Source organism: Morganella sp. GD04133 (assembly GCF_029835375.1).
Lineage (GTDB): Bacteria > Pseudomonadota > Gammaproteobacteria > Enterobacterales > Enterobacteriaceae > Morganella > Morganella morganii_B.
Window position 1 is genome coordinate 1 of sequence record NZ_JAODZS010000004.1, and the last position, 57671, is coordinate 57671.

Genomic DNA, 57671 nt, shown 5'->3' on the forward strand with positions numbered 1-57671 from the left:
CAGTCACCAATGGAAACTAAATTATTATTAGAAAATGTCCTTAGGCATTTATCCTTCCCGGCATCTTGCTTGTATTTGTTTATAATGTTTGAATAACCGACACTTTCCGCAGATATTGCATTGTTTGTAATTATTATCGAGCTAGCTATTGAGCCCATAATCACCATCTTTTTTAAACTCATTTCATGCTCCTTTTCATATAAATTTACTTAGAAATAAAAGTGTAGCTCCGCACTCAATTTTTTCACTGTAGTGTCGTGGCTTAATAAACTTGGCCACCTGAACAATTCTCGATAATCAGGAAACTCAGAGCGCATTATCCTGCAGCCACGCTTTGCCATGTGTTCGGGGTTCACCGCCGGGCTTACCTTGCTGTGGTACTCGATCTGTTTGCGCGGAAACCCGTGGGGTGGGCAATGTCGTTCTCTCCGGACAGCAGGCTGACCACCAAAGCACTGGAAATGGCATGGGAAAGACGCGGTAAGCCATCCGGGATTATGTTCCACAGTGATCAGGGTAGTCACTATACAAGCAGGCAGTTCAGGCAGTTACTGTGGCGATACCGGATCAGGCAAAGTATGAGCAGGCGCGGAAACTGCCAGGATAACAGTCCGATGGAGCGCTTCTTCAGGAACCTGAAAAACGAGTGGGTGCCGGTGACCGGCTACATCAGCTTCAGTGAAGCTGCTCATGCAATAACGGGTTATATCGTCGGGTATTACAGCGAACTCAGACCGCACGAATATAACGGTGGAAATCTGGTTGCGCTGCAACAAATATTAGGCCATGCCAATATTAATCAGACAATGGCATACGCGCATTTTTCACCTGATTATTTGCAGTTGGCTGTTTTGTTTAATCCATTGAAAGGTGATATCTCAATTTAGCAATTATAAGCCGATGAAGTGTCCACACTCAGGTAACTTTTGGCGGTTCACAGTTGTTTAACGAATTTCAATTGACTGATTTTTAAAGTTTAATTGTATTTTTTGTTATTACACAATTGCCATTTATATACTGAAAAGCCACCGGACGGTGGCTTTTTACATTTATGAACTGCTGACTTTATGTAACAGGGTGATGACCGGAATCACCGGCGTCATAATCCACCTTAATGCAATCAACGCGGTGGCTGTAACTCGATAGGTACCACATCTGATGTTTTAATCAGGTTAATAAAATCAATCCCCTGCGGACTGAAAATAAACAACGCATAGCCGGTGGCCATCTTAATATCATCGTTGCGGGCAATCCCCGGGAAGCCCGGCATCGGGCCGCCCTTTTCAACCTGCTTAATCAGCCCCACCTGGTCAATCATCACACTGCATGCCAGCTGACCGTTCATCTCTTTTTTATCCATCCGCACCATATCGCCCTGATACGGACGTGAGGTAAAATGATCAACACCGTTTTTGTCCTTCACGCCCACACCATACTGATTGGTGGATTTATCCAGCAGCGTCAGGGCAATACTCTGTGACTCCCCCTGCAGCGGTAACTGATAAACACCGGTGAAATCCGGGCAGTTTTCCTGCGTCTGCGCCGGTGGCAGAGGCGCGGCACAACCGCTGAGCAAAATCGGGAGCAGTGCGGTTGCCAGCCAGAGTTTGTGCGTCATAAATATCCTTTTGTCAGTGCATTTTCCGGAGCCGGAACAGACACAAAGTCTATCACAGTTTCCCGCGCATCCGGAAAAATGCCGCAGAATTGCCCTACTTTACCTTATCCCAGCGCACCAGACTTTCTGACAACACCGCCAGCAGGATCGCCACCAGCATGCCGTTCCCCAGCATCGGACGCAGCAGCACCGGCAGGTCACTGATAAACACCGCTGGCGGATTGATCAGAAAAATACCCACAAACAACGGAATTGCCAGCCGGTAAATATTGCGCGCATTCAGGGAAATTTTATCCACGAAGGCCAGTGAGGAAAACATCAGCGGCAGATAGGTCGCCAGCATCACGGCACTGCCGATGGCGAGTGGTAACCCGCTGAAGAAAAGTGTCACCGGTGGAATAAGTCCCATCAGCAGAAACAGCACACTGCCGACCACCAGGGATGTCCGGCTGCTGTCATTGGTCTGGGTGATTAATCCCACTGAGGAGACAAACGGCGCAAACGGCACCACGGCCAGCGGCGCGGTCAGCAGCGTCACCGAACCGGTGACAATAAAGCTGCGCCGGAACAGGACACTGTTTTCCTGCAATTTATCCATGTAAAACACATCCGTCGAACGGATAGCGCCGAAGGTATTACTGATATTCAGCAACCCGGTCAGGATACAGGTGATAATCACGCCCCAGCGGAATTCAAACCCGTCAGTGCTGCCGAGCGGCAGAAATTCCCATGATGCGGATGCCACGTCCCGTCCCGGCGGGGAAAACAGCAGTACGTAAGCTCCCCAGCCCAGCAACACGCCAATCAGCAGCGCATATTTGGCCACCGATACCGGGGCATACACAATCACGCCCAGCACCAGGATCAGCGTTGCCAGCGCGAGGAAAAAGACCGGGTAATTCACGGTGGCATCCGGCGGCATAATACCGAACGGCAGTCCCAGCATCCCCTTCAGAAAAATAGAGACCAGCTGCGCGCCTATCATAAACATAAACACCGCCATCACCGCCGGATTAAAAATCCGAGCGATACGGGCTCCTGCGCCGGTAAAACCAATCACCAGCGTGATAAGTCCCGCACAGGCAATCCCGATAGCAAGGTTTGCGCCGGTCACGCCCGCAGAGGTGCCGAAAGAGGCTTCCGCCACGGCGATCCCCAGAATGGTGGCCCACCACAGGCCGGTCGGCCCTTCCATAATCGCACGCTGGTGACCGGTAAACACCTGCACCAGGCTGCCGAGCGCGGTGGCAATAAAACTGTATTGTGTGATGGTCAGCGTGGCGGCGTCAGAAAGATGAAACGCAGATTGCAGTGTCGGCGGGATCAGCACCGTATTGCAGAAAATAAAGAAATACCACTGAAAGCCGGACAGCCAGTGGCTTTTTTGCATTTTTATCATGGGATAACGCCTTTCGGATGCAGTGTCAGATTTATTGTTAATATAGTGATAATGATCATACTATCAAAGAGAGATTATTTTGTGAGTTTTTCACTCAGAGAGGTCATGATGAAACCATCCGTTCTTGTTTACCGCGATATTCCTGACGACATCCTCACCCGCCTGTCCGCTGAATGCAATGTTCAGCGCGTGCCGGAAATTGATCCGGACATTGACCCGCCAGTGAAACCGCTGCTGGCCGGAGCGGATGCTATCCTCGGCTCCGGCGGGAAAATTGATGCCCGTTTTCTGGCAATGGCGCCTAAATTGCGGGTGGCGTCCACCATCACCGTCGGTTATGACAATTTTGATGTCTCTGCCCTCAGTGCGCGGAATGTGGTGCTGATGCATACCCCGGATGTGCTGACCGAAACCGTTGCCGATGCCACCATGGCGCTGGTGCTGGCAACGGCACGAAAAATGATTATCAGCTCTGAACGGGTGAAACGCGGCGAGTGGACGGAAAGCATCACGCCGGACTGGTACGGCTGCGATGTTCATCATAAAACGATGGGGATCGCCGGAATGGGCCGCATCGGTGACGCGCTGGCGCGCCGGGCGCACTGCGGATTCGGCATGAAAGTGCTCTACAATGCCCGCTCCCGCCATGAAAAAACCGAAAAAGCGTATCAGGCGGAGTACCGTTCGCTCGATGCCCTGCTGGCAGAATCGGATTTTGTCTGTATCACCCTGCCGCTGACAGCGGAAACCCGCCATTTATTCGGTCGCGAACAGTTTGAGAAAATGAAACGCAGTGCCATTCTGGTCAATATCGGGCGCGGTGCCGTGATCGACGAAGTCGCACTGGCACAGGCGCTGAAAGAGAAAACGATCCTCGCCGCCGGTCTGGATGTTTTTGAACAGGAACCGCTGCCGCCGGATTCACCGCTGCTGTCGCTGGATAATGTCGTGCTGATGCCGCATATCGGCTCCGCCACCCATGAAACCCGCTATGCCATGGCGGCCTGTGCTGCGGATAATGTTCTCCGCGCCCTGAAGGGGAATGTCAGTCAGAATTGCGTCAATCCGCAGGCGCTGCAACAGTAATTATCCCGACCGCACACAGCAGATTATTTTTGCCGGATAATCTGCTGTTTCTGCTATTTCCAACCCTTTCAGATAATTATTAATTTCCATAATTATCAGATAAATACGATAGCGTCGAACGCTGATATCGTTTGATCTGTAGCACACTATTCCGGAATACGGATATTCAGGAAAAATACAGACAACGTATTGAAGGTCAGCGCATGAAAAAAATCAGATTATCACTTCTTTGTATTCCTGTTTTGCTGTTTGGCTTATTTCTGTTTTTTCATGAAACAGGGCGCATTATTTATCATGAATCCGATATTTACCGTTACTATATGTACACGGACAGCGGGATACGCAATGCCCCGCGGATCTCGGAAAACTATCAGTTTGAATATATCCCGACAGCAGGGACAATTTCTGAAATGAGCAGTGTGGTTTTTCATGATGCACGGGATTGTACCCCACTGAAAAATTACCTGAATAATGCCGGTTATTATCTTTACCGGACGCAGGATCAGGGACAGGATGAAATCTGGTTATCCGCGCGGGATAAAAAAGCACTCTATTCCCTGCACCGGGATAAACAGGGCCGGTTTATCCGCCTTTCCCGCAGTTCTTTATAAAAATACAGGAAAATGTCTGTATTTTCCGTCAAAAGGTGATGGAGCGACCGATACTGACCGGGTCACACCAGCGGGTTTTATATTCCCCCGACATCATGCCGTAAGAATAGGTCACCGGCGCAGGCAGTTCCGCTGTCAGACAGAGATTGCGCCACATCAGCATCGTGCCGATGGAATATTTGCGTAAACTCATATCGTAGCCGATGTTCAGAAAATCAATAAATGTTCCCCGCTTTGACGGTGTGGAAAGCAATAACTGAATACCCACCGCTTTACCGTCAAAAAATGCAATTTCCCCGAAAAAATGATTATAGCAATGATGAAAAAGTGCGCGGATAACCGGATTATTCTCCACCTCATGCCCGCGCCGGCCGGCATATAACCGGAAGTAGGTTTCAAATAAAAAATCCGGCGCGACCGTGCTGACACTTTCAAATGTCCCGCCATCCGCCATAAATTTACGGATCTCTTTTTTCCTCGTGGCTTTGGTTTTGGAAGAAAAAGCAGACAGATCTTTTGAAACGGCCACATGACGCCGGGAAAATAGCGAAAATGAACTGTTATAAAACTGACGGCATTCTGTACTCAGGGATTTGGTCTTAAACGGCAGAAAACATTTAACGTTTTTATTAAATGGCAGCAGGATGGAATAGCGCGGGAAATACATCCACCTCAGACTGTTTTCCGGGTTTTTATCGTCATTTGCCAGCCAGCCGTTATCTGTGCAGACCGCACCTTCAATCACACCTTTTTTTGTATAGGCGTAGAAATCCGGTTCAATGCCCTGCGCCATGGCAAACTTAATATAGTGCGGCGAGGTTTCCGCATTATAACCAAACGTCTCACAGCAGGCTTCATAATCACTGAAGCTGCATTTTTCCCATCCCCGAAATTTCATCATACCCGCAGAATTCTGATCATTAATGTCATTATGCCCGCCATTCTAATTAAACCGGGTACAGGTGCAACTAATAACAGAATCCCCGTAACGGGGATTCTGTCAGAAGATAATAATCAGGTTGTCAGCCCGGCACGAACGGACTGGGCAGGATCAATATGCGTCATCACACTCAGCACCTGCGGGTCACGGCGGATATTCATTTCCGCTGCAATGGCGATATCATGGCCTTCTTTGACCGTCAGGTTTTCATCAATTTCAATATGGACATCCACCAGCAGATAATCGCCGGACTTACGGGTTTTCAGATCATGCACCCCTTCCACTCCCGGGGTTTCCATCACAGACTGCGTGATTCTGGCAACGGTTTCTTCATCCGCACCGCGATCCATTAAATCCTGGAGGGACTGCAGGGTAAATTTCACCCCCATGCGCAGAATAAACAACCCGACCACCAGCGCGGCGATCGGATCCAGAATTTTGTACCCCAGCAGACTGCCGGTGATACCGATGGCCACCACCAGTGATGATGCCGCATCCGAACGGGCATGCCAGGCATTGGCTTCCAGCATATTGGATTTTACTTTGCGCGCCACATGCAGCATATAGCGGAACAGGCCCTCTTTCGCCAGCAGTGCCAGCAGCGCGACATACAGCGCCAGCGAGTGTACTTCGGGAATGGTTTCCGGTGACATAATCCGTGAACCGGCGGTCCACAGCATCCCGCCGCTGACCACCAGCAACAGCACGCCCAGCACCAGCGATGCCACATTCTCGTAACGGAAATGGCCGTAAGGGTGTTCCTCATCCGGCGCTTTACGGCTGCCGCGGTTAGCAATCAGCACCACAAAATCAGCGATAAGGTCAGACAGTGTATGAACCCCGTCAGCAATCAGACCCTGTGAATGCGAGAAAATCCCCGCCACTATCTGCCATGCAGACAACAGGGTATTCACCCAGACACTGACCCAGGTGCTTTTTTTCGCGGCCGCGAATTTTATCTCACGGCTGATATCCGCGCTGTTTTCGGCGGTTTCATCCGCCTGTGCAGGTATATTAGACATAATTTAATTCCACATTATTTTTGTGGTTAATACAAAGCAAATACTTGCTGTGGATCGTAATCATTATAGTTCAGCAAACGGATCAATGCCGTTCTTTCTGAACAGGAAATAAAGAATTACAATTAATAAGGTTAACGCAGAATATTAATTCAGCATCCGCAGTATGCCACAATCTTTTTTTCACGTCTCCAATTTTATGATTTTATTTGATTTTTATAACTGAGAATCATTATTCTTATCGCTTTTAAAACGTCTTCTTTCATTCGCCTTCTCTGATTGCGTTAGCATTATTTTCTTTAATTCACGCTCTCCTTTTTATTATTGTTAATAATAAAAATAAACGATAGTTATTTTCATTTCACAAATTAAATAAGCTGCCGTCATGATCACAACACACGCTGTCATTTTTTGTCATACTGACACTGATTTCAGTTAACAGGAGGCTGTATGTACAACACGATTCTGGTTCCGATTGATATTCTTGAAGATGACCTGACAGACAAAATGCTGCCCCATGTGGAGGCACTGGCGAAAATTGATCATCCGAAGATCCATTTCTTCACCGTTATCCCTAACGTGGAAATGTTCTTCGGGGTGGAATACGCCTCAATGCCGGTCAGTATGCGGGAATCCGGAGAGCGCATTGAGCTGGCGCTTGCCGCACTGAAAGAAATTATTAAAGGAATTGCTGTGCCGGAAAGTCAGTACACCCTGCACGCGGCTATCGGATCAGCCAAAAACGAAATTCTCTCTTATGCCAAAGAGATTAACGCCGACCTGATCCTGATGGGCTCTCACCGCCCGGGTGCAGCAACATTCCTGCTCGGCTCTACCGCAGCAACGATTGTCCGTCACGCCAAAACATCGGTGATGGTTATCCGCTGAACCCGTTTGTCTATTCTGCCCCGCGTCACTGCGGGGCATATTATTTCAGCTGCGTTTAAGCTTATCGGTATTTGCCAGATATAACGCCACGGTCAGCGCCAGTATTGACAAAGTATGCAGGAATGTCGCATTGGCATCTGAGTGATCGACAATAATTAAACGCACCATCGCCGTAATGCCGATATAGATAAAATAGCGCAGCGGGAAATGGTAGCCCGACGAAAAATACTTCACAATCAGGGCAATAAATTCAAAATAAAGGAAATAGGTCACGATACTGTCTAATAACAGATAGGTTGTTTTCTCCTGCGCGGAAAACAGCAGATTAATCAGCGTCAGTGTTTCCTTTCCCATAAATACAATCAGCAGCACACCTAAAATCAGCAGTGCAATATTCAGAACCCATTGCAGCGCGGTTGCTATCTGGCGGGATGGCTGAAATTCCATAATCAATAGCCTCAGTAATAGACGACAATTACGCCCGTAAACAGTATGGGTTTAAGTGTACGACGAAATGATGACAGAACCGAATAAAAAAACACGGCGGATGCCGTGTTTTATATGTCAGATAGTAACGGATTATTTTGCCGGTGCATCCAGCAGTTGGTTATCCGTGCTCCAGATACGGTATTTTACTTCCACATCTTTCGGGGCATACACCACAACCGGCAGGCGGCTGTTGTAACGGACAAAGGCTTCGTCACCCAGGTTAGCGCTGACAAACGCTTCATGTTTTTCATTATTGAGGCAGCCCATCATGGTGGACATCGGCCCGGTTAAGTCGCCGGCCTCATAATAGTCATAACCGAAACCCTCAACGGTTTTCTGTGTCAGCGTACCGCCGAACCACTGACGGTTGCAGTCCACCATCTGTTTTTTACCGACAACCAGCTCGATTTTGTACTGCCCTTCATCAGATTTCGGCTCTACGGCAATCACATGGCGAACCTGACCTGACGCAGCCTGCGGGAAATGTTTCAGCTCACTCATGCCATTGTCGGTTTTCACAATCTTCAGCGGCTCCATATCAGCGGTTTTTGCTTCTTCAGCATAAGCGCCGGCGGCGGCGAACATGGCCATAACAGGAAGGATCAATTTTTTCATCAAATAATTACCTTGTTTTATAAGTCCATTTGATTATGAAATCGTCTCATAATCTTCATGCTGACTATTAAGAACATTATAATAATCTTTAGTTCACTGCCAGAGTAAAACACAGAATATTCTTACAAACCGGCATATAATCTCAGATAAATCACCATAGGCAGTGCGTTAAACCAATAACCCGGCCGGTGTACCATCAACCCCATCAATAAATCACGATCCATTTATGCCATTCCGATCACGGATATAACGATACGACCCATGCATTCCAGCGTGTATTTGTTATACTGAAAAGGCTGTATTCCCCGTCAAACAGGAGGTTCTATGCCACTTGATCAGCAAGCCCTTATAGCACAGCTTAAAGACTCAAATCCTCGTTTTGCCGCACTGTATCTGAAGCATCATCAGTTAAATAATGAAATTGCCGAGCTTGAAGGCCCGAACGGCGCAGGCTATAACGACAATGTCGTCCGACTGAAAAAAGAAAAACTGCACGTTAAAGATGAGATGCAGCGCATTTTAGCGGAGTGTCAGTAGTTTCTCCCCCTGTCAGATAACGCCCTTTTTCGCGGGCGTTATCTTATGCCTCCTTTCCTTTCGCACCATTATCTGACCTGACGCAATCTATTGCACCTCAAAAGATGCATAATAATTACATCTTTATTATCCGACCGGAGTTATTATGTCTGAGAAAACGTCTGTCCATGGCCACGAGGTCATGAATATGATTATTGAAAGCGGGAAGCATTACACCACAGAATCACTTATCGCGGCTATTCATGCCACGTTCGGTGAAGATACCCGCTTCCATACCTGCTCAGCAGAGAATATGGATGCAAAAGCGCTGGTCAGTTTTCTGGCGGCACGCGGAAAGTTTACCGGTACTGAAGAGGGGTTCAGCACATCAGCTGAGAAAATCTGCAATCACTGAATGGCGTAAAAAAACCGCTATCTCCCCTGAAGGCACAAAAACCGGGAGATAGCGTTTCCTGTAACAGGAAGAAAATCATGAGGGTGTATTGTCATCATCCATCCAGCTGTCATCTTCCCAGATGGTCTGAATAGTATCCATCAGCGACTGTTTATCGTCAGGGGATTTCACGCCGGAGATATTAATTGTGGTCTGGCTGCTTTGCGCAATACGGAACTGCATATCCGGATATAACGGCAGGATCCGGCGTTTTAACTGGACTTCAAGGGACTGAATAAGATGCGCAGGCACTGCATTTCGTTTATCTAACAGAATTTCAATACGCATGATGTTGCTCTCCGTAAACTGTATGCATATACAGTATTTTATTTTTAAATAAAAAGAAAGCAAATTTTTAGCACGGTATTTAAATTTATGGGCTTTACTGCACGAAAGAGGAGTTTTCGATGACCGGCAAACGTATTTTACGGGAAATCAAAACCGTTACCCGTATGGTGGAACTGTATGAACAGCACCATCCGGCACCGGCAGATGCTCCGGAACATTATCGTGATCTGCTGGCCTATGCGGTGAAACGGCTGGAAAAATGCCGTTACGGTGAAGACAAACCGGCCTGTAAACAGTGCCCGGTACACTGTTATCAGCCAAAGCCACGGGAAGAGATGAAAGTGATTATGCGCTGGGCCGGGCCGCGTATGCTGTGGCATCATCCGATCCTGGCTGTCCGTCATCTTATTGATGACAAAAAACCGGTGCCGCCCCTGCCTCCCCGCCGCCGCACGCCCCGCAATAATCAGGACTGACGCGCGCGGTAATCCGCCTGTGTGATCTTATACAGCACATGTGTCTGTAACGGATGTCCCTGTTCCAGTGACGGATGCAAAAACTCGCGCTGATACTGCATCCCCGCCTTTACCATCACCCGTTCGGAAGGCAGATTCACCTTCGCGGTAAACGCGACAATCTCCGGCATATTCAGCGTCATAAAGGCATGATGCAGCACCGCATTTGCCGCTTCGGTCGCATAGCCTTTACCGTGGAAGCGTTTCGCCAGACGCCAGCCGATTTCAGTACACGGACTGAAATCAAACGGCGCGGACGGGATATTAAGACCAACAAACCCGGTAAATTCCCCGCTGCTTTTTTCTTCCGCCACCCATAACCCGAATACTTTCTGCCGTTCAAAGCGGCGGATAATTTCATCCGCCATTGCATCACTCTCTGCCGCACTCAGACAGGCCGGAAAAAAACGCATCACCTGCGGATCCGCATTCAGTGCGCGGAACGGTGCATAATCTTCCGGCGTCCAGGGACGCAGATGCAGGCGCGGGGTATCAAGGGTAAGCATATACTCCTCCGGTTCATTCATAAAATATACCGGAGGAGTATAACGGATTTACGCGGGGACAGCGCGGTTACACGCGCTTAAAGACAGACGGGACTTTTTGCGGCTCTTTGTTTTTACCGTTACCGTTCTGTGACGGGGATTCCGGAGCGGATTCCGGTGCGGATTCCGGTGATTTCTCTGCCGCAGCGTCTGCTTTTTCAGACGCTTTCCGCTCAGTCACGGCTGCCGGTTTATTATTCTCCGGGCGGGATGGTGGTGTCTGTGGCGTTGCAGCGGTTTTACCGGCCGGGGCATACGGCTCTGACTGGCCGATAAAGGTGCCGCCTTTGCGGATAGAGAAATTAGAGGCCCGGCAGACGCCGTTAAGTTCACCGTGCTCAAGAATTTCCACCTGCTCGGTTGTACAGGTGCCGGTCAGCACGCCGTCAATCAGCAGGGTTTCGGCAAAAATATCCCCTTCCACCACACCGGACTGCATAATGCTGACCGAGCCGGAACGGGCTTTGATTTGTCCCTTGATTTTACCCCAGATTTGCAGGTTACCGCTGATTTCAATATCACCGGTCATGCGGGTTTCTTTGCTGATAACCGTCGGCTGGCGGGATTCAAGCGATGCCAGCGGGCGTTGTTTCTCTTCACCACGCGCGGACAGCAACTGGGAAATTTCATTCGCCTGTGCGCTAAGTTCAGCCGTTTTTCGTTCCTCTTCTTCTCTCTCTTCTCTGGTTTTTTGCAACGGTGCCGCAACCGGCGCCGTTTCAGGGATATCTGCTTGTTTTTTCTTACCGAACATGACGTTTTTCCTTTTCCTTTCCGGGAGAATCGTAATAGCACAGATGACGGCGGCGATACCCGTTAAATAAACAGGCCACGATGCGTGTCCGGCTATCACTGCATACAGTAACAATCCCCATAAAAACCAAAGGGATGTCAGCATAATATTAAGCATGGCAGACCTTTGTGATGGTATTTTTACGTTACGGAAGATACTTTTGCATATTGTACGCAGCCGCCACTCCGGTAAAGGGCGGATTAAGAGCAGTATCAGTATGTAATCAAGGAAATAGAGAAAGCGGTGACTATAGCCGGATACACTCCGTGTACCCTGAGACAGCATCCCTTCATTACAATCCATCACCGCCCTCTCCGGTATCTACATTAACTGAAGAGGGCAGAATAAAAATATCACAATTACGTCACGATTTTATCCCTCTCAAGCCCCTGCCGTCCCCCGGATTTTTCCGCCTTCTGCTGCTAAATGGTATTGTGCCAGTGCCTCTGCCTCTTCAGGTTCATGTGTGACCAGAATCGTGGTGATCCCTTCTTCTTTCAGCAGATTAATCTGCGGCCATAACTGTCTGCGGGTCGCCCGGTCCAGCCCGGAGAACGGTTCGTCCAGCAGCAACAATGCCGGCGGTGAGATCAGTGCGCGGGCAAGTGCCACCCGCTGCTGTTCCCCTCCGGAAATCTGATGCGGAAAACGTGCCGCCAGGTGTGCGACCTGCATTTTGTCCAGCAGTGCCATCGCCTGTGATTTATCCCGCTTCAGCCCGGCGGCATACTGTGCAAGCCGCAAATTGCCCATCACTGTCAGCCACGGAAACAGCCACAGCCGCTGATTAAGATAACGGCAGGGACGTTTCCAGACCGGCAGCGGATCCAGGGGAACATCCCCGAGCCGGATAGTGCCCTGATACGGCAGATAACCGGCAATACAGTTCAGTAATGTGGTTTTTCCGCTGCCGGAAGGGCCGCAAATCGCGGTACATTGTCCGCGCGGCAATGTCAGCGTGAGATCCTGCAGGATCCCCGCACTCAGATGTTCAACGTGCAGCATGTGAAGGTTGCCTTTTCAGCCGGTGTAATGCGACCAGCAGCACAATCGCCAGTGCCATCAGGATCAGTGCGCAGCCGAGCGCGAGTGAAAAATCACCACTGGCAATATTCAGATAAATTGCCATGGGCAGGGTTTCGGTTTTAAAGCGGGTGGCACCGGCCAGCATCAGTGTGGCGCCGAACTCCCCCAGCGCCCGGGAATAGGCGAGGATCCCGCCGCTCAGCAATCCCTGCAGGCATAACGGGATTTCCGCCAGCAACAGGGTTTTTCCGGGAGTCAGCCCGAGATTCATTGCAGTACGGACATAAGCCGGATCCACTGAAGCAAACGCCCCCTGCGCTGAACGGTACAGCACCGCTGACGCGACATAGGTCTGGGCGATAATCACACCCAGCGGGGAAAACAGCCAGCGCCCCAATTGCGGAAAAATCCCGGCCAGCGGCCCCTGACTGCCCAGCAGCAGTAACAGCCCGATACCAATCACCAGCGGCGGTGTGACCAGCGGGATATCAAACAGTGCATCCGCCACCCGCCTGCCGGGGAAATCCCCCCGCACCATCACCCAGGCTGCCGGTACCGCGATCAGAAATGCCAGTACCAGTGATGTCAGTGAGGTCGCCAGTGACATCAGTACCGCAAAATGAAATTCAGGATCGGTAATCAGCTGAGTCAGCAGTGCCGGCGTTACCTGAAACAGTAACGCCAGCAGAGACCCGGTAATCAGACACAACAACAGTAACAGGGGCACCAGCGCCCATTTCATCACCGGATACATCTGTAATACCGGGATCAGTGCGTGTCAGCCGGTCTGACCGGCAGAAAACCGTAATCGGTAAAGGCATTGATCCCTTCCGGAGAGGCAAAATATTCCGCCAGTTGTTTTGCTTCAGCCGGGGATGCACTGGTGCTGAGCACGGCCAGCGTGGCCACTTCTTCCGGGCTGCCTTCCGGTGACGGCAGAATCATCAGTTTATCGCGGTTTTTCATCGCATCGGCGCGGCCGATAACGGCGGCGTCCACTTCACCGTTGAGCAGATACATCGACAGGTGTTTAATTGTGGCCGCCCGGACAATGACTTTTTCCCGCAGTGCATCACCGTAACCGCTGGCATCCAGCAATACCTCACCACTGCGGCCCAGCGCAATGGCTTTCGGGTCCCCCATACCGATACGCAGATTACTTGCGGCAAGATCCGCAATGCTGTTAATTCCGTCTGCTTTATCTTTGCGTACCGCAATCACCGGAATATGCCGGACGATCGGATAACTGTCCGTCACCTGTTTTTCTTTCTGCAGCTTTTCCACATAATCCGCCGATCCCGGGAAAAACAGATCGCCCTGCTTTGTCAGTTCAAACCGGGTCAGGATCTGCCCGGAACCGCCATATTCCACCGTTACCGTATTACCGGTCTCTTTTTCAAACTGACTGATCACCTTTTCGATCGGCGGGCGCAGACCGGCACCGGCATACATATGTAACTCAGCGGCCATCACAGCCGGAACGGAACAGCAGAACAGAAATGCGGAGAGCATCAGACGACGGGACGACATAGTAACCTCACTCGTTATATATTTTTTTATATAATGATTAAAAACGGTGAGTGGTGCAAGGGACAGTCATCACGAAACGGCGTATCATCTGTCATGCCGGTGGCGTTCCCCGCCGGAAACAATCCATAACATAAATAATATAACGATTGATATTCACCCAAAAAATTCAAATCAGCCAACCGCAACATAATAAAAACATAATATTAAATATAATAACGTTAATTATCAAAATTAAAACAATGGCTACATCTTTGCAGAATAATACGCTGTACTGCACCGGCAACTACAGTATTAATTCATTCCCGCTCAATTTTTTATCAAAAAAACAGATTCAATGATAATTAATTGTATATATATTCCATGGATTAACACAAAATAACAACAAGAAAATAGCATTTAAAATACATAATTCATCATGACATTACTTGCTGTTCGTTAAAGTTATTCACCATGTAAATAAAATAGCACTCAAACCAATAAATAAGGCCGTTAATGTCATAAAAACTACGTATCAAGTAGAAAAGTCCGACATTAGTTATATAATTATTTATATCGGATGGATTGACACTGTCCCTGTTATTTAATTTCCGAAAACTACGCCGTATTGTTTACTCTGAGATGCCCATGAACTCATGTACTTTGACATCTGACAATAATAAAGAGATACAGTCTGTTATTGTTGAGCCTGATATTTTCAATATTACCGAACAACAGGAAAAAGGTCTTTACCTTCTGATGTCCGGAAAAATGAAATGGCAGGATTGCATAAACTCATACACCCTTCATGACAATGAAGTTATTTTTTCCAACCAGGGAAGCTATGCATATCAGCATATTTCCGGCGATATTAACTTATTATGGGTTCCGCTGAGTAACCATTTTCTTCGGGATTTCCTGCACCGCTTTTCAGATATTCTCAGCCATCTTCACCGCGTTGCGGATCCGACATCCGGGCTCATTTACTTCCCGCAGTCCGCCATGCTGAAAAACAGTATCAGCGGGTTTTATGATGCTTACTGTAATAATGCACCGTCACCGCTGATAAAGCTGAAACTGGAAGAATTATTATTAATTATCGCCCTCAGTGAGGAAGGCACACGGCTGATGTCGGTATTGCGCCAGCTGAGTAACCGCCAGGCGGAACGCTTGCAGACCTTTATGGAAAAACATTATCTGAAAGACTGGAAATTAAATGAATTTTCCCGGGAATTTGGTATGGGTCTGACAACCTTCAAAGAGCTGTTTGGTGCGGTATACGGCACATCACCACGGGCCTGGATCAGTGAACGGCGGTTATTATTCTCCCATCAGCTTCTGCTCAATACCCAGATGAGTATTGTTGATGTCTCCATGGAAGCCGGGTTCTCAAGTCAGTCGTATTTTACCCAAAGTTACCGTAAACGTTTCGGATTTACACCCAGCAAAGCCCGGAGTAATCATATAAACTGACGAATAGTGATAAAAACAGAAAACAAAAATAACACCGGAAAAAAACGGGTCTGTTAAGCTGCGTTCCTTTGCTTCACTTTTATTCAGCCAGAGGGATTTATGCTTAATAAAACGACCTGTCATCGTTATCTGTCAGATGATGAAATATATAATTCAGAAGACGTTTGTAACGAGAATGATTTATTATCTAAATATCTTACACGTCAGCAGATAGACCATTTAAAAAAAACGGATTGGTTCCGCCGCAGAAAGAAATGGAATATTCCTTTTCAGTATCGTGACCTGACCATGATCAGACAAACAATACAGGCTTATCCTGATAACTGGGATACCTGTTTGTCTGACACCATTATATTATCCGGGTCCCGTTACTGGGTGGACTGGCTATTAAATGAAACTTATGAATACCGGATAAAAGACGCACACCGTAAACTGTGGGATCGGGAAGAAGAATACCGCCGGAGCCGGATAATAAACAGCCAGCTGTCGGCCCTGTATACACTGTACAGTGCATATTATCCGCAACCGGAACAGACTGAACTGTCAGATATTAAACACTGTCTCACTGAATCCGCACAGGATCTTTCCCGGATACAGCAGGATATTTATGCTCTCCGCCGGGAAATTCCGTTCACACTGCGTCATTTTATTAATCTGTTCCGTGATGTTATTTATCATCATAAACCCTTACCGGACAACGGTATCCCGGACTATTTCCGCACTGTTGTGCAGCTGATTTTGCAGCTGAAAAATAACAATGATGATAATCAGCTGTATCTGTGGCTGAACAACCGCAATATCTGTCTGACGGCAGATAAAATACACTGGTGCTGACAGTACCGGTCAATACACCGGATAAAGGGATAGCAATATCCCTTTTATCTGATGACACATGCCAATAAAAATAAAATAGTGACCACGACGGGAAATAACACACGAACGGCATTTGCCTGATAACCGCAGAGGATTGATATTTATGTACCGTCACACTGAAACGACAGCTGTCACACCTGTGTTTACCGATGAACGCCGGTTGTTATGGCAGACACTGGAGACATTCCCTGCCGAAAGTCAGGAATACCGGGATATCTGTGTAAGCTTACTGGCTCCGGTGATTTGTGATCTGAAAAAAACAAAACATGCCGGACAGATAACCAGAGACTCACTCTTACAGATCCTGTCCCGCTATGATGAATACGGCGAACAGCAGGAATTTATTTTATCCCGTCTTTGGCAGTCACTGCCGGAAACATTATCCGGCAGTGACCTCAAATCGCTGATTGCCGCCGAGCTCAATCAACTGCTCTATGTGAATAACCAGCTGACGTTCTCTCAGTTTAATCTCCGCTGATACGCCGCATTAATCCGGCAAAATCGCAAATGACCGGACCGGGAATCCGCCCGCATTGTCCGGCTTTGCCACGATATTAAAAATCACCGCGCCTTTGGCCGGGACTTTATCGAGGTTGGTCAGCAGCTCTATCTGGTATGCATCCTGATCCAGTACAAAATATTCCGCCAGCAACGCACTGTTTTTGCGGAAATCCTGCGCCGAATCGGTATCAAAGGTTTCATGCCCCACGGCACTGATCCCGCGCTCACGGAACAGAAATTCCAGCGCATCCATTCCCCATCCCGGAATATGGTTGTTTCCTTCCGCATCTTTATTATCCATCAGTGCCTGTGACGGCCAGCGTTTGCTCCAGTCCGTACGCAGTGCCACAAAACTGCCGCTTTCAATACGTCCGTGAACCTGTTCAAACGCCAGCACATCGTCTGCGGATAACGCAAAATCCGCATCCTGCTGTGCCCTGGCGGACTGATCAATCACCACCAGCGGCAGTACCAGTTCTTTCAGTTCCAGTTCATGAACAAAGCGCCGCCCCTGCACAAAATGGCACGGTGCATCAATGTGGGTGCCGTACTGGCCGGGAAACGTAAACTGCTGGGCAAAAAAGCCGTCGCGGTAATCAAACAGCGTTTTAAACTCCGCCGGTTCAAACATAAAAAAGTGCGGTGAATCCGCATTAAATGCGTGTGTCAGGTCGATCCATTTTTTGGATTTCAACAGATTAATTGCGCCGATTAATGATAATGACATTCTGCCCCCTCAATGTTATACCGGTAGTTGTTGTGATTTATGCTCTGGTTATCAGTCAGAATTTACACGGCTTGCCGGGGAAGTCATTTGCAGATATTTCATGTTGTTGTCCGCACCGGACAAGGGGAAGATAATGTTAAAAGTGATTGCTGAAGATTTTATGCAGCCGGATGCCGTTGAGATCCTGATGCCGATGTATGAAGAACTGGTTGCCGCCACTCGCCGTGAGCCGCTGTGTATCAGTTATGATCTGTTTGTCGATCAGAAAGACCCGGGGCATTTTGTTTTTATCGAAACCTGGCCGGATCAGGCCGCGCTGGATGCCCATTGCGCCAGTGAGCACTTCCGCCGCGATTAATCAATATCAGCGCGCCGAACCGCGTTTTATCCTGATGGACAGCGCCGTTAAGTAACAATCAGGGCGGGTATCCCCGCCCTTTCTGCTGCCTGAAAGGCGGATAAATCCTGTTCATATTCTTTCTGATAGGGCCCTTCCGTGCCCAGCGCATCCTGCAAAAAATGTAAAAATGCGGAGACTTTTTTCGGCAGATAGTCACGATCCGGATAAACCGCATAGATATGATGCAGCGGCAGCGGGTATTCCGGCAGTAACGGGAGCAGCCGCCCGGCACGGATATCCGGTGCAGCGATAAACTGCGGCAGCTGGCAGATCCCCGTTCCCTGCAAAACAGCCTGATGCAGCGCCAGACTGTTGTTGGCGCGCAGCGTGCCCTGCGGGGTAAAACGCACGACGTCTCCCCGGTGCAGAAATGTCCAGGACTGACCGGCCTGAAAATAGCTGTAAAACAGGCAATTATGTGCTTTCAGGTCAGTCAGATCCTGTGGTGTGCCGTGTCGTGCCAAATAGGCGGGAGACGCGCACAACACACTGCGGCAGGGGGACAACACGCGGGCAATCAGCGAGGAATCCTGCAATTCACCGATCCGGACAGCCAGATCAAACCCTTCCCCGACCAGGTCCGTCAGCTTGTCATCAAACACCATTTCCGCCCGTAATGACGGCCAGCGCTGTAAAAATTCAGGCATTATGTTAGCCAGATGCAGACTGCCGAATACCGCCGGGGCACTGATTTTCAGTGTGCCTTCAACCTCACGGCTGTAATGTGACAATGCATCCTGCCCGTCCAGCACCGCCTGATGGGCTTTTTTCAGATAGGTGTAATAAAGCTGTCCGGCTTCCGTCAGCTGCAAATGGCGCGTGGTACGGGTGACCAGCCGGATGCCGGTTTGTGTTTCCAGCGCCGCCAGTTTTTTACTGACCGCCGATTTGGTCATATGCAGATACTCTGCCGCTTTTGTCAGGCTCCCCTGCTCGGTGATCGCAATAAACACCGGTAACAGCGAAAAATCCATAGCACCCTCTTCATTGTCAACTTACAGGAAACGCTGTTTTTCTGTTTATAGCGTTTATTTCGGGCACCGGCAATCTCTATACTCTCTCCGTCCGCAATAACGTGAAAAATGATAATGAAAAAAGAGATCCTGTTACCGCTGATTGCCTTACTTTCCGGGGTATTACTCACCCTGATGATTATGAGCAACAGCTATTTATCCACCTTTACTTCCCCGCTGCACGCCTCCTGGCTGACACACGGTATCGGCGCTGTGGTTGCCCTGATTATCTGGCTGACAGTGAAAAAACACCTGCCGCAACGCCGCGCCGGCGCGAAAATTCCGCGGTGGTGCTATCTCGGCGGGATACCCGGTGCATTTACCGTACTGCTGGCGGCGATCACTGTTAACAGCCCGCTGTCACTCTCCGGCTCGATTGTGCTGATGCTTGCGGGGCAGATAGTGACAGGGCTGATTATCGACCATTTTGGTCTGATGGGACTGACACGGCGCAAAGCGACAGGCAGCGACGGGCTGACACTGCTGCTGTTATTCAGCGGCTGTATTCTGATCATTGCAGGAAAATAATAATGTTACTGTTTTATATTAGTATTGCGCTGACAAATGGCATTTGCATTATTTTCAGCCGCAGCATCAATGGCAGATTATCTCAGAGCAGTAATGCGTTTTATGCTTCGCTGGTTAATCATATCGCCGGGTTTATCTTCCTGAGTGTGGTTGTTCTGTTTTACCTGCCGCAATTCCCTGTCACGCTGAGTAACATTCCGCTGATCGCATTCACCGGTGGTATTATCGGTGCCTGTTTCGTGGTGATAAACAGTTATATTCTGCCGCTGCTCGGTGCCACACTGACCACCATTCTGGCTATCTGTGGTCAGGTATTATCCGGCTTTATTATCGATATCCTACAGCACGGCATGCCGTCACATCCGGTGGTGCAGATAACCGGTGTGATTTTAATCCTGCTGGCAATCGCGGTCCGCTACCGGACATAATTCTTCTTATTTCGTTACTCAGCGAAGTGTTTTCTCTGCGCTTCCGTTATGATTAGCCGGACTGCATAAGGAGAAGCCTATGTTTGCTGTAATTTTTGAAGTGACTATGCCGGAAGATAAGCAATCCCGTTATCTGGATATCGCCGCCGGGTTGCGCCCGCTGCTCAGTGAGGCTGAGGGCTTTATCTCCATTGAACGTTTTGCCAGCCTGAGCACACCGGGCAAATTATTATCGCTCTCATTATGGGAAGACGAAGCTTCTCTGCTGAAATGGAAACAAAACCTGCAGCACCGCCGGGCTCAGGAAGAAGGTAAAGCGGATATTTTTTCTTTTTACCGCATCCGTATTGCTGAAATCACCCGTGAATATGATTTCGGGCAGGAATAATCGGCGGAGCTGATATGTCAGAAGAACACACGTCTGAGTTAGAAACCGCGCTTGCCGGTGTGGCTGCCGCACTGGCTGATCCGTCCCGCATCCGCATGCTCTGCGCCCTGATGGACGGCAGAGCCTGGACAGCAACTGAACTGAGCATTGCCGCAGATATCAGTGCCTCCACCACCAGTGCGCATCTGGCAAAACTGGTCGCCGGAAAGCTGATCATCTGTATTCCGCAGGGGCGTCACCGCTATTATCAGCTGGCCGGATTAAACGTGGCCGAAATCATCGAAAAAATGATGAATCTCACCGGCATTCCGGTAACAGCCGCCATCCGCAAATCCTCCGCCCCGCCGCATTTACGGCAGGCCAGAACCTGTTATGACCACCTGGCCGGGGAAACGGCAGTGGCTGTATATGATGCGATGCAGGAAAAAGGCTGGATAACCGCTGACGGTACGGCGCTGACGGTATCCGGCGAATCTGCACTGACTGCGCTCGGGCTGCCTGCCGCCCATACCGTAAAACGGGTTTTCTGCTGCGGCTGTCTGGATTGGAGTGAACGCCGGTTTCACCTCGGCGGCTATCTGGGTGCCGCCCTATTCACGCACTGTGAGCAACAGGGCTGGCTGATCCGCACGCCGGGCTACCGGGAAGTGACAATTACCGGAAAAGGGAAAAAACACTTCCGGCAATGGTTAGGGATTCAGATCCCGTCATTATGAACTTCTGACCAGTAATAACGATAATTTGCGGGCGAACGGCAGAACAAATAAGACGGTCGGGAACGCAATAGCCCAGGATATTCCCCATGATGTCAGCCACGGAGAAACCAGCAGCCAGGAGAATCCCAGTGCTTTGACGGTACTGATAAACGAAACAATACCACTCATCACCAGCGATAAGAAAAAAGGCACCAGAAAGATTAACGCGCGCTGAGGCAGCTTCGGAAAACCTAAAATATAATTTTTGTCCTGAAAAGACATAGACGACTCCGTATAGTGACGACACAACAACACATAACTGTTGTAATGCACAAAGTTACATGCGTTGATTAACGTAAACGCTTACGGGTCAGAGAATTGACCTTTGATGGCGCTATTCTATGAATCTGAGTGCATTTGTCAAATGCAATTTATTCTCAATAAGAAAAATAATCGCGGTTATTCAGTCATCATCCGAAAAATTCAGGAAACTGAACATGCTCTCTTTATAACGGGTGGTGGCCTTCAGCATTTCTGTACCGGAAACCGCCTGCAAACGCCCGTCATGCGCCATTTTCCGGAGGTCATCGACCCGCAGGTCATCACTCAGTAACGCGCGTACAGTCGTATTCTCCGGAATTAAATAGATTGGTCCGCGCATAAGCTGTGATGCGCCCAGCCGGTCAAAATAATAATATTGCCCGCCTTTCTGCCAGACCTCCCCGTAATGGTGAGAGGTAATGTCGCCGACTTTTACCCAGTTATCCGCTGTATTATCATCAAGACGATAAAGTATCGTACTGCGGGAAATCAGCCCCGGTGATTTCCGGCCGCCCCATGATTCCGCCCCCTGCAAATACCGGGTTTCATTGCCGCAGATGAAAATCAGCGGTGATATTTCCTGACAGCTATCCTGCAACGGCGGGTTATCCCCGGCGCGGCGGATTTTTTCTTTTTTCCGGTCATAAAAATAAACACCCCGGCGGGATAAAAACAGCCCCTGATTAACATGCTGACCATAGTAACTGATCACACGGTAAGGCGCATATTCCGGCGGGAATACGACATTATTCATGGCCGCCTGACCGGTTTGCGGATCAAATAAATAGGCTTCCTGAAATAAATTACCGAGGTAAAAACCATACAGTGATTCTGTATCTTTCAGCGGTAATAAATGGTGCTGATAATAAACATGTTCCCCGTCGTGATAAAATACCTGGCTCTCACGCACTGATTTATCATCCTGCCGGACAGCCACAGGGCGCAATGCCGCCGGATTTGCCCCCGGCATTAATTTACCGTCAAAGAAAACCTGCTCTCCGTTACTGATAAGACCGGAATCCGGTAATATCCGGTAAGGTGTGGCTGACGACGGCAATGGCTGCTGCGGATAATAGTAAGTCAGAGGCTTATCACTCAGCCCCCAGCCGTAACGCCATTCCTGATACAACTTTTGCAGACCGGACAGTTCATTATTTATCCGCGTATACGGAGCACAGAAAACGGTATTTTTACCATCGGTAAAATAGCCATTCCCGATAGTAACCGCCGTCTGAGGATTAAAACCCGCAACGGGAAGATTACCACACCAGGCGTGATATTTATCGGCTGCAAATTGCCGGCCATTATGGTTGTTATTGTCAGGCAATAACCGGAAACTGTCCGGATCCGCACCGGGGATTAAAAAATACCCGTCAGACGGCACAGCGGCATAAACCTGGTCGTCATACAATGTGAAAACGGAGTGCCCGAATGGTTTCCCGTTCCGGTCAATATCGTAATACGGTGTTTTATCCATGGCCAGAATGACCCCGGATATAAACAGGACAGAAACCAGCATAATACCGGACAGAATGACAAGAACAAGGCGTTTACGGGCTTTCATAGGATGGAAATAGTATCCGGAAACACTGCCGCCTGCTATCAGAGAAAACCATTTTTCAGCCCGGAATTATCATCTTTCCCGGCTGTTATGCCAGTATCTGCTTCATAAAAATAGTAATAAACAGATCCAGCGGTTCACCGTTGCGGGTCAGTTTGGCACGCATGACCGCCCCTTCCCAGCCAGCCCAGAAAAAGACTGCCATCTGCCTGCAATCAATATTTCCGGAAATAAGACTTTGTGCCTGTGCTTCCAGAAGGCAATCTTCCACTTTCTTTTGCCAGCCGGTAATAATGTCATTAAGTAATTCGCAATACCCTGCCGGCAGACTGACAACTTCCTGCCCGAGATTACCGATCAGGCACCCGCGCTGCCAGTGGTATTTTTCCATTCCGGCTTTGGCAATCCTGCAAAATGTCAGTAATCTTTCCGGTGGCGGCAATGTGGTATCAGACAGACATTTATCCAGCAGATGAGAAAAACAGCGGTCATAATGACGTATCACTTTCACACCAAAATTTTCTTTACTGCCAAAGTAATAATAAAAAGATCCCTTCGGAATACCTGCTTTTGTTAATATTCTGCTGATATCCGACGTCATATATCCTGTTTCGGTAAACACTTCCGTACCGCTGCGGATCAATATTTCTTTTACATCGGTACCTGCATCATGGTTTTTCGGCGGTCGTCCCCGTTTCGGCTTTGTCATTATTGCTGTCATTACGTTTTATCTCTGTTATGCGGAATAGACAGATTGCTGTCCGTATACATTCCGGCTGTTTCGCTGCAGGAAAAAATCCTCCCGCCGTTACTGCACGGGAGGAACCCACCGGAGAGTGTTCGTTATTTCATCATTACGTCCTGGTTTTGTTTCATTTCAAACCGCGGGGAAACAAAGCCATACAGTGTCCAGCCGAGGAAGGTGGCAAGCGCCCCCCACATCACAGCATCTTCACCGGATGAATACAGCGCATAGAAACTATAAACAGCACCGATAAATGCAATCACATTGCCTGTCCGTGCTTTCTTAGGATCCACATTGGCGACTTTCTGCAGAATAATCATGGCAGCCATGGAAAGGATATAAGGGATAATATTGGTAACAACCGCCAGGTTAACCAGCACATTGAATTGTTTATTCAGTGACGGGCTGATGGTCATCAGCGACAGTGCAGACTGAATAATAACAATAACCAGCATACCTTTTACCGGGGCATCCGCTTTGGTAACGGCAGAAAAGATTTTCGGGAAATAACCGGAATCGGATGATGATTTAAATACCTGCGCAATAGTGAACTGCCAGCCTAATAATGAACCGCAGCAGGACATAATCATCAGCGCCATAACAACCTTACCCACACCCGGCGTAAACATTTGTGAGAATGCCAGGCCAAACGGCGCAGTCGAGTTTGCCAGATCCATATTCGGTACAATACCGGCGATGACGTTTGTTGATACGATATAAATAACCGCTGCACCTAATGTTCCGCCCAATACCGCTATCGGCACATTTTTCTCAGGATTATCAACCGCCTCACTGTTAGCACAGGCAGATTCCATCCCTAAAAATGCCCATAATGTCATCGCAATAGAGGAACCGACCGCCTCAAAAAGCGGAAAGTTATGCGGGTTCCAGGAATTAACATACAGTTCAGGGCTGAACCACCACCAGCCGATAACCGAAATACCGACAACCGGAATAATGCCCCCCCAGACAGTCACACTGCTGATCCGTCCGGTGATCCGTGCACCGCCGAAGTTTGCCACCGTACAAATCCACAACACCACAATTGTGGCAATACAGATACCCAGCGGCGTCATCGCCGCATCCATCAGTTCAGCACCATAACCGACGGCAGAAATCGCGATCGCAACGTTTGCAATCAGCAGAGAAACACCATAGGTGTAATTCGCCATAAAGTTACCGGATTTACCAAATGCGTATTCCGCGTAACCTCCCATCCCTCCGCTGCGGCGGCTGTACATACCACACTTGGCAAATGCATAAGCCAGTGCCATAGAGCCGACAGCGGTCACAACCCAGGACAGAATAGAAACCGTCCCCACTTCCGCCAGTTTTGTCGGCAGCATAATGATGCCGGATCCCATCATATTCACTGCGGTTAATATCGTGAGCTGTAATACGCTCATTTTATTCTTTGAAGCACTCATCATATTTCTCCCCGGCTGACGGAGCACGCTCATCCGCGCTCCGTCATGCACGAATTAACGAACTCAGTGTTTAATTACATAGCCGTATGCCCGCTGACGACCATCGTCATCACAGCGGATATACACACCCTGTAATTCCGGTGAGAATCCCGGGAAGAGGTTAATCCCCTCCTCGAGCGCCAGAAAATATTGCTGCACGGAGCCGCCCCAGATTTCCCCCGGAACCACACACAGAACCCCCGGCGGATAAGGCAGAGCACCTTCAGCCGCAATACGGCCTTCAATCTGATCCACTGCGACCAGTTCCGCATTACCGCGCACAAACGCAATATTCGCGGCCTGCGGCAACATGCTGACCTGCGGGAAGTGTGATTTGCGGAACATCTCTTTCTGGCGTTGTTTCACATTAAACTTCACATACATATCATGCATTTCCTGACATAACTGACGGATGGTATACCCCAGATAACGGGCTTCATGCGCATGATATACAGACGGCAGCACCTCTTTCAGCGGCGCATCCTGTTCCAGTAATTGCTCAAAACGGGCAATCTGAGCCACCAGATGCTGCATTTTTGCCATGCTCTCGGCAGGTGTCAGCAGGAACAGAATGGAGTTGAGATCGCATTTTTCAGGAATGATATTATTTTCACGCAGATAGTTAGCCAGAATCGTTGCCGGCACACCGAATGCTTCATAATTACCGGTTTTGGCATCAATACCCGGCGTTGTCAGCAGTAATTTGCACGGATCAACAAAATACTGATTTTCTTCATATCCCTCAAAGGCATGCCAGCGCTCACCCGGCACAAAATTGAAGAACCGGAGATCATTGGCAATCACATCAGTCTCAAAATCACCCCATGAACGACCATCGATAGTTTCCGGAATGAACGGGCGGATATACTGACAGGATTTGAGCAGCAACTTACGGGTTTCAATCCCGGTTTTCACGCAATCCATCCATAAACGCTTACCCGATTTCCCTTCATGCATTTTGGCGTTCACATCCAGAGCGGCAAACAGCGGATAGAACGGGCTGGTGGAGGCATGCATCATAAAGGCATTGTTCAGACGTTTGTGATTCACATAACGGCTCTGACCTTTAATATGACTGTCTTTTTTATGGATCTGGGATGTCTGAGAGAAACCGGCCTGTTGTTTATGGACAGATTGTGTGACCAGAATTCCGGGATCATTTTCATTCAGCTCCAGCAAAAGCGGAGAACAATCTTTCATCATCGGAATAAACTGCTCATAACCAACCCAGGCGGAATCAAATAAAATGTAGTCACATAAATGACCGATTTTATCGACAACCTGGCGTGCGTTATAAATTGTTCCGTCATAGGTGCCCAGCTGAATAACGGCCAGGCGGAACGGACGTTTTTCACCGGTTCGTTCAGGTGCGACTTCTTTAATTAAGCCGCGAAGATAATCTTCCTCAAAACAGTGAGCATCAATCCCGCCGATAAATCCGAACGGGTTGCGTGCCGCTTCCAGATAAACCGGTGTTGCCCCTGCCTGTATTAATGCGCCGTGGTGGTTTGATTTGTGGTTGTTACGATCGAATAATACCAGGTCACCCGGCGCCAGTAAGGCATTCAGCACCACTTTATTTGAAGACGACGTACCATTAAGGACAAAATAGGTTTTATCCGCATTAAAGACTTTCGCCGCATGCTGCTGTGCCGCGCACGGAGCTCCTTCATGAATCAGCAGATCCCCCATGGAGACATCCGCATTACATAAATCAGAACGGAATAAATTTTCACCGAAATATTCAGCAAACTGGTTACCCAGCGGGTGGCGGCGGAAAAACTCCCCGCCCTGATGTCCGGGACAATCAAAAGCGGAATTGCCCTGCTCAACATACTTTTTCAGACTACCGAAAAATGGCGGCAACAAACTTTCTTCATATTTCAGCGCCGCTGTTTCCAGTTGCTTACTGTATAATTCACCGTTCTTTTTATTTAAATCAATCACACCGGTTAACCGTGTAATGACATCTGCCGGAATGACTTCGTGATCACTGATTACAGCGAAAACCGGCTGTTCAAAACTGTGCTGCTCAATAAAATCCAGTTTTCCGTCGCGGATATCATCAAGTGAAATAACGATGACAGCAACATCCGTAAAATCGGTATTCAGGATATCCACACATTCCCGGTGTGTTGAAATATAGTCAGACATATCATAGCTGACAGCGATTTTATAACTTTTCATTTTCATACCTTTTATTTTTGGCAAAAACTTCCCGCTGAAATAGTCAGAAAAAATATTTCAGTTATTTATTTTCATAAATGCGAATTTGTTCCCTCAATATACTATTGAGTTAAAAAATCACATTTCTCTTTATGCCATTACGTATGTCAAAACAATATTCAGGACTGACGGTTTCCACTGTCTCAGCAAGGGCTTTTTTTGCCGCAGCCGGGAATGACGAAAACGGTTTACCTGCATATTGATATGCATGAAAGCCAGAGTATGAATTATCAATCAGAATTCAGCATATCCACACATAAATGCGGGATATAATGAGAAAGAGGTCGACGATCCATACGATGGCAATATGCAGACAACGTCATGGATGTCAGTAGAGGGACTACCTATGTGCATTAAAACGATTAAAATCAAAACACGAACGATGTGAGAACATCATAAGGTGTGTGACACGTCTTATATGCGGCCAAAATCGGTTATTGTTTTCCATTTTTGCACCTGTTTAAAATTAAGACTATCTGACGAACAATTATTAATATAACCATGTACAAATGCCATACCGTGACATATATCAAAATAATAACCCTAAAAATAGATTTCACCAAATTTAATTAGTATAAAAATACATTTTGTTAATGCTGTGTTGTATATATCACTCGCATCAATTAAAAAATAAATACATATTTAATATAGTTACTATGTCTATATTATATATAACAACTAACACACCATCATTATAGTGACACGGTCTATATTATTTATTTGAAAATAATAAAAAACAACCGTGATATATATCTAATCAAATGGCACTAATAGTTTAATTTTAAATACGGACGTAATAACAATAAATTACCAGCAATAATATTTTGTGACCGCAAGACTCGCAAAATTAACAAGGTATTATTTTTGAATAATTATTCATTTCAGCAATAATTTTTCTCTGTATATGCTAAATATATAAACGCAACAGGGGGCGTACAGTGAAGATGGAACCGGCTTAGCCAGCCTGGCTGAGTGCCTTACAGTTAAGCCCTCCCTCCGGATATCGAACGCTGGTACATATCCCGGACACGTCAGTTGTTCTTTCACCTCTGAATGGCTACCCGCGACTGCAGTCAGGGGACTGATTATATTATTGACCGCAAAAGCCATTAACCGGCTTCCCGACTTAATCTCCTTAAGTTATATGAGAAATTTGCCGATATAAAAATATAATCCTTCAGTCGCTACTGACATGCCCTGTCAGTCGCGACTGGTAATCTCAGGAAAAAATCACAAGGAGAACACGCATGAGCGGGCATGAGGTTATGGTACAAAGAATAACCGCTATTATTGCGGAACTTTACCAGTGCGGTTTTGTATCACGTAAGAAGATGATGGACGAATTCAACATCAGTGAACGTACTTTGTATCGTGATCTTAATCGTCTGGGCGACAGAATCATCCCCGATGGTGATGGTATTTACAGGCTGGCTCCCGCTTACGCTAAACCTCAGGCTCTAAAAGAGCAACAAAATCTCATCAGCGTCCTGGGCATGGCAGAACTATTCCCTGCAAAAAAAATATTCTCCCGGCCCGACCTGACTTCCTTGATCATCAGATCGCTACCCGGAGATCCGGAAGCGAAACGCATGCTTGAGAATAACTATAGTTTGTTCGATAAAGCGATTCGTGAAAATAACCTTTGTGAATTTCATTATAAAGGGAAACATCGCACCGTCGCACCTTATAAGCTTATTAATATAAAGAGTGTCTGGTATCTCGGTGCGGTAGAGAATGAAAAGGTTAAAGGATTTCAGCTTACCAAAATTCATTGGCTGACATTTAAATCAGAGCACTTCACACCACAACCCCATATCATGCAATACTTTGCTGAAGAAGATGATGTCTGGTTTTCTTTGGATAAGCAGATTGTACTGCTTAAAATTGCAGCCGGCGTAAGTCATTTTTTTAAACGTCGAAATGTACTGCCTGCCCAAAAGTTAATTCGTCAGGAATCTAATGGCGACTTGATCGTGCAAACCAAAATGGCACACGAAAACCAGTTATTTCCATTACTACGTTATTGGTTACCAAATATCACTATTATTTCCCCGGTTGGCCTGCAACAACATTTTTATCTTAAGCTCAACCAACAGATAATAGAAATGAAATCCCATTGCAGTGAAATTATTTTTGACAACATACAACAGGAGTAAAAAATGTTACGTGGTTCAGAAAGAAAAGAAGCATTAGCCAGTCTCAAAAGTACAACTAACTGTTATGAGGCACAGGCTAAAGGCACCCAGGATGAGATCACGGCCCTCTTTCTGTTACGCCAGAAATGCAGTAAGGACCTTATTGCCCGTGGTGAAAATTTTGTTAACCGACTGGCGAATTCGCCCAAAGAGTTTGATAAATCCTGGAGCGAATTGAAAGCGGAAATCGCTGAATTTGATAACGTGGTGGAAAAACTGGAAGAAGAATACCGCGCATCACATATTGGTAAAGGAACGGCTGCTGCGGGGATTGCCGTAGGGGCAGGCGTCGCCGCATTTGCCCCTACGGCTGCGCTGGCAGTAGCAACAACTTTTGGTACAGCATCCACAGGTACCGCTATTGCTACGTTAAGCGGAGCTGCCGCAACAAATGCAGCCCTGGCGTGGCTCGGCGGCGGCGCACTGGCTGCAGGTGGCGGTGGCATGTCAGCAGGAAGCGCACTACTGGCTCTGGCGGGTCCAATAGGCTGGGGGATTGGTGCTGTAGGCATCGCTGGCGGAACCTTACTGGCACGTCGCAAAAACGGTAAAATCATTGAGGAAGCACAACAGGAAGAGCGCCAGATCCGCGCAAAAACCAGCGAACTTCGGGTGATAGAACGTGGTACACAAGAACTCAGGATGCTCACATCCGGTCACTATCATGGTACTGAAGGTATCATTGATGTGCTGGAAAAGACTGCGCCTCAGGACTATTGCCGGTTTAATACTCATCAGAAAGATCAATTAGGGGCATTGATTAACCATATCAATGCATTATCAAAACTGATCAACAAGAAAATCCAGTAATGAGCATTAACCATAATACAGTTGGTGATCAGCTCATCGGCAGCGCGGTTAACGCCATTAATCAGACCCGCATTGATAACGAACTGTTAAAACTATCGCAGCAGGATCGTGCATTTGAGCTGGCTGGCGAACAAATGCAAAAGGTTCGTGATTTCATCGCGTCGCCGGGTAACATCCTGGGCTCAATGAGCACCAAACACGGTGAAATTGCCGAGCAGGTCGAAGTTGGCGTACGCAACGCTCGCCAAGCAATAGAAGAAAGGGTTCAGGACGCCTCTGATCTTAGCGCCACGTTTGACGGAGTGGGTCGAACCGCTCCGGCGGATTATATGATAGATGGCGTTGACGTACAGTCAAAGTTTATCAACGGAGTTAATAATAACCTGAACCATGTCCTTCAGCACATGGAAACCTATCCCAATTTCACCCGGGGTGAATCCTTTTATCATATCCCCAAAGACTCCTGGCAAACAATTCAGGATGTTATTGATGGGAAGCCGGCTGAAGGCTTGAGCGAAAAAACAATACAGGCTATCAGAGATAAAGTTGCAGAAATTGAAAGTACAACGGGAAGACCCTTTAATGATGTCGTGCGTCCCGGAGTTTCTGATTACAAAGATGTTCAGTGGGGAAAAATTGACGAAACGCTTGATAAGCATGATCAGGAATTAGCGGAACAGAACGAGGCAAAAAAAGCAGAAATTATTGACGATCACCAACCATCCCTAAGTGAAGGCATGCGCGCAACTGCAATGGGAGCCGCTTTCGGTGGAACCTTTGCTCTTGTAACAGGCATATACAGCAAATACCGTGATGGTAAAAATATATTTCGCGGAGAGTTCAACGGACAGGACTGGCAGGATGTAGGCTTAGATACATTGAAAGGTGCCGCTATTGGTGGTGTATCCGCCGGAGCAATTTATACCCTGACCAATTACGCCTCTCTGGGAGCACCGTTCGCCAGCGCACTGGTCACTGCCGCTAAAGGTGTAGGCAATCTCGCTTTCTCCTATCAGCGCGGTGAGATTAATGCTGATGAATTTACCGATCTTGGCCTTATTATCTGCGCGGAATCAGCCATCGTTGGCGCAATGTCTGTCGCAGGTCAGGCAATCATCCCTATACCCGTTTTAGGGGCATTGGTTGGTTCTATCTCAGGGAAGTTTATGGTTACCGTAGCTAAAAATCTGGACAGTAAAGCACGCCAATTACTGGCGAAAAAAATGGAACAATTTACATGTCGCTTAAGTGAGATTGAGCAGAAAGCGCTCAACCGAATTCTGAATGAGTTCGCGGCGCTGGGTGAGCTCACCACAGCCGCATTTAACGTGGAAAACAATCGCCGGTTGCTGGAAGCAAGCATCACGCTTGCCCGGGCTCACGATGTTGAAGAGGCGAAGATAATCAAAAATGCGGATGACCTTGACACATTTATGATGGCGTAGCACCCGAATAAAAATGACAGCAAGGATAAGACCAAAATACTATAGATAATTGGTACGTTCATTTTACGGGTAATAGGGTTTGTTATTATAAAAATGGGCATTGTTGCCATGCTTTTCCGGTTGCCATCCTGACCCACCGGGGCCGTTTCGTGACGGTGCCGGTTACTGTCGCTGTGATGGGCTTTGCTTTTCGACATGAGCGCCCGGACCACCTGCTGACTGCTGAGACTGAAAATACAAATAACTGAAAGAGGTTCGCATTTTGCGCAAAACACTGATACATAATAACCGGAAATATTTACAGATTTTTTAAGGTGCAGCGGTAATCTGCGGACGGATTTACCTTATCCCCCTCATCATCCGGAACGTTAGGATCTGTCAGGATTAAAATGTCTATATTTTTAACTACTTAACGTGCTTATTCCGGGCCTTGTATCCTTCCGGATTACCCGCCCCCAAATCTTAGAGGCGGATTCCGAAAAATAAGCTTTAACTTATTTTTTAGGCGCTAAACAGAGTTTTTTATCAGTGACATATTTAGTTGCCATCATAGGCATCCAACCTGATGGGGTTCCATTACATTTAACATACCCTTTGCTATCTATAGTACTCAAATAATAAAGATTAAATATAAACGTCAATGTAGCCATCAAAACTAAACCTAACATCATTATTTTTGCCACTTTTTTTTGAAAAGTAATACTTGCCTGCCGCCCTTTCAATATGGGGGACAATGATAATAATATAACAGGAATAGCTATTGTTATAAATGAAAACAAAAGAGCTATTCCGTGAGAAAAAACAAAGATATCCGGATATGAAAAATAAACAGAAAGGCCATCAATACCAAGATAAAATGTAACAATAGTCATTAATATTATTATTAAATCAAAAAAAACAAGTAAAACCTTTTTTTCGGAGAGAACTTATCCATTATTATAAAATCCTTGGCTTTATATCTTTCAGTGATTTTTTAATATAGCGTTTCACTTCACTTTCTAATACTTCCTTACCTGTTTCTAACATTTTATCTGCATACATAGCGCCAATATCATAAATTCCTTTTTCTATTTCCCTTGCCTTTTGTACAAATTCTTGTTGTGATGCCTCAAGATATGCAACTACTTTATCAGTAACTCCGAATTTATCATCTAACATATTAAGCGCTATTGCGCTAAGCAAACCGAAAGCAACTACTACGATTAATGGAACTGAAACCACTGCGGTAAGTGTTGTAATTGCTGTCGCTGCTCCCCAACTAATAGCAGACGCAATTCCCAATTTAACTACATCAGTTGCAAGTGAGCCAATAAATTTTGCTAATGATGTTTCATCATTCAATATATAATCAAGTGTACGATAAGCTGCGGCAACATAAAACGTCAAACGCGCACCTTCAATAATTGACTTAGTAAGTCCATATTTACCAATACCAAGGTCAACAACTCTTGTATTATCTAATCTGAATACAGGGGCATTGAGTATTTTTCTTATTCCGGGATAACCTGTAAATTTAATGAGTTCCGTCCCTATATGATTGATATAAACCGTTGCCCGAATACCAAGATCGCCGAGTTTTACAAGAATCATTGACGTGGTAACAACATCCTTACCATTCACACCATAATTCACCATAACTTGCCCGATACCGGATTGTGTTATTTCTACCCAGGCCGTTTTTGTGTCTTTCCATCCCCATGACTGAAGCACTTCAAAAACTTCACTAACGGTGAGTAACATCACATCGAAATTATTTTGATACAGCATCCCCCTCAACCGTTGATCCGGAAAGACCATGCTGTTACGTAGCACCGGATAATCAGGAATAAATCCTAATTCGGTTTTTTCTCCGGTGAGGTAGGCCGGAAGTTTCCGGGGTCCGGCATATCCTGTATGTGGTTTTGATTCTGAAAATGTGGTCACATCAGTGAGTGATGTAGCGTTTACGGGGGAAGCTTTTGCAATAATGGTATTAGAGCCATAAGGACAACCACACTGCACGATTGAGCCGTCAACGGCCTGTGGTTTGCGGTTATTCATCATCCGGCTGTCTCCGGTTGCTATCGTGCCGGTCTGTTTGCACTGCGGGCAGGTGGTGGTGAGGTCGCCGACAATCACCGCCGGTGTGCCTTTGTATTTTATCATGCTTGACGACGCGATACAGGTGGCGCCTGTTGTGGTTTTGTCACCATCAATCGCCCTGATAATCGTGGCAGCCTCTCAAAACTTAATTTTAGTTAGGACTTGTCAGGATTAAACGGTATAGATTCCAAAAGACGGCGGCAGACTTCAGAAGACAGTGATTTTGCGGTAAGACTTGATTTCAGTAGAGTCGGGAGACTTCAGGAGACGTTCAGAGAGGTTTGTCTGGAGCGGCGAAGGGCTTAGAATACATAGCGTATTTAATTGATAAATAACGATTAAATAAATTCTATTTTCAATTCTATACAGATTTCTATACAACATTGTATCGCGCTAGGGGCTTTTCTGCTTTCAGGCTGACGGTATCGAGGCGGGCGCTCACATTGCGAAAATATCACCGTTACCATAATTCATTGCAGATAGTGAAACACCGACCAGACAGAACCCTCCCCGTAACCTCCCCGTCATTTTCCACTGCCTCCGTTTCAAACGGAACCGTGATATCCCGATAATGGTTTACCCCTATCCCACACACCGAACTACCCCAATAATATTGGGTCAGTTAAATGGCAGATTACTGCCGCTTTTAAAGTCGGGATTCCTCACCTTTGAATTTCCCGATTTCAAATCCGACAATGCTAACTTTTACTAACAGGTGACTATCTGCGCCCCGGTGAGTTGATACCCGTTAAACCATTCATGCCGACCAGTGGCAATAACTCGGCTCCCTCTCTGGCAGGTCATCAGTTCCAATGCGTTCAGATCAAATGCCACCAGCTTCAGCGGATAGGGGCTGCGGCGTTCGCTTTCTGCCTGAATGGTCATTGTTGCCATTACTTTACCTGTTGCCGTCCTGACTCGGTGAGGCTGTTTCGTGACGGTGCCGGTTACTGTCGCTGTGATGGGCTTTGCTTTTCGATATGAGCGCATGGGTCACCGGCTGGCTGCTGAGGCTGAAAATACGAATAACTGATTGCGCAATTTACCCTAGGAATTCCTGGGTTTTTAACTGCGCAGAACCTTAGCAAATCTTAGCATTTCAGTGCGCAATCTAATGCGTCTAATCGCCCGCTCCCCTTGTGTTACAAGGCCTGTAAGAGGTTCGCATTCGGTTCGCACTTTGCGCAGAGTTGTGCGCAATTCGCAGTTTTAAGCGCTGTTTTCCGCCGACATTGCGCAGCAGACCTCAATAAATCTCTATATCAAAACGTGCGAAATTATCATCAAACCCGCATCAACACTGGATTCAGCGTGATTCGCACTTTGCGCAGTGTGCCCGCAATTCGCAATCTGACCTTAACATTTCTATACATCGCCATTTGCGCAGAAATCACGTCAGCCCTTGTGACACAAGGCTTTGACCGAGGTTCGCACTTGGTTCGCAGTGCGCAGTTTGCGAGTTTCGTTTTGCGCATTTTGACCTCGACATTTCTATACATAAAACTAATGCGCAACCCTGCTTCACGCCTTATGGATAAAGGCTTTGTGATGGTTCGCACCTGCCCGAACTTTGCGCAAAATACCGATACATTCCGATACGTTCCGATACATTCGAACCGAAAACATTTATAGATTTTTTAAGGTGTGGCGAGGATCTGCGGACGGATTTACCTTATCAAACCTCATCATCTGGAACGTTAGCAAATGTTAGCATCCGTGCTGGGTCAGAAACGCCAGATAACGTTATCAAATGTTGTCATTTTACTTAAGATTTCCAAAGATTCAGACCGATAAACCTTAGGAAAACTTAGGATTGCGACGACCGAAAAACGTTAGGATTTGTTAGGTTCTATATCTTGAACATGTAGTCATATCATCATTATCTTTTAATGCGGAGAAAATTTTAACGCATATTTTCTCCGCGTCTTTCATTTTAATGTCATGACAGACAGCGATGCAATCAGTGTGGTTCACAAGTAGTTTTCATTCCCTTCAGGACAATTTCGCCCTGAAAGGTCATGAAAGAGGAACCGGAAACCATCTGAAAGTATAACACCCTAAATATTATCAATGATGTTATTATTATAGATGAGAGTGTTTTTATAGTTCTCATACAAATAACGTCTTCCATTAACCTAATTTTTATTATACATACAAATCTTTGTAAAGAGGTAAAGCGCCATGCTCAACCAAACTAATTTCTATCAAATTAGATATTTTTATATCGGAATCCCGATCTCCATGGTAGTTATTTTTCCTTGATATAATTAGTGACTTATTTCCATTAGAAAAATAAATAACATCCTCTGCATCCTTAACTATATTTTTATCTATTTTTTTGTTTAAGAAAAGCATCCATCCAACGGAAGGCCTATCAGGAAAAACAAACCTTCTCTTTAGTTTATAGTGATTGGTATCAACCATTATTAATTTAGTGTTATAATGCTCAACAATTTCGCAAATAAATGAAAAAACATAATCAAACTTAACCTCACCAGAATAATCAAGGCTTACCTTTAACGTTATTTTTTTCTCTCCTGAGTAAATAAGGTAATCCAACGTGACTGAAGCTGATTCAGGAGCATCATTATCGTTACCATCCCATAAGTGAATTGTATTACTCTTATCAAATTCATCTATCAATTCATTACTAAGCTCACCTTCATTAAATGCTTTATATTTCAAAGACTCACTTAGACTTTCTCCGCCCATAAACCAGCACTTACTGTTACTATCGGTAATAACACTCACCATGTGAGTCATCTTTAATAACAAATCCTTACATACAGAATGAATATCTAAGTTAATTTCAGTGATAAGCACTGTAATGTCTAATCTCATCTTATGCTCCAATTCAAATTATTTATTGGGGTGTAATTTGTTCTTATGAAATTAAATACAAGTAGTAGCTCAGATGCGAAATTGTATATATTCTCCGTTCCAAAGTGCCAATCCACATAAGATTTCCCTTCAAACAGGTTAGCACAAAGCCAATTCTGGCTTTCTGCTTGAGATTTCATTCCTCCTCCTGACTTCCACCATTTTTTAACTATCCCATCTTTATCAAAAAAATTATCAAAGTTATATTTAGTTTCAATAAAATTACACTCTTCTGGTTTCCACCCATCAAAATCAACCGGTTTAACACGCATCGGTGGTATAACTGTACACTCCCATTCACCAATGTACGTTTCTCTGGAGCCATCGGGTGAATATGTTTCAGTAATCTGAGAATTACAGATTATTGACTGATACAGGTAAGAATCAGGTGTCGTTGTTCGGGTGATTTTCCTTGGTACAGGGACTATATAATTTTCAGCCGGACAGTCTTCACATGCTTTAGTTGTCGATATTTCCGCTGCGGCTATTGCAACGACTGCTGTATCAAGAATAACTGAATTAGCCTCATTGATTTTATCCTGTTCTTCAATAGGAAGATCCTCAATTGAAATTCCCTGTATTCTTTTCTTATGTTCACGCAGACGTTCCTGTAACTCTTCATCTGACGGAAGAATTGCTATTGTTGCCGCCGCTGCTGTTACTGCGGCAACACCTTCTGCGGATAAACTGAAAGCAATGGCTTCTGCTATGACAGGCAATAAAAAAGCAACCAATGAATTATCTCCATTCAAGTTTTTTTGTCAGAATATGTAAGTAATCTTTGTATTGTTGCTCAGGATTACAATCCTGTTCTTCCAGCATATTCCGGATTGACGGCACTTTATGATATCCGGGAACACACGCTTCATATAATAAAAAAGAACGAATCAATTTTTCATTTGTAAAACCAACCGATATCACATAGGCATATGCCTCTGTAAGTCGTTCTGTCATTGATTCTGGTTTTTTTATATCACCACCATATTTGTAAAAAAACTCACTTTTGACTTTAGCTATATAATTCTCAGTCTCGATGTTATCTATTTTTTTCAGGGTATTTTCAGATAGTTTCATATAACTTCCTTTTGAGACTGTAGCAATTGCCCTCAGATTTATATATCCATTCATCAACCATAGACACAATGGATTCACACTGTTCTTTTTCCAGAATTTCTGGTAGGTTTTTCAGTACTCTCGGGTCATAAAAACGAAATAATGCAACTTTATCATCAGGTAATGTGACATTTAAAAACGACGCTAAGTGAATTGCCAGCTTATCTAATAAATGTGTACTGGCTATCCATGAAACCACCGGGGCTTTTGAATCCAGCTTATATAGTTCAGATAATAAATCAGCTGATTTTTTTACATCCACAAGCCAGGGCCCAGCCCATGCCATCATAGAATCCGGAAATTGACGAAATAACGGACTTGTAATATTTTTCATATAACATATTTCTTTCCCATAAATACGTTCATATTGCAATCCGCAAACTAATGCATAATGATTAAGACCTGATGCATATTTCCGCAGATGGTCATATCCATTATTTTGCTCCTGAAACATGTTAATCCTCGCCTCTGATAATTATAGCCTGTCCGCTTTCCGCCGCATTCAGTAAACACCGGAGACAAAGTTTTTTCGTTATATCCGGCTCAGAATTGGGTTCGTGCTTAGGTAAAACAGTTTCTGGTATATCGGGTACATCCGGATATTTCCCCTGCCAGCCACCTCCTGTCAGTGGTGAACCAGAGCCCAGATTTACCATACTGCTTGAGGTAATCCCTCCGGCATCAATCCTGATAAAATGCCCTGCAGCCTGAAAACTCAGTTCTGCTCCTGCTTCTATCACTAATTTCTGACCTGATTTTAAATGAATTTCATCATTACTCAGCAAATAGAAACTATTATCAGTTTTTACATGTATATCTGTGTTCGATGTTAATGAGGTAGAATTGATCGATTGTATACGTAATTCATTATCAACCATTAAATGCTTATCGTTCTTTACCCGATCAACGCGATTATTTTCAGTTATTTCACTTTTATTATTCTTAACATGTACATTCATATCATGCTGTGCATGTATGTATACTTCTTCCTGCCCTGTTTTATCCTCAAACCGCAGCTCGTTAAACCCCTCCCCCTTATGAGTTTTGGTACGGAACGTAGTGCGGGTTTTCTCGACCGGCAGCGTCAGCGGCGGGCTGTTGCGCCCGTTATACGTGCAGCCGGTGATGATCGGGCAATCGATATCCCCGTTAAGGTAAGAAATAATCACTTCCTGCCCGATACGCGGGATCGACATAAATCCGAAACCGTTCCCGTTCCAGCCGTGGGCCACCCGCACCCAGCAGGAGGCGCTGTGATCCGGCCTGCCGCGCCGGTCCCAGTGAAAACGGACCGTGACAGCGCCATCGGCGTTGGTATAGATTTCCTCCCCCGGCGGCCCGACTACCGTTGCCAGTTCGTTACCGTCAGCGGTCGGTTTATAGCGGAACGGCGGACGCCATTCCTGAGAGCCGGGGATAAACTGCACGGCATTACTGAAGGTGGTCCCCTCACCGCCGCTGTTGTCTGCCAGGGGCTGCACACCCCGGTGACTGACACTGATCACCTGCCACGACTGATTCATGACTCCTGACGGATGGTTTTTCAGAGTGAAGAGTTTACCCGGCATCAGCGCAAAGCAGTTGGTGCCTGCACTGCCGGTCTGACGTTCATTCTGGGATTGTTCATAACGCAGCATCGTAAAATAACCACCCTGCTCGTCCTGCTGAAAACGACCGTAACTTTCAAAGGTGGTGTGTTGCCGGTGAACATCTCCGGTCAGCTGATGTTCAAGGGGATAGGAGGGATTCTTCGGGTTATAATCTTTGTGGATCTGAATATCACTGCATAACTTTTCGGCATAACGCCAGGAGAATGCCGTGCTGTCACCGGTATCGGTATCCGCCTGCGGGTTATAGGTCAGGTGAATACCCGCCGTCATGCCGAGATGACTGTCACTGTAAAACAGTTTCGGACCTTCCTCGAACCAGAAGTTAATCCCTTCCTCAGAAGCCAGACGACACCAGAAATCATAAGCGGATTCCCGTTTCTGGGTGATGTAATCCCGCTTACCGTGCAGTTCGCCATCGTAAAATTTCAGGTCATTTTTGACATGCGCCTCATCCAGCAGGGTGGCGAGGACTTCCGGTACGGATTGCTGCCGGAAAATCCGGCTGTCCTGATTAAGCGTCATGATCCACATTTCCGGGCGGATAATAAACTGATACCAGGTTTTGTTGCCGTCAGTATTGCCCTGTTCAGCGGAAGCCAGCAGCCCCTGCACGGTACGCACTTTGACACCGCCACGAATGACGGTCAGTGAAGCGGCGGAGCCTAAATGTTCCTCAAAGGCAACGGACGACAGCAGGCTGACTGCACTGATGGTCAGCGAAAACAACGAAGACAGGGATTCACTGAGTGAAAACTCGGTCACCCGGAAGGTATTTTCCGGCAACCGTCCGATTTTACAGGTAAAAACCAGCCCGGACTGAGAATCATAATCCGCAAAAATATCTGTAAAAGATTGCAAAAACTACTCCCTATATATGCGGTAATTTAGCATGGTTGAGATGGCACTTAACGATAATCACCTGAAAAAAGACAACCATAACTAACTGGTTACTAAGCTGTGTCTGTTTGTATTTACTATGGCGGGGAATCGTAAATTTCACTTAAGAATTTGTAAAGATAAATGTTGGTCTGTCTGTTATTTTTATCAAAAAGGGGGCTAATATCCTGCCTGTACGGCGTTTCCGCTTCTTCGCGTGAGCCTCTGCCTTGTTTTTCTTCTGCGGCTGCTGTTGGGCTTTCTGCTGCGTTTCAGCCGGTGCGCTTTTGGGTGCTTCGGTCGCGGATGGCATCACTGCCGCCGGTTTCTTTTTCAGGGTTAAAATGGGTCTGGTCATTTTTCTTCCCCTTTCGTCTGGCAGGTTTTGAGCCACGCCCTCAGAATGCGCCGCTTATACTGATGTGCGGTTACAATAAGGCCGTTATTTTTCATTTCCTGCCTCCAGTTTTTTGACAGCTCAAATTCCCTGATAACCTCTTTTTTGAGATTAGTGTCGTACCATGAAACGGCAACAGTTTCTTTTCCGTTTTTATTGCTGCGGCCTGTCACCGCCATTGCGGAACAAAGCCAGTCTTTGACTTCACATATAGCATCAGTTCCTGCCCTCGTGTAATCACTGTGCCGGACTGCATATATATTCCCGTCATGAGAAACAACGGCATAATGCCCCCCCGGCAGTTAAGGAAACGGTACCAACCAGAGAGGGCGCTTTTTTATTGCTCGGTATTTTCGATGCTTTGTTCATTTATTAACCTTAATTCTATTTGTGCGCACGGTGTGCAAAAAGTTTTATGCTTCAACTGTTCATGTGTTCATAAAGAGACAATATCGTTAAATAACAATACATTGTTTATGAATACCACTATGTACAGTTATGTACACTTAATGATCACTTTACATAAAACAATGAACAGTCATGTACACTTAATGAATAGTCAGAATTAAAGTATTCATAAATTAATTATTGATTTATATATGTTTTCATAAGTAATGAACAGTATGAACACTTTTCCTAAAACTTTACCCGCACGTTATTTTGACGGTACACGGGGGAGCCAGTCCTCCGCCTCAGATTCGTTTAATTCGAGGTTTGTTCTCACCCCCTGAGTCACCCGATCCTTAATGTATTTTTTCCCCAGCTCCTTCAACGCTCCATCAATAGACCGCCCGAATGTTGTCAGGGTCAGCGGGTTTTTATTGCCGTTCCCCTGCATATATGCAATGTAGGCGTGATACAGATACTTTCTCGGGGCAGGTGGTGCGATATTGGCATTACCCATAAACATCCCCGAAACACTCTCCAGTGCGACCAGATAAGCGCAAAAGTCTATCAGCGGGTCTGTCTCGCGCTTAACCTCCGTTGCCTCGCCGGAACCGCGCTGCTCAATCAGTAACGTGCTGGCAGTCTCTGAGTCCGGAAATTCCCGCAGTAAATCGCGGATAATGACGGGGATCTCCGCCTGTATCTTTTCTGGCAGATTCCTGTCTTTTTTATCTTCGCCCACCGTGTCGTTAAAGTGGAAGATAACCCGCCTCCGTGCCACCCCGTTACTGCGTTCGGTAAATTGCATGGGGCGGTTTCCGGTCATGAATACAACGGACTTCATCACGGTTGAGAACTGTTTCTCATACTTCGGGTCAATACCCACCGGATCACCGCCGGTAATGGCTTTCAGTCCCGCACCATCCCCGACATATTTCGGCTGGTCTGGCAGCAGGATCAGCTTTTTACCGACAAACTGCGCCCGCCCTCTGGCATCATCCAGTGATTTCAGATCTCCGCTTGAGGTGTTGTGCTTTCCGGCCAGCAGTTCCGCGATATGTGCAAACACACTTTTGCCGCTGCCGCCCGCCCCGGTTGCCTCAATAAACATCTGCCAGTCGTACCGGTTGGCAAACACCATATACAGCCCGGCTTTTATGCGGCGTGCTTTACGCTCATTCCCGCCGGAGACGTGGTTCAGCCATTTGGTGAAGTTAGGCGCGTGCGTTTTCAGGTTTTCCCCTGCCGCCGGTTCGGTATAGGTGATCCCGTTCTCATTCAGCAGCCAGTCGTCCGCCAGGTGCGGCCTGAAATGGTGTGTTTTGGTATCAAGGACACCGTTGGCAAACCCGATAAGGTCAATATCAGGCTCACCCATCGGCTCCGCGATAACTTTCAGCACATCAATCACGCCGCTGATCCGTCTCATGCTGAAATGAGTGTCGTTTTCTATGAAAAAATCAGCCATTTCGCGGGAAAGCTCGCTGTCTCTGATTGGTTCCCACGTTATCCCGTTATAGGTGTATACCGTGAGAGAGTCAGGGTTAACGGACAGTCTGCCGTACCGTTCTATCAGCAACTGCGCAAGCTGGTTAGGGGCAAGTTTCCCGATCTCGCTGTCCGTATCAATACTGCGCTTTTTCCGGTGGCCTGTAATAATCACTGCTGCTTCTCCCTGAACCGGATACATTCCCTGATTAAAGGCCAGTGCTGCGGCATCCAGCCCCTCATCCTGATACACATCGTTCCAGTCGCCGCTGGTGGCCGGTATCGTCACCTGACCGTTAACAGCCCGTGCCGCCGCTTCTGCTTTCTCTCTGCCGGTGTTAACCGTGTTATCTGCGTCATTATCGGCAGCAATGATAATCCGGCTCTCCGGGTACTTAGTCCGCATCACCTCAGCAATATGTATCAGGTTCCCGGCATCCATTGCCGCCACGGTCAGCGCGTCAGGGCGGATTACGTGACACGTCAGGGCTGTTGCCAGCCCCTCCGTGATAATCACCTCAGAAACGTATTCAGGCGCATTGACGGGGTAGTAACTGCCTTTCTTCGTGCTGTCAGTTAACAGACGTTTCCCGCCGTCCGGCTTAATGGTCTGTGCGCCGGTCACTGTGCCGACAGCATTCATCAGCGGGATCAGGATTGACCCGTCTGGCAGTAACAGCAGCATGAAGCCGGTCAGTCCTTTACCGGCCAGATAAACGGATTCTCCCTGCTGAATCTGTGATAACAGGCCGCGGTATCGCGCTGTGAAGCGTTTTTGTTTCTCTGCTGTGTCACGGACTTCTTTCTGCTGCTGATCGGCTTTGTGGCTCTGCTGCTGCGCACTGACCGGAGTCCGTTCTCTGGCGGGCAGATGGTCTGAACGGGTATCAATACCGATAATCCCTGCGACTTCTTTCGCAGCTTCCGTCACACTCACGCCAAGTACCCGCTGAACAAGGGCTAACCCGTCACCTGCGCCGCACTGATTACAGATAAACGTCCCGTTGCCGTCCTTATCATCAAAGCGGAACCGGTCTTTACCGCCGCATCCCGGGCAGGTTGTATGTGTATTTACCGGTAGATCCGCCCCCACAGCGGACAGTATGCCCTGCCATTGTCCGTTGGCTTTTCGCTTCACTTCCCGGATAACATCAATGGGTTTCATGCATCAGCTCTCCGTAAAAAAACATACTGGCAGAAATAAGCAATTTTTGTAAACGTGACATGTCACATATGAATTTTTTAACCGGCTATGTGTGTATTGGTTCATTCTTCTCCCCCGGCGGTCACGATATCAGCCCGCATAATGTTGCTGACATCCTGTAATGCCACAGCCGCCAACTGCTGAATAACCGCCAGAGAATACGGTATAGCTGCGCCTGTATACTCTGAATCACGTGACGCAAGTTTTTCCGCATAACCCGCCACTAAACCGACCTCGATCAGGGTATGCATTAACGTTTTGATAATGGTAGTTTCTGCACTCATACAGCCCCCTTATTCACGGGTAAACCGTTACGCCAATAAATTTCCATCTGTGCATTGTCAGCATTGAAATTAAGCGCTTCCACAATGCCGGGCAGATACACCAGGCTTTCACTGAGACCACGTAAATTATCCTTAGCCATGATCCCGCTGTAGTTTTCGTTATCACACGCCCAGAACGCCAGATCACCCATCACTTTAAGCCCGGTCATAATTCCGGCGCTGGCACTGACTGACACACTCCGTAATTCCTCCAGTTCCTCCACGCTCATAGACTTCATGTCGTGCCGGGTTGAGTAGTCACAAATACCTGTCGTTCTTCCTGCTTCTTTTTTGTCGGTCATGATGATGCTCTCCCTGCACAGGTATATTCTTTGATGAAACGACTGACCGGCATAGTGACCGCGCTGCCGAATCCGTCACGGATAAACGTCACACGGTTAAACTGAACGGACAGGACTAACACTTTTTCGCCGCTCCTGTGGGTGTAATAGCTGTGAGGTTGCAGGTTATGCATGGCGCACCTCCTGACGGACACGGGCAGAAAAAAGGCACGGCGCATCAGGCAGCATAGAACGGGCTTCCTGTTCGCTGCGGGCTTCAACGGTGAAATATCTGGACTGCTGGCAGGAGAAAAAACGCCATTTAAATTTGGGGTGAGTTTGGGCAGGGGTAGCCATCATAACGATGATCTCCGATAACTTGCTTATGGAGTCACCACCAGAGGTCTCAATCTCTATAGGGGTGGTGACGCTGACAGGGTTGAGACTACTGGAGTTATCGGAATCCAGCCAGCCCGAAGGCTGCCCCGCCAACGTCACCATTGAATCAGGACGGCATAATACCGTATTTTTCAGGTGTGCGTGGGCGCGGACACAAAAAAAGACGCAGGGCGCGTCATGTGTCGCCGATAATTGTTTCAGGGTCTCAATCCTGACACCGGATTTTGCCGGTGCCCGATCACTATAACGAACATCTGACGATAAAAACAAGTGATTATCATCAAAGTTCTTCGATTCCCCGGAAATATTCTGTTTACCCGGCTTTAACCATTGACTACTCTGTAATGGCTGATTTGCTCGATATTTAATATCGAACACGCAAAGGGGGGTGGAAACGCTGCCCTTTTTTATGGAGTCCGAAAACTCAATATCACCCCGCACAATGCCCCTGATAAAACCTTTAAATAGTGTAATTCCCCCACCTTTTGAATGACTCAAATTTGAGTAGCGCAAAATATCAGCTGATTTATAACCTGAGGAATATTCCCCTGATTGATTTCCCGTAAATTTGGGCGATTGATCGGTGTAAAATTTCGCTGATTGAACCGGTACACCGCCGTCCAGGAGAGAGCCTTTCCCCTGGCTGGCAATATCCACCCCATCGGGTGTTAATTGGTTAATATTTGCGCTTTGATACACCGTTTCGGGTGTATCAAACACTACTGAGGTGAAGGTCATCAGTGGATCTCCTCATCAAGAAAATCAGGCTGATATTTCCGCCACAATTCAGCTTCTTCACGCTGCAAGCAGGCTTTCTCAGGTTTGCATGATTGCAGGTCTCGCCAGCGCTGTGATGAGGTTAATTTGTACTGCTGCTGACGTTTGGTCAGGTCATTCAGTTCACCGAACGGCACACCATACGCGCCGGTCTTGCGGATAGACGGGATAACGTCACGGAATACCCAATTAGTGAAACGATGTGCAAAAGTGCCTTTCGTGGTCGCTTTACGACTGCGGGCAATCAGTTTATAGAAGCCAGACTCCGCAATAATCTGTCGATTAGGATTACCTTGAATACCGTAGTTTAAAGCTACAGTATTTTTTTCATCCAATTCTAAAGCCTTTAAAGCATCGCGAGAGTTAATAATCTCCAAGGCATCACAAACATCTTTAGCAATAAACCACGGCTCATCATTGATTTTAACAACCCGTACCTGCACACCTTCAAACCGGATAAATGAAATATCATCAGAGTTGATATTCAAAATATCGTCTGACTCAAATTTAGGGTGAGCTTGGCTGGTGGCATTAAAGCCACTTTTTAAATTTTCCATTGTGATTACTCCGTTATTCGGTCGGGTACAGGCTTAAAATATTATCTGTGAGTGCTTTGCTTACCGGCTGATACTTTCCCTGCTCTGCGCAATGATTGATTAAATTAATCACCTTCTGCACGTCCTGAGCGGTTTTAAAGCGATAGCGATAATGTGAGCCAATACCATCAGGGTTAGGCTCATCAAGGCGTTCCAGTTCAATATTCAGCTTACGTTCGAGTTCGTTCGGGTAATTGCGTCCGGACAATAACCGGCAATGGAATAAGATTTCATTTTCCGTAAAGCCATTAATACCAGTACCGGTCATATATAAACGGGCACGGTGTTTTTTCGGTGGATTCTTTGATAAGATAAATGACGCGAAACTATCCTCAAAAGCCACCTGTGACGGGTGGTTTTTCTTTTCCATTACAGCACCTCACCACTTTGCTGGTCGCGTTCGGCAATGCGAGCCTCAATCCATGCATCGATTTCGCTTTCAACCCATGCAACTGCACGCAGGCCTAATTTCGTGGGGCGCGGGAAACGCTTTTGAGACATGAGACGATAGATCCACGGCTCGCTAAAACCAGTTTTCTCCATAACCTTTGGTAAGCGGATAAGATTACTTGCCATGCATTTACACTCCTGAGTGGTGGTTAACAATACATGGCAATATTTTCACTGACTGATAAAGATTTGAATTCACCTACTGGCACGAGCACGCATATTCCAGATAAAGCACGTAGGTGCTGGCACAGTCTTATTTTTTAATATGTTTCAATATCCATTTGTGAATAGTTTCCCATGGCTGAGAACCAGATAAAGGCACACCAGATTGTTTTGAAAATTCAACAATCTCCGCTTCAATTTTCTGCGCGGCTTCTCTTGCGGAATTCCATTTCTTTGCTTCATAGAGTTCAAGCACTCTTTTTTTTAATACATCATATTTTTGTGCCCTCCCCTTTCCTCCTGCCCTGGCCAGTCGATTAGGGGCGGTTTTCAGATCATTACCTAAGCTCTGCACCAAATCACTCATGGTATAAACACTACTTAGCGCTACATCATTGAATTCATCTATTGCAACATCGGTTTCCCTGTATTGTTCTGTTAATTTTTGCGAAGCATCTGAAACTCTTGTTGCTGCGGATAGTGCCAGTTTCGTAGCCTCTAATTCCACGACTGTTTCAATAAGGGCTGAAAATATCTCTTTTGGATTTAATGCTGAAAGCTGTTTGGCTTTATTCATAACATCTAAATTCAGGATAGATAAATTATCGTTATTAGCTTTTTTTCGAATTGAATCAGCAACAGACAATTTAAACTCATTGAATAATTTATTATTTAAATCGTTCATTTTCGGCCTCTTAATTGGTCTGTAATCCGTCGATCATGTCGGCATACCACTGGAGCATTTCCCGGCGGCCGTCCAGATATTGCGCATGGTTGTACGTCCCGCGAATCGAGTTCTTATCAACGTGTGCGAGCTGTGTCTCAATCCATGCGGTGTTATAACCCTGTTCGTGCAGGATTGTACTCATTGTGTGCCGGAAGCCGTGACCGGTGACACGCCCCGCATATCCAATCCGGCGAATCAGTACATTCAGTGCCATTTCACTCATTGGCTGACTGGATTTAATGCGTCCGGGGAAAACAAACTGACCTAGCCCTGATATCGGCTGTAACTGTTCCAGAATATTCATGGCCTGCAGAGACAACGGCACAATGTGAGGACGGCGCATCTTCATTTTTTCTGCCGGTATTTCCCATGTACGATTATCGAAATTAATCTCTGACCACTCCGCTTTACGCAATTCACCAGGGCGAACGCCGGTAATCATCTGTAAGCGCATTGCCATTTTGACAAGGAAACTACCGGTATATGTGTTCAGTGCTTTGCAGAACGCCGGTATCTCGTCCACTTTCAAAAAGGCATAGTGTGTTTTTTTATGCGGGGCAAATGCAGATACCAGATCCGGAGCCGGATTATATTCAGCCCGTCCGGTGACTATTGCATACCGCCATACCTCGCCGCAGCGTTGCCGTACCTTTCTGAGCTTTTCTGTAGCACCCCGATCATTCAGGCGTGACAGTACCGCCATTAACTCCATTGGTTTTATATCCGCTATCGGACGACTGCCAATCAGCGGGAAAACATCCTTCTCAAAGGTTTCTATCATTTCCTCAGCATAGGACGCAGACCATCTATCAAACCGCTTCTCATACCATTCACGGGCAATTCCCTCGAATGTATTTTCATGGCGGTTCGCCAGTTCCTGTTTTTGAGCCTTGCGAACATCGCTCGGGTTTATGCCACCAGCAATCAGCTTTTTAGCCTCATCTCTTTTTGCTCTGGCATCAGCCAGTGACACAGACGGATATGTACCCAGAGACAGCATTTTCGCTTTACCGGCAAAACGATATCGCAGCCGCCAGCCTTTCGCACCGTTCGGCTCAATCAGCATAGACAGGCCGTTACCGTCATTAAGTGTATAGCTCTTTTCTTTTGGCTTAGATCGCCGAATTTCAACGTCTGTCAGCGGCATGTGTATAGCTCCGAAGAAACGATTTCATCCTATACGCATTACTATACAACTATATGTGTAGATTTACCTAGAACCATGTAGAGCTTGAAAATATCAACTCGTCCTGAGATGCTTATGTCTGCTGGATTTTATAGGGGTTAAGAGAACTTGAGAGAGGTTTGTTTGGAGCGGGCGAAGGGAATCGAACCCTCGTATAGAGCTTGGGAAGCTCTCGTTCTGCCATTGAACTACGCCCGCGTCAGGATGTGTGAGATTATACGCCGGTCATCTTGTTTATCAAGAGGATAGTGAAAAAAAAGCCCCACAAATTTGTGAGGCCCCGTATTCATTTACTGCAGCAATTATTTTCCCGGACGCATTGCAGGGAACAGGATGACGTCACGGATGGTGTGGCTGTCAGTAAACAGCATAACCATACGGTCGATCCCGATACCCAGACCCGCTGTCGGCGGCAGACCGTGCTCCAGTGCGACAACATAGTCTTCGTCATAGAACATCGCTTCGTCATCACCGGCGTCTTTCTGGCGGACCTGCTCGGCAAAACGTTCTGCCTGATCTTCCGCATCGTTCAGCTCGGAGAAACCGTTACCGATTTCACGGCCGCCGATAAAGAATTCAAAGCGGTCAGTAATAAACGGATTATCGTCATTACGGCGTGCCAGCGGAGAAACTTCTGCCGGATATTCAATGATGAATGTCGGCTGGATCAGATGGCTTTCTGCCACTTCCTCGAAGATTTCACACTGTACGCGGCCCAGACCCCATGATTTTTCAATTTTGATGTTCAGGGATTTCGCGATAGCAACCGCTTTATCCATATCATCCAGATCCGCCATATTGGTTTCCGGACGATATTTGCAGATAGCTTCTTTCATGGTGAGTTTGGCAAACGGTTTGCCGAAATCGAATTCCTGGTCACCGTATTTCACAACCGGGTTGCCCAGCACATCCTGCGCAATAGTACGGAACAGCTCTTCGGTCAGCGCAATCAGGTCTTTATAATCAGCATACGCCATATAAAGTTCCATCATGGTGAATTCCGGGTTGTGACGCGGAGAAACCCCTTCGTTACGGAAGTTACGGTTGATTTCAAACACACGCTCAAAACCACCGACCACCAGACGCTTCAGATACAGTTCCGGTGCAATACGCAGATACATATCGATATCCAGCGCATTGTGATGGGTAACAAACGGACGCGCACTTGCCCCGCCCGGGATCACCTGCATCATCGGGGTTTCCACTTCCATAAACCCTTTGTTCACCATGAATTTACGGATTTCAGCCAGAATACGTGAACGCACCGCAAAGGTATGACGGGATTCATCGTTGGCGATCAGATCCAGATAACGCTGGCGGTAACGGGTTTCCTGGTCATTCAGACCGTGGAATTTATCCGGTAACGGACGCAGTGCTTTGGTCAGCAGACGGACTTCGGTACAGTGAACCGTCAGCTCACCGGTTTTGGTTTTAAATAACTTACCGCGTGCCGCGAGGATATCGCCCAGATCCCATTTTTTAAAGGATTCGTTGTACACGCCTTCAGCCAGATCATCACGGGAAACGTAAATCTGAATACGACCCGCCGTGTCCTGTAAGGTGGCAAAAGAGGCTTTACCCATGATACGGCGGGTCATCATACGGCCGGCAATCGCCACTTCGATATTCAGCGCTTCCAGCTCTTCCGCGCTTTTTTCGCCATATTTTTCATGCAGATCACCGGATACCGCGTCACGGCGGAAATCATTCGGGAATGCAACGGCTTCTTTTTCACGCAGCAGTGCCAGTTTTTCACGGCGTGTTTTTAATTCGTTATTTAAATCAGGTGCCTGCTCAGCACTGTGTTGGTCTTGTGACATTTTTAATCCTTATAAACCCGCTTTTAAGCTGGCCTCAATAAATTTATCCAGATCACCGTCTAATACAGCCTGCGTATTGCGGGTTTCCACACCGGTACGGAGATCTTTAATACGGGAATCATCAAGCACATAAGAACGGATCTGACTGCCCCAGCCGATGTCGGATTTGTTATCTTCCATTTCTTGTTTATCGGCGTTTTTCTTCTGCATTTCATATTCATAAAGTTTTGCTTTCATCTGACGGAAAGCCTGATCTTTATTCTTATGCTGCGAGCGGTCATTCTGGCACTGTGTGACGATACCGGTCGGAATATGGGTCAGACGCACCGCAGATTCCGTTTTGTTGACGTGCTGACCACCGGCACCGGAGGCACGGTAAACGTCAATACGGATATCCGCCGGATTGATTTCAATATCAATGTCATCGTCCACTTCCGGATAGATAAACGCGGAACTGAACGAGGTATGGCGGCGGCCGCCGGAGTCAAACGGGCTCTTGCGCACCAGGCGGTGAACGCCGGTTTCTGTGCGGAGCCATCCGTAGGCATATTCGCCCATGATCTTAACTGTTGCCGATTTCAGGCCAGCCACATCGCCGTCAGATTCTTCAATAATTTCGGTTTTAAAGCCGCGGCTTTCTGCCCAGCGCAGATACATACGCAGCAGCATGCTTGCCCAGTCCTGAGCTTCTGTACCACCGGAACCGGCCTGGAGATCAAGGTAGCAGTCAGCGCTGTCATATTCACCGGAGAACATCCGGCGGAATTCCAGCTGACCGAGTTTGTCTTCCAGTCCCTTCAGCTCTTCAACCGCTTCGTTAAAGGTCTCTTCGTCATCGGCTTCGACGGCGAGTTCCAGCAGACCGCTGACATCCTCAAGCCCCTGGTCAAGGTCATCGATGGTTTCCACGATGGCTTCCAGAGAGGCGCGTTCCTTACCGAGTGCCTGGGCACGTTCAGGTTCGTTCCAGACGTCAGGCTGTTCCAGCTCGGCGTTAACTTCTTCTAAGCGCTCTTTCTTGGCATCGTAGTCAAAGATACCCCCGAAGCACCGAAGTACGTTCAGTCAAATCCTGGATCTGATTTTTTACCGGGTTAATTTCAAACATGTCTTTTTATCTTTTGTTGATTGTCAGGTAATAATGTGAGAACTGTATATTGTAACGAAAATCCGCTCATCATGACAGCATTGCAACCCTCTTTCGGACTAAAATTAATCCGGCCAGATATGTTCTATCAGTAACTGCACACTGCGCTGTCCGCGGAACTCATTCACATCCAGTTTATAGGCGAGACGAACCCGCTGCACACTGTTGTCCGGCCAGTAATTCACATCAACATTAAAGGCGATACCGTCGAGCAGCGGACCACCGCCTTCCGGTTCAATCATCACTTTCAGGTGTTTTTCACCAACGATACGCTGTTGCAGCAGCCGGAATGTGCCGTCAAACAACGGCTCCGGGAACCCCTGCCCCCACGGCCCGCCTTCGCGCAGCAGGCCGGCGGTTTCCAGTGTCATATCCTGCGGTGACAGCACGCCGTCACTCCAGATAACGCCGTGCAGCAGCCCGGGGTCAATCATATCGTCCACCAGCGCGGCAAATTTATGCTGAAAATCAGGAAAACAGGATTCCGGCAGCGAAAGCCCGGCCGCCATGGCATGCCCGCCGAATGCCGCCATCATTCCCGGATTAAGGGTATCGAGCCGCTCGAGCACATCCCGCAGATGCAGGCCGCTTACCGAGCGTCCGGAGCCTTTCAGCAGACCATCGCCGCAGGGGGCAAAGGCAATCACCGGTCGGTGATAACGCTCTTTAATGCGCGAGGCGAGAATACCGACCACCCCCTGATGCCATTCCGGGTGATACAACGCAATGCCCGATGGCATCTCCGTGGTGCTGTGCTCAATTTTGCTGAACAGCGTCAGCGCTTCCTGCTGCATCCCCTGCTCGATTTCGCGCCGGGTCTGGTTCAGGCCATCCAGCTCATGCGCCAGCATGCGGGCTTTCGCCATATCATCCGTCAGCAGCAGTTCAACACCGACTGACATATCATCCAGTCTGCCCGCCGCATTCAGACGCGGCCCGAGGGCAAAACCGAGGTCACTCGCCACCAATCCGGAAGCCTGTCGTTTGGAGATTTCCAGCAGTGCGGTGATCCCGGCACAGCAGCGCCCGGCACGGATGCGATTCAGCCCCTGATGCACCAGGATGCGGTTATTCTGATCGAGCGGCACCACGTCCGCCACCGTGCCCAGTGCGACCAGATCCAGCATTTCAGCCAGGTTCGGCTCGGCAAGATTCTGTTGTGCGAACCAGTCATCCGCCCGCAGTGATGCCCGCAGCGCGGACATCAGATAAAAGGTTACGCCGACACCGGCGAGGGATTTGGAGAGAAAACCACAATCCGCCAGATTCGGGTTAATGATTGCTTCCGCCGGCGGCAGGATCTCCCCCGGCAGATGGTGGTCAGTCACAATCACGCGGATCCCGGTAGCATGTGCGGCGGCGACACCGTCATGAGAGGAAATGCCGTTATCCACGGTCATAATCAGCTCTGCCCCTTTGCGGCGGGCCTGCTCTGTCACCTGTGCGCTGAGCCCGTAGCCGTCCTCAAAACGGTTGGGGACCAGGAAATCCACCTGCCGGAAGCCCATCCGGCGCAGGGCTCGAACCGACAGTGCGGTGCTGGTTGCGCCGTCAGCATCAAAATCGCCGACAATCACAATCCGCTGATTCTGATGCAGTGCCTCTTTCAGTAATGCGACGGCCTGATCGATACCATTGAGCTGACCATAATTAAGCAGTCCGCGTGCGCCGCGTTCCAGTTGCTCCGCAGAGGTGATCCCTCTGGCGGCATACAGGCGGCATAACAGTTCGGGGCGATCGGGAGAAAGCAGTGCGGTGTAATCCGCCGCATCACGGCGGCGGAGTTCTGTTTTTATCATAACGACCTGATTATACTATTAATTATTTATTTACTAATTCAGCAATTTTATCTGCAGATAAGTAACCGGCAATCAGCGTTCCGTCCTCAAGGACAATCGCCGGGGTACCGGTGATGCCGAATTTCAGGCCGAGATTGTAGTGTTTACTGATATCAATGTTGCAGCTGTCTATCTGCGGGATAGGCTCATTACGGAATGCATTATCCAGCGCTTTGGTTTTGAAGCCGTTACACCAGACAGACTGCATGTCCCGCCCGACTGCCGACTCCGGCCCTTTGCGCGGAAACGCCAGATAACGGACCGTAATGCCTTTATCATTCAGCGCCTTATTTTCATTATGTAATTTCAGGCAGTACGGACAGGTGATATCCGTAAAAACCGTAATAACGTGGTTGCCGCGCTGAGATTTATAAATGATCATCTCATTTTCCAGGCTGTTCAGCTCATCCAGCAGCACATTATTGGTGATGTTTTTCGGAGTTTTGCCGCTCATATCAAACATCGGCCCCTGCAGCAGATAACGGCCGTCATCGCTGATATAAAAAACGCCCTGCGGCGTGGCAACTGCCGAGACCCCCGGTACCGGTGACGGGCGGATCATGGTGGCGGTCATATCCATCTTGCCCAGTGCCGCCCTGATTTCACTTTCCCCGGCGGCTGCACCGTGGCTGAACACCAGCAGAAGCGCCAGTGCGGATGATACAATTTTCAGCATACTGTTTCCTTATCAGCCGCGCGGATGGTGCTGCTGGTGCAGCGTACGTAACCGCTCCGTCGCGACATGGGTATAAATTTGTGTGGTGGATAAATCACTGTGTCCCAGCAGCATCTGCACCACCCGCAGATCGGCCCCGTGATTGAGCAGATGGGTGGCAAAGGCATGGCGCAGCACATGGGGCGAGAGTTTTTCTGTCGCAATTCCCGCCACCACCGCATAATGTTTGATACGGTGCCAGAATGTCTGCCGTGTCATCTGCCGCCCGAGTTTGCTCGGAAACAGCACATCTGCGGCCTGCCCGTTCAGCAGTGACGGCCTGGCCTGTGCCAGATAGACCTCCAGCCAGTACACTGCCTCTTCCCCCATCGGCACCAGGCGCTCTTTATTACCTTTACCGATTACGCGGATCACGCCCTGGCGCAGACTGACATCCGGCAGCGACAGTGACACCAGTTCTGTCACGCGCAAACCACAGGCATAAAGCACTTCCAGCATGGCTTTGTCGCGCAGTTCAAGCGGATCGGTCACATCCGGAGCCGCCAGCAGGTCATCCACCTGGCTTTCACTTAAATCTTTCGGCAGCCGGGCGGGCAGTTTGGGTGCTGACAGCTGAATGGTCGGATCATCCGTCCGCAGTTTTTCACGGTAGCAATACTGGAAAAACCGGCGCAGCGAACTGAGCATCCGCGCCGAACTGGTCGCTTTGTAACCGCGATCCAGCCTGTCTGCCAGAAAAGCCTGCAAATCAAGGGTGGTCAGTGATAACCAGTCCAAATCCTGCGGTGCCAGCCAGTCCGCCAGTGCCTGTAAATCCAGGCGGTAGGATGCCAGGGTGTTTTCCGATAAATTCTGTTCCAGCCAGATAGTATCAAGAAACTGCTCTGTCAGTGCATCACTTTCGCTGTGTTGTACGGCGTCCTTCACCGCTGACCTCCCGTTTGAATTCCCGTGTCAGAATTAACTTATCTTCTGTTACAATACCGTAATCCTGTGATGAAAGCAGCGCACAGAGGCGGTAAGCTTTCATTTTTTACCCGATACACAGCAGAATAAACAGATGAAAATTGGTCTTTTTTATGGTTCCAGCACCTGCTATACCGAAATGGCAGCTGAAAAAATCCGTGATATTTTAGGTGATGATCTCGTTGAACTCCATGATGTGAAAGAGACAGATCTGCAACTGATGGAAAGCTACCCGGTGCTGATCCTCGGTATTCCGACCTGGGATTTCGGTGAAATCCAGGAAGACTGGCTGGCGGTGTGGGAGCAACTGCCGCAGCTTGATTTATCGGGAAAAATTGTTGCCATGTACGGCATGGGTGATCAGGTGGATTACAGTGACTGGTTCCTGGACGCACTGGGTTATCTGCATCAGCAGCTGCAATCATCCGGGGTGAAATTTGCCGGTTACTGGCCGGTGGACGGTTATACCTTCACCAGCCCGAAAGCCCTGACCCCGGACGGCAAACACTTTGTCGGTCTGGCACTTGATGACGTCAATCAGTATGACGAGAGCGAAGAACGTATCGCCACATGGTGCATGCAGGTGCTAGAGGAAGTGCAGGAACTGCTGTAAGCGGATCAGATATCCGGGTACTGTAAAAGCAGCTGATTAAGGCTGTTCCATGCCTCTTTCGGGACACTGTCAGAGGCTATCCACAGGTATTTCTGCCGCCCGGAAGTCAGTGAGCGCAGATGCAGGCGGATCCCCAGCCGGGTGATATACGGCGGTTTGGTGATTTCCCACTCGCTTTTGCGCCATAAAATCCGGTTCTGATTCTGCAGACTGGCGGGACCGGCACGTTTGCTGATTTTATGTTGTGTCCGCCCCCAGCCAGCAATCAGCAGCAAGGTGAGCGGCAGCCAGATAAATGAGGTTCTGCCGGGCCAGGGCGCAAATAACACACTCAGCGCCAGCGCACCATAAATCAGTGTTGAGAAGACCTGAGTCTTAAATGAGACACGTAATACTGATTTCCACAAAACCACGGCCTGCCCCCTGTATCCTGACACAATGACAGCACCCGCTGTCCGGCTGAGAACCCGGTTATCCCGTGTCCGTCAGCCGGAAAATATACGGCATTCCTTCCCGGTTTCCTATGAAATAACTGTGACCGGTTATGACTTTCTCTGCCGGTCAGTCCGGATAATACGCTGCGTTCTGTGCTGCCATCCGTGCCTGATTACGTTCCTGAATCAGCCGGATGATCTGATACAGCGCCTCGTCATCCGGGCGGCCTTTATTCATCAGCCAGTTAAACAGATCCGGATCCGGACAGTTCAGCAGCTGCACAAAGTCCTGTTTCTGAGCATCGGTCAGCGTGTCATATTCATGCTGAAAAAACGGCATAATCGCAATATCCAGCTCCCGCATGCCGCGACGGCAGGCCCAGTGGATGCGGGCTTTATTTTCAATATCTAACACCGGTATATCCTTTTTATAAGAAGCGGTTTGTCAGACCGGTAAACATAACTGATGATACCAGCGTAGCCTACCAAGCCCTGACAATAAAGAAAATCGTCTGCCGCACATGCCGGAGAAAAATGCGTCTCAGGCGGAAAAATAAATGAAACCCGCAGCTGAGGATTTCATTGTCACTCCGCATACGCCGCATCACACAAAGGGTCAATAATATTCTCTTGCAATGTCTGTTATCTCTTTTACCATACATTGCACAGCTCTCCGGACAGGTAAAACATCATGAACACAGAAACAAATGCATTACGCCCGCAACTGAGTGATTCTCTCCCTCTGACGCTGATTCCCCTCAGTGATCTGGCGCTGGTGACCATCACCGGCCCGGACAGTCAGAAGTATCTTCAGGGACAGGTCACCGCTGATATCGACGCTCTGACTGATGATCAGCACGTGCTGTGTGCCCATTGTGATGCCAAAGGGAAAATGTGGAGTGATCTGCGTCTGTTTCATTATAAAGACGGTTACGCCTACCTTATCCGCCGCAGTGCGCTGGATACCCAGCTCGCGGAACTGAAAAAATACGCGGTATTTTCCAAAGTGACGATTGCCGCTGATGAGAGTGCAGTCCTGACCGGGATCGCCGGTCGCGGAGCGGCAGACGCCTTACAGGCGCATTTCAGCACCGTTCCGGATGCGGACACTCAGGTTGTCGGCAACAATGACACCA

General features: G+C 47.7%; 65 protein-coding genes, 1 tRNA gene and 2 pseudogenes (1 of these 68 running past the window's edge). 20 read left to right on the forward strand and 48 right to left on the reverse strand.

Going from position 1 to position 57671, the window contains the following annotated elements; genetic code table 11:
* Positions 1–182: hypothetical protein (locus tag N7387_RS02370; RefSeq protein ID WP_279796541.1), on the reverse strand; the 182-nt coding region annotated here is incomplete at its 3' end.
* A 96-nt stretch (positions 183–278) separates the two neighbouring features.
* Between N7387_RS02370 and N7387_RS02375 the strand changes: the two are divergent.
* Positions 279–887 (forward strand): annotated as a pseudogene (locus N7387_RS02375) (IS3 family transposase); the annotation flags it as partial.
* Between the two features lie 233 nt (positions 888–1120).
* On the opposite strand, the gene N7387_RS02380 reads toward N7387_RS02375, so the two are convergent.
* Both N7387_RS02380 and N7387_RS02385 read right to left on the reverse strand, forming a co-directional pair.
* Positions 1121–1618 carry a hypothetical protein gene (locus N7387_RS02380; RefSeq protein ID WP_279796544.1) on the reverse strand — a complete coding sequence of 166 codons (498 nt, stop codon included), beginning with the start codon at positions 1616–1618 and terminating at the stop codon, positions 1121–1123.
* Between the two features lie 94 nt (positions 1619–1712).
* Positions 1713–3017, reverse strand: a complete 1305-nt coding sequence (locus N7387_RS02385) for a uracil/xanthine transporter (protein ID WP_262861275.1) — start codon at positions 3015–3017, stop codon at positions 1713–1715.
* A 108-nt stretch (positions 3018–3125) separates the two neighbouring features.
* Here N7387_RS02385 and ghrB point away from each other — a divergent pair, with 108 nt between their 5' ends.
* On the forward strand, positions 3126–4103 hold the full coding sequence (gene ghrB, locus N7387_RS02390; protein ID WP_279796807.1) for a glyoxylate/hydroxypyruvate reductase GhrB: 978 nt from the start codon (positions 3126–3128) through the stop codon (positions 4101–4103).
* Positions 4104–4306: 203 nt separating this feature from the next.
* On the forward strand, positions 4307–4714 hold the full coding sequence (locus tag N7387_RS02395; protein ID WP_262861274.1) for a hypothetical protein: 408 nt from the start codon (positions 4307–4309) through the stop codon (positions 4712–4714).
* A 28-nt stretch (positions 4715–4742) separates the two neighbouring features.
* Here N7387_RS02395 and N7387_RS02400 read toward each other — a convergent pair whose 3' ends face one another.
* Entirely contained in the window at positions 4743–5615 is an 873-nt protein-coding gene (locus N7387_RS02400; RefSeq protein WP_279796546.1) for a GNAT family N-acetyltransferase, read from the reverse strand.
* Between the two features lie 113 nt (positions 5616–5728).
* Positions 5729–6676 (reverse strand): cation diffusion facilitator family transporter, encoded by a 948-nt coding sequence (locus N7387_RS02405; RefSeq protein WP_262861272.1) that lies wholly within the window; start codon positions 6674–6676, stop codon positions 5729–5731.
* Positions 6677–7123: 447 nt separating this feature from the next.
* Here N7387_RS02405 and N7387_RS02410 point away from each other — a divergent pair, with 447 nt between their 5' ends.
* Complete coding sequence (locus tag N7387_RS02410) at positions 7124–7561, forward strand: universal stress protein (protein WP_045138057.1); 438 nt, start codon at positions 7124–7126, stop codon at positions 7559–7561.
* A 45-nt stretch (positions 7562–7606) separates the two neighbouring features.
* Here the strand turns inward: N7387_RS02410 and psiE are convergent, their stop codons facing one another.
* Positions 7607–8011, reverse strand: a complete 405-nt coding sequence (gene psiE, locus N7387_RS02415; RefSeq protein WP_186724502.1) for a phosphate-starvation-inducible protein PsiE — start codon at positions 8009–8011, stop codon at positions 7607–7609.
* Between the two features lie 129 nt (positions 8012–8140).
* Entirely contained in the window at positions 8141–8665 is a 525-nt protein-coding gene (eco, locus tag N7387_RS02420; RefSeq protein WP_262861271.1) for a serine protease inhibitor ecotin, read from the reverse strand.
* A gap of 324 nt (positions 8666–8989) precedes the next feature.
* Here eco and N7387_RS02425 point away from each other — a divergent pair, with 324 nt between their 5' ends.
* Positions 8990–9202, forward strand: coding sequence for a DUF465 domain-containing protein (locus N7387_RS02425; RefSeq protein WP_024474907.1), 213 nt, complete (start codon positions 8990–8992; stop codon positions 9200–9202).
* 145 nt (positions 9203–9347) lie between these two features.
* Positions 9348–9596 carry a YecH family metal-binding protein gene (locus N7387_RS02430; RefSeq protein ID WP_262883424.1) on the forward strand — a complete coding sequence of 83 codons (249 nt, stop codon included), beginning with the start codon at positions 9348–9350 and terminating at the stop codon, positions 9594–9596.
* A 75-nt stretch (positions 9597–9671) separates the two neighbouring features.
* On the opposite strand, the gene N7387_RS02435 is transcribed toward N7387_RS02430, so the two are convergent.
* Entirely contained in the window at positions 9672–9923 is a 252-nt protein-coding gene (locus N7387_RS02435) for a DinI family protein (protein WP_025152850.1), read from the reverse strand.
* A 119-nt stretch (positions 9924–10042) separates the two neighbouring features.
* Here N7387_RS02435 and N7387_RS02440 point away from each other — a divergent pair, with 119 nt between their 5' ends.
* A complete protein-coding gene (locus N7387_RS02440; protein WP_262883423.1) occupies positions 10043–10399 on the forward strand; it encodes a nitrous oxide-stimulated promoter family protein in 357 nt (118 codons plus the stop codon).
* Here the strand turns inward: N7387_RS02440 and N7387_RS02445 are convergent.
* From N7387_RS02445 to modA, 5 genes are all read right to left on the reverse strand, one after another.
* Complete coding sequence (locus N7387_RS02445; RefSeq protein ID WP_262864009.1) at positions 10390–10965, reverse strand: GNAT family N-acetyltransferase; 576 nt, start codon at positions 10963–10965, stop codon at positions 10390–10392. The genes N7387_RS02440 and N7387_RS02445 overlap by 10 nt on opposite strands.
* Before the next feature lie 46 nt (positions 10966–11011).
* Positions 11012–11737, reverse strand: a complete 726-nt coding sequence (locus N7387_RS02450) for a polymer-forming cytoskeletal protein (RefSeq protein WP_262862236.1) — start codon at positions 11735–11737, stop codon at positions 11012–11014.
* Positions 11738–12157: 420 nt separating this feature from the next.
* Positions 12158–12781 carry an ATP-binding cassette domain-containing protein gene (locus N7387_RS02455; RefSeq protein WP_279796560.1) on the reverse strand — a complete coding sequence of 208 codons (624 nt, stop codon included), beginning with the start codon at positions 12779–12781 and terminating at the stop codon, positions 12158–12160.
* Positions 12768–13556 carry an ABC transporter permease gene (locus N7387_RS02460; RefSeq protein ID WP_029990853.1) on the reverse strand — a complete coding sequence of 263 codons (789 nt, stop codon included), beginning with the start codon at positions 13554–13556 and terminating at the stop codon, positions 12768–12770. The genes N7387_RS02455 and N7387_RS02460 overlap by 14 nt, the downstream gene beginning before the upstream one ends.
* Positions 13557–13570: 14 nt before the next feature.
* Positions 13571–14314: a molybdate ABC transporter substrate-binding protein gene (gene modA, locus N7387_RS02465; RefSeq protein WP_346658593.1), complete on the reverse strand. Its 744-nt coding sequence runs from the start codon at positions 14312–14314 to the stop codon at positions 13571–13573.
* Between the two features lie 657 nt (positions 14315–14971).
* On the opposite strand from modA, the gene N7387_RS02470 reads away from it, so the two are divergent.
* The 3 genes from N7387_RS02470 (at position 14972) to N7387_RS02480 (ending at position 17132) form a co-directional block, all read left to right on the forward strand.
* Positions 14972–15781 (forward strand): AraC family transcriptional regulator, encoded by an 810-nt coding sequence (locus N7387_RS02470; RefSeq protein ID WP_025152843.1) that lies wholly within the window; start codon positions 14972–14974, stop codon positions 15779–15781.
* Positions 15782–15880: 99 nt separating this feature from the next.
* A complete protein-coding gene (locus tag N7387_RS02475) occupies positions 15881–16615 on the forward strand; it encodes a hypothetical protein (RefSeq protein ID WP_279796564.1) in 735 nt (244 codons plus the stop codon).
* Positions 16616–16757: 142 nt separating this feature from the next.
* Complete coding sequence (locus N7387_RS02480; RefSeq protein WP_279796567.1) at positions 16758–17132, forward strand: guanylate kinase; 375 nt, start codon at positions 16758–16760, stop codon at positions 17130–17132.
* Positions 17133–17141: 9 nt separating this feature from the next.
* On the opposite strand, the gene N7387_RS02485 is transcribed toward N7387_RS02480, so the two are convergent.
* Entirely contained in the window at positions 17142–17882 is a 741-nt protein-coding gene (locus N7387_RS02485; protein ID WP_262883419.1) for a cyclase family protein, read from the reverse strand.
* A 133-nt stretch (positions 17883–18015) separates the two neighbouring features.
* Between N7387_RS02485 and N7387_RS02490 the strand changes: the two are divergent.
* A pseudogene (locus tag N7387_RS02490) lies at positions 18016–18295 on the forward strand (putative quinol monooxygenase).
* On the opposite strand, the gene N7387_RS02495 reads toward N7387_RS02490, so the two are convergent.
* Positions 18288–19256: a LysR family transcriptional regulator gene (locus N7387_RS02495; protein WP_279796568.1), complete on the reverse strand. Its 969-nt coding sequence runs from the start codon at positions 19254–19256 to the stop codon at positions 18288–18290. The pseudogene N7387_RS02490 and the gene N7387_RS02495 overlap by 8 nt on opposite strands.
* A 114-nt stretch (positions 19257–19370) precedes the next feature.
* Between N7387_RS02495 and N7387_RS02500 the strand changes: the two genes are divergently transcribed.
* From N7387_RS02500 to N7387_RS02515, 4 genes are all read left to right on the forward strand, one after another.
* The gene (locus N7387_RS02500; RefSeq protein WP_279796570.1) at positions 19371–19823 is read left to right on the forward strand and encodes a DMT family transporter; all 453 of its coding nucleotides are present in this window, start codon (positions 19371–19373) and stop codon (positions 19821–19823) included.
* A 2-nt stretch (positions 19824–19825) separates the two neighbouring features.
* Complete coding sequence (locus N7387_RS02505) at positions 19826–20251, forward strand: DMT family transporter (RefSeq protein ID WP_279796572.1); 426 nt, start codon at positions 19826–19828, stop codon at positions 20249–20251.
* A gap of 79 nt (positions 20252–20330) precedes the next feature.
* Positions 20331–20639 carry an antibiotic biosynthesis monooxygenase gene (locus tag N7387_RS02510; protein WP_279796574.1) on the forward strand — a complete coding sequence of 103 codons (309 nt, stop codon included), beginning with the start codon at positions 20331–20333 and terminating at the stop codon, positions 20637–20639.
* Positions 20640–20653: 14 nt separating this feature from the next.
* The gene (locus N7387_RS02515) at positions 20654–21355 is read left to right on the forward strand and encodes a winged helix-turn-helix domain-containing protein (protein WP_262860694.1); all 702 of its coding nucleotides are present in this window, start codon (positions 20654–20656) and stop codon (positions 21353–21355) included.
* On the opposite strand, the gene N7387_RS02520 is transcribed toward N7387_RS02515, so the two are convergent.
* The 6 genes from N7387_RS02520 to speFL form a co-directional block, all read right to left on the reverse strand.
* Entirely contained in the window at positions 21350–21616 is a 267-nt protein-coding gene (locus tag N7387_RS02520; protein WP_004238319.1) for a DUF2798 domain-containing protein, read from the reverse strand. The two genes, N7387_RS02515 and N7387_RS02520, sit on opposite strands and share 6 nt — an antisense overlap.
* Before the next feature lie 181 nt (positions 21617–21797).
* Positions 21798–23219: a DKNYY domain-containing protein gene (locus N7387_RS02525; RefSeq protein WP_279796589.1), complete on the reverse strand. Its 1422-nt coding sequence runs from the start codon at positions 23217–23219 to the stop codon at positions 21798–21800.
* Positions 23220–23304: 85 nt separating this feature from the next.
* Positions 23305–23925 (reverse strand): TetR/AcrR family transcriptional regulator, encoded by a 621-nt coding sequence (locus N7387_RS02530; RefSeq protein ID WP_279796591.1) that lies wholly within the window; start codon positions 23923–23925, stop codon positions 23305–23307.
* Positions 23926–24059: 134 nt separating this feature from the next.
* Complete coding sequence (gene potE / locus N7387_RS02535; RefSeq protein WP_279796811.1) at positions 24060–25388, reverse strand: putrescine-ornithine antiporter; 1329 nt, start codon at positions 25386–25388, stop codon at positions 24060–24062.
* Positions 25389–25451: 63 nt separating this feature from the next.
* Positions 25452–27614, reverse strand: a complete 2163-nt coding sequence (gene speF / locus N7387_RS02540) for an ornithine decarboxylase SpeF (RefSeq protein WP_279796593.1) — start codon at positions 27612–27614, stop codon at positions 25452–25454.
* A gap of 379 nt (positions 27615–27993) precedes the next feature.
* Positions 27994–28101: a leader peptide SpeFL gene (gene speFL / locus N7387_RS02545; protein ID WP_262860699.1), complete on the reverse strand. Its 108-nt coding sequence runs from the start codon at positions 28099–28101 to the stop codon at positions 27994–27996.
* A 799-nt stretch (positions 28102–28900) separates the two neighbouring features.
* On the opposite strand from speFL, the gene N7387_RS02550 reads away from it, so the two are divergent.
* Genes N7387_RS02550 through N7387_RS02560 form a run of 3 tightly spaced genes read left to right on the forward strand, consistent with a single transcriptional unit; the run spans position 28901 to position 32103 of the window.
* Positions 28901–29809, forward strand: coding sequence for a WYL domain-containing protein (locus N7387_RS02550; RefSeq protein ID WP_274370616.1), 909 nt, complete (start codon positions 28901–28903; stop codon positions 29807–29809).
* 3 nt (positions 29810–29812) lie between these two features.
* Positions 29813–30658 carry a hypothetical protein gene (locus tag N7387_RS02555; protein ID WP_279796598.1) on the forward strand — a complete coding sequence of 282 codons (846 nt, stop codon included), beginning with the start codon at positions 29813–29815 and terminating at the stop codon, positions 30656–30658.
* Positions 30658–32103, forward strand: coding sequence for a hypothetical protein (locus tag N7387_RS02560; RefSeq protein WP_279796600.1), 1446 nt, complete (start codon positions 30658–30660; stop codon positions 32101–32103). The genes N7387_RS02555 and N7387_RS02560 overlap by 1 nt, the downstream gene beginning before the upstream one ends.
* A gap of 494 nt (positions 32104–32597) precedes the next feature.
* Here the strand turns inward: N7387_RS02560 and N7387_RS02565 are convergent, their stop codons facing one another.
* From N7387_RS02565 to xerD, 25 genes are all read right to left on the reverse strand, one after another.
* Positions 32598–32975, reverse strand: a complete 378-nt coding sequence (locus N7387_RS02565; protein WP_279796602.1) for a DUF1240 domain-containing protein — start codon at positions 32973–32975, stop codon at positions 32598–32600.
* A 64-nt stretch (positions 32976–33039) separates the two neighbouring features.
* Complete coding sequence (locus tag N7387_RS02570) at positions 33040–34311, reverse strand: PAAR domain-containing protein (RefSeq protein ID WP_347815224.1); 1272 nt, start codon at positions 34309–34311, stop codon at positions 33040–33042.
* Between the two features lie 582 nt (positions 34312–34893).
* A complete protein-coding gene (locus N7387_RS02575) occupies positions 34894–35079 on the reverse strand; it encodes a hypothetical protein (RefSeq protein ID WP_279796604.1) in 186 nt (61 codons plus the stop codon).
* 1251 nt (positions 35080–36330) lie between these two features.
* Positions 36331–37026 (reverse strand): Imm52 family immunity protein, encoded by a 696-nt coding sequence (locus N7387_RS02580; protein WP_279796606.1) that lies wholly within the window; start codon positions 37024–37026, stop codon positions 36331–36333.
* Positions 37023–37799: a Tox-REase-5 domain-containing protein gene (locus N7387_RS02585; RefSeq protein WP_279796608.1), complete on the reverse strand. Its 777-nt coding sequence runs from the start codon at positions 37797–37799 to the stop codon at positions 37023–37025. The genes N7387_RS02580 and N7387_RS02585 overlap by 4 nt, the downstream gene beginning before the upstream one ends.
* A gap of 4 nt (positions 37800–37803) precedes the next feature.
* Entirely contained in the window at positions 37804–38139 is a 336-nt protein-coding gene (locus N7387_RS02590; RefSeq protein WP_262883889.1) for a hypothetical protein, read from the reverse strand.
* Complete coding sequence (locus tag N7387_RS02595) at positions 38126–38632, reverse strand: DUF4123 domain-containing protein (RefSeq protein ID WP_279796612.1); 507 nt, start codon at positions 38630–38632, stop codon at positions 38126–38128. Before N7387_RS02595 ends, N7387_RS02590 begins: the two co-directional genes overlap by 14 nt.
* A 1-nt stretch (position 38633) precedes the next feature.
* Positions 38634–40646: a type VI secretion system tip protein TssI/VgrG gene (gene tssI, locus N7387_RS02600; protein WP_279796614.1), complete on the reverse strand. Its 2013-nt coding sequence runs from the start codon at positions 40644–40646 to the stop codon at positions 38634–38636.
* 142 nt (positions 40647–40788) lie between these two features.
* Positions 40789–41058: a hypothetical protein gene (locus N7387_RS02605; protein WP_279796616.1), complete on the reverse strand. Its 270-nt coding sequence runs from the start codon at positions 41056–41058 to the stop codon at positions 40789–40791.
* Between the two features lie 658 nt (positions 41059–41716).
* Positions 41717–44101 carry a primase-helicase zinc-binding domain-containing protein gene (locus tag N7387_RS02610; protein WP_279796618.1) on the reverse strand — a complete coding sequence of 795 codons (2385 nt, stop codon included), beginning with the start codon at positions 44099–44101 and terminating at the stop codon, positions 41717–41719.
* Between the two features lie 101 nt (positions 44102–44202).
* On the reverse strand, positions 44203–44424 hold the full coding sequence (locus tag N7387_RS02615) for a hypothetical protein (RefSeq protein ID WP_262883375.1): 222 nt from the start codon (positions 44422–44424) through the stop codon (positions 44203–44205).
* Positions 44421–44765, reverse strand: a complete 345-nt coding sequence (locus N7387_RS02620; RefSeq protein WP_262883374.1) for a hypothetical protein — start codon at positions 44763–44765, stop codon at positions 44421–44423. The genes N7387_RS02615 and N7387_RS02620 overlap by 4 nt, the downstream gene beginning before the upstream one ends.
* Positions 44762–44938, reverse strand: a complete 177-nt coding sequence (locus N7387_RS02625) for a DUF4222 domain-containing protein (protein ID WP_262883373.1) — start codon at positions 44936–44938, stop codon at positions 44762–44764. Before N7387_RS02625 ends, N7387_RS02620 begins: the two co-directional genes overlap by 4 nt.
* Entirely contained in the window at positions 44931–45881 is a 951-nt protein-coding gene (locus tag N7387_RS02630; protein ID WP_279796622.1) for a host cell division inhibitor Icd-like protein, read from the reverse strand. The genes N7387_RS02625 and N7387_RS02630 overlap by 8 nt, the downstream gene beginning before the upstream one ends.
* Positions 45881–46477 carry a BRO family protein gene (locus tag N7387_RS02635; RefSeq protein WP_279796623.1) on the reverse strand — a complete coding sequence of 199 codons (597 nt, stop codon included), beginning with the start codon at positions 46475–46477 and terminating at the stop codon, positions 45881–45883. Before N7387_RS02635 ends, N7387_RS02630 begins: the two co-directional genes overlap by 1 nt.
* 13 nt (positions 46478–46490) lie before the next feature.
* A complete protein-coding gene (locus N7387_RS02640) occupies positions 46491–46886 on the reverse strand; it encodes a hypothetical protein (RefSeq protein WP_279796625.1) in 396 nt (131 codons plus the stop codon).
* Positions 46886–47092 (reverse strand): AlpA family transcriptional regulator, encoded by a 207-nt coding sequence (locus tag N7387_RS02645; protein WP_279796628.1) that lies wholly within the window; start codon positions 47090–47092, stop codon positions 46886–46888. Before N7387_RS02645 ends, N7387_RS02640 begins: the two co-directional genes overlap by 1 nt.
* A 127-nt stretch (positions 47093–47219) precedes the next feature.
* Complete coding sequence (locus N7387_RS02650; protein WP_262883368.1) at positions 47220–47813, reverse strand: hypothetical protein; 594 nt, start codon at positions 47811–47813, stop codon at positions 47220–47222.
* Between the two features lie 10 nt (positions 47814–47823).
* Complete coding sequence (locus N7387_RS02655) at positions 47824–49002, reverse strand: tyrosine-type recombinase/integrase (RefSeq protein WP_262883367.1); 1179 nt, start codon at positions 49000–49002, stop codon at positions 47824–47826.
* A 163-nt stretch (positions 49003–49165) separates the two neighbouring features.
* Positions 49166–49239: transfer RNA gene (locus N7387_RS02660), tRNA-Gly, on the reverse strand.
* 104 nt (positions 49240–49343) lie between these two features.
* Positions 49344–50861: a lysine--tRNA ligase gene (gene lysS / locus N7387_RS02665; RefSeq protein WP_262860703.1), complete on the reverse strand. Its 1518-nt coding sequence runs from the start codon at positions 50859–50861 to the stop codon at positions 49344–49346.
* 9 nt (positions 50862–50870) lie between these two features.
* A protein-coding gene (prfB, locus tag N7387_RS02670) for a peptide chain release factor 2 (protein WP_096862115.1) occupies positions 50871–51969 on the reverse strand; the annotation gives its coding sequence in 2 pieces (ribosomal slippage) (positions 50871–51893 and positions 51895–51969; 1098 coding nt in all).
* Positions 51970–52073: 104 nt separating this feature from the next.
* A complete protein-coding gene (gene recJ, locus N7387_RS02675; RefSeq protein WP_279796640.1) occupies positions 52074–53807 on the reverse strand; it encodes a single-stranded-DNA-specific exonuclease RecJ in 1734 nt (577 codons plus the stop codon).
* A gap of 22 nt (positions 53808–53829) precedes the next feature.
* Positions 53830–54522, reverse strand: coding sequence for a bifunctional protein-disulfide isomerase/oxidoreductase DsbC (dsbC, locus tag N7387_RS02680; protein WP_262883365.1), 693 nt, complete (start codon positions 54520–54522; stop codon positions 53830–53832).
* Between the two features lie 12 nt (positions 54523–54534).
* The gene (xerD, locus tag N7387_RS02685; protein WP_262860706.1) at positions 54535–55449 is read right to left on the reverse strand and encodes a site-specific tyrosine recombinase XerD; all 915 of its coding nucleotides are present in this window, start codon (positions 55447–55449) and stop codon (positions 54535–54537) included.
* Between the two features lie 133 nt (positions 55450–55582).
* Between xerD and fldB the strand changes: the two genes are divergently transcribed.
* A complete protein-coding gene (gene fldB / locus N7387_RS02690; protein WP_004238332.1) occupies positions 55583–56101 on the forward strand; it encodes a flavodoxin FldB in 519 nt (172 codons plus the stop codon).
* Between the two features lie 5 nt (positions 56102–56106).
* On the opposite strand, the gene N7387_RS02695 is transcribed toward fldB, so the two are convergent.
* The gene (locus N7387_RS02695) at positions 56107–56514 is read right to left on the reverse strand and encodes a protein YgfX (protein WP_262883363.1); all 408 of its coding nucleotides are present in this window, start codon (positions 56512–56514) and stop codon (positions 56107–56109) included.
* A 148-nt stretch (positions 56515–56662) separates the two neighbouring features.
* Positions 56663–56950, reverse strand: a complete 288-nt coding sequence (gene sdhE, locus N7387_RS02700; protein WP_004240904.1) for an FAD assembly factor SdhE — start codon at positions 56948–56950, stop codon at positions 56663–56665.
* 276 nt (positions 56951–57226) lie between these two features.
* Between sdhE and ygfZ the strand changes: the two genes are divergently transcribed.
* Positions 57227–57671: the 5' portion of a tRNA-modifying protein YgfZ gene (gene ygfZ / locus N7387_RS02705; protein WP_279796650.1), read on the forward strand. 539 nt of this gene lie beyond the right edge of the window; the window shows 445 of its 984 coding nt (coding positions 1–445); the start codon lies at positions 57227–57229; its stop codon lies off the right edge, out of view.

Coding starts and splice junctions, on each gene's coding strand:
- N7387_RS02550 (WP_274370616.1), top strand. CDS start 28,901: ATGAGCGGGCATGAGGTTATGGTACAAAGAATAACCGCTATTATTGCG.
- N7387_RS02395 (WP_262861274.1), top strand. CDS start 4,307: ATGAAAAAAATCAGATTATCACTTCTTTGTATTCCTGTTTTGCTGTTT.
- N7387_RS02480 (WP_279796567.1), top strand. CDS start 16,758: ATGTACCGTCACACTGAAACGACAGCTGTCACACCTGTGTTTACCGAT.
- speF (WP_279796593.1), bottom strand. CDS start 27,614: ATGAAAAGTTATAAAATCGCTGTCAGCTATGATATGTCTGACTATATT.
- N7387_RS02595 (WP_279796612.1), bottom strand. CDS start 38,632: ATGTTTCAGGAGCAAAATAATGGATATGACCATCTGCGGAAATATGCA.
- N7387_RS02635 (WP_279796623.1), bottom strand. CDS start 46,477: ATGGAAAATTTAAAAAGTGGCTTTAATGCCACCAGCCAAGCTCACCCT.
- N7387_RS02410 (WP_045138057.1), top strand. CDS start 7,124: ATGTACAACACGATTCTGGTTCCGATTGATATTCTTGAAGATGACCTG.
- N7387_RS02515 (WP_262860694.1), top strand. CDS start 20,654: ATGTCAGAAGAACACACGTCTGAGTTAGAAACCGCGCTTGCCGGTGTG.
- N7387_RS02620 (WP_262883374.1), bottom strand. CDS start 44,765: ATGACCGACAAAAAAGAAGCAGGAAGAACGACAGGTATTTGTGACTAC.
- N7387_RS02580 (WP_279796606.1), bottom strand. CDS start 37,026: ATGAGATTAGACATTACAGTGCTTATCACTGAAATTAACTTAGATATT.
- N7387_RS02450 (WP_262862236.1), bottom strand. CDS start 11,737: ATGTTCGGTAAGAAAAAACAAGCAGATATCCCTGAAACGGCGCCGGTT.
- N7387_RS02380 (WP_279796544.1), bottom strand. CDS start 1,618: ATGACGCACAAACTCTGGCTGGCAACCGCACTGCTCCCGATTTTGCTC.
- N7387_RS02630 (WP_279796622.1), bottom strand. CDS start 45,881: ATGACCTTCACCTCAGTAGTGTTTGATACACCCGAAACGGTGTATCAA.
- N7387_RS02590 (WP_262883889.1), bottom strand. CDS start 38,139: ATGAAACTATCTGAAAATACCCTGAAAAAAATAGATAACATCGAGACT.
- N7387_RS02460 (WP_029990853.1), bottom strand. CDS start 13,556: ATGTATCCGGTGATGAAATGGGCGCTGGTGCCCCTGTTACTGTTGTTG.
- N7387_RS02610 (WP_279796618.1), bottom strand. CDS start 44,101: ATGAAACCCATTGATGTTATCCGGGAAGTGAAGCGAAAAGCCAACGGA.
- N7387_RS02640 (WP_279796625.1), bottom strand. CDS start 46,886: ATGGAAAAGAAAAACCACCCGTCACAGGTGGCTTTTGAGGATAGTTTC.
- N7387_RS02475 (WP_279796564.1), top strand. CDS start 15,881: ATGCTTAATAAAACGACCTGTCATCGTTATCTGTCAGATGATGAAATA.
- N7387_RS02560 (WP_279796600.1), top strand. CDS start 30,658: ATGAGCATTAACCATAATACAGTTGGTGATCAGCTCATCGGCAGCGCG.
- N7387_RS02645 (WP_279796628.1), bottom strand. CDS start 47,092: ATGGCAAGTAATCTTATCCGCTTACCAAAGGTTATGGAGAAAACTGGT.
- N7387_RS02400 (WP_279796546.1), bottom strand. CDS start 5,615: ATGATGAAATTTCGGGGATGGGAAAAATGCAGCTTCAGTGATTATGAA.
- N7387_RS02385 (WP_262861275.1), bottom strand. CDS start 3,017: ATGATAAAAATGCAAAAAAGCCACTGGCTGTCCGGCTTTCAGTGGTAT.
- N7387_RS02520 (WP_004238319.1), bottom strand. CDS start 21,616: ATGTCTTTTCAGGACAAAAATTATATTTTAGGTTTTCCGAAGCTGCCT.
- ghrB (WP_279796807.1), top strand. CDS start 3,126: ATGAAACCATCCGTTCTTGTTTACCGCGATATTCCTGACGACATCCTC.
- N7387_RS02655 (WP_262883367.1), bottom strand. CDS start 49,002: ATGCCGCTGACAGACGTTGAAATTCGGCGATCTAAGCCAAAAGAAAAG.
- N7387_RS02505 (WP_279796572.1), top strand. CDS start 19,826: ATGTTACTGTTTTATATTAGTATTGCGCTGACAAATGGCATTTGCATT.
- N7387_RS02445 (WP_262864009.1), bottom strand. CDS start 10,965: ATGAATGAACCGGAGGAGTATATGCTTACCCTTGATACCCCGCGCCTG.
- N7387_RS02455 (WP_279796560.1), bottom strand. CDS start 12,781: ATGCTGCACGTTGAACATCTGAGTGCGGGGATCCTGCAGGATCTCACG.
- N7387_RS02575 (WP_279796604.1), bottom strand. CDS start 35,079: ATGGCAACAATGACCATTCAGGCAGAAAGCGAACGCCGCAGCCCCTAT.
- potE (WP_279796811.1), bottom strand. CDS start 25,388: ATGAGTGCTTCAAAGAATAAAATGAGCGTATTACAGCTCACGATATTA.
- modA (WP_346658593.1), bottom strand. CDS start 14,314: ATGCTCTCCGCATTTCTGTTCTGCTGTTCCGTTCCGGCTGTGATGGCC.
- N7387_RS02495 (WP_279796568.1), bottom strand. CDS start 19,256: ATGGATTTTTCGCTGTTACCGGTGTTTATTGCGATCACCGAGCAGGGG.
- N7387_RS02530 (WP_279796591.1), bottom strand. CDS start 23,925: ATGACAAAGCCGAAACGGGGACGACCGCCGAAAAACCATGATGCAGGT.
- N7387_RS02435 (WP_025152850.1), bottom strand. CDS start 9,923: ATGCGTATTGAAATTCTGTTAGATAAACGAAATGCAGTGCCTGCGCAT.
- N7387_RS02440 (WP_262883423.1), top strand. CDS start 10,043: ATGACCGGCAAACGTATTTTACGGGAAATCAAAACCGTTACCCGTATG.
- N7387_RS02625 (WP_262883373.1), bottom strand. CDS start 44,938: ATGCATAACCTGCAACCTCACAGCTATTACACCCACAGGAGCGGCGAA.
- N7387_RS02425 (WP_024474907.1), top strand. CDS start 8,990: ATGCCACTTGATCAGCAAGCCCTTATAGCACAGCTTAAAGACTCAAAT.
- N7387_RS02430 (WP_262883424.1), top strand. CDS start 9,348: ATGTCTGAGAAAACGTCTGTCCATGGCCACGAGGTCATGAATATGATT.
- N7387_RS02555 (WP_279796598.1), top strand. CDS start 29,813: ATGTTACGTGGTTCAGAAAGAAAAGAAGCATTAGCCAGTCTCAAAAGT.
- lysS (WP_262860703.1), bottom strand. CDS start 50,861: ATGTCACAAGACCAACACAGTGCTGAGCAGGCACCTGATTTAAATAAC.
- N7387_RS02405 (WP_262861272.1), bottom strand. CDS start 6,676: ATGTCTAATATACCTGCACAGGCGGATGAAACCGCCGAAAACAGCGCG.
- N7387_RS02650 (WP_262883368.1), bottom strand. CDS start 47,813: ATGAACGATTTAAATAATAAATTATTCAATGAGTTTAAATTGTCTGTT.
- fldB (WP_004238332.1), top strand. CDS start 55,583: ATGAAAATTGGTCTTTTTTATGGTTCCAGCACCTGCTATACCGAAATG.
- N7387_RS02500 (WP_279796570.1), top strand. CDS start 19,371: ATGAAAAAAGAGATCCTGTTACCGCTGATTGCCTTACTTTCCGGGGTA.
- N7387_RS02565 (WP_279796602.1), bottom strand. CDS start 32,975: ATGACTATTGTTACATTTTATCTTGGTATTGATGGCCTTTCTGTTTAT.
- speFL (WP_262860699.1), bottom strand. CDS start 28,101: ATGGAAAACAATAACCGATTTTGGCCGCATATAAGACGTGTCACACAC.
- recJ (WP_279796640.1), bottom strand. CDS start 53,807: ATGATAAAAACAGAACTCCGCCGCCGTGATGCGGCGGATTACACCGCA.
- N7387_RS02510 (WP_279796574.1), top strand. CDS start 20,331: ATGTTTGCTGTAATTTTTGAAGTGACTATGCCGGAAGATAAGCAATCC.
- N7387_RS02525 (WP_279796589.1), bottom strand. CDS start 23,219: ATGAAAGCCCGTAAACGCCTTGTTCTTGTCATTCTGTCCGGTATTATG.
- N7387_RS02485 (WP_262883419.1), bottom strand. CDS start 17,882: ATGTCATTATCATTAATCGGCGCAATTAATCTGTTGAAATCCAAAAAA.
- eco (WP_262861271.1), bottom strand. CDS start 8,665: ATGAAAAAATTGATCCTTCCTGTTATGGCCATGTTCGCCGCCGCCGGC.
- dsbC (WP_262883365.1), bottom strand. CDS start 54,522: ATGCTGAAAATTGTATCATCCGCACTGGCGCTTCTGCTGGTGTTCAGC.
- N7387_RS02615 (WP_262883375.1), bottom strand. CDS start 44,424: ATGAGTGCAGAAACTACCATTATCAAAACGTTAATGCATACCCTGATC.